Annotated in this window: 72 protein-coding genes (1 of these 72 only partly in view); 13 read left to right on the plus strand and 59 right to left on the minus strand. The window is 69.0% G+C overall.

From position 1 onward, the window contains the following. From IEZ13_RS33490 to IEZ13_RS33585, 20 genes are all read right to left on the minus strand, one after another. On the minus strand, positions 1-644 hold the 5' portion of the coding sequence (locus IEZ13_RS33490) for a hypothetical protein (RefSeq protein ID WP_183225061.1). 157 nt of this gene lie to the left of the window's left edge; the window shows 644 of its 801 coding nt (coding positions 1-644); its start codon is at positions 642-644; the stop codon falls past the left edge of the window. Further along, the gene (locus IEZ13_RS33495; RefSeq protein ID WP_183225060.1) at positions 634-2,010 is read right to left on the minus strand and encodes a replicative DNA helicase; all 1,377 of its coding nucleotides are present in this window, start codon (positions 2,008-2,010) and stop codon (positions 634-636) included. Before IEZ13_RS33495 ends, IEZ13_RS33490 begins: the two co-directional genes overlap by 11 nt. Continuing rightward, positions 2,007-2,924, minus strand: a complete 918-nt coding sequence (locus IEZ13_RS33500; RefSeq protein ID WP_183225059.1) for a hypothetical protein — start codon at positions 2,922-2,924, stop codon at positions 2,007-2,009. The genes IEZ13_RS33495 and IEZ13_RS33500 overlap by 4 nt, the downstream gene beginning before the upstream one ends. A 285-nt stretch (positions 2,925-3,209) precedes the next feature. Next, entirely contained in the window at positions 3,210-3,449 is a 240-nt protein-coding gene (locus IEZ13_RS33505) for a hypothetical protein (protein ID WP_183225058.1), read from the minus strand. Continuing rightward, on the minus strand, positions 3,446-3,802 hold the full coding sequence (locus IEZ13_RS33510) for a hypothetical protein (protein WP_183225057.1): 357 nt from the start codon (positions 3,800-3,802) through the stop codon (positions 3,446-3,448). The genes IEZ13_RS33505 and IEZ13_RS33510 overlap by 4 nt, the downstream gene beginning before the upstream one ends. Continuing rightward, positions 3,799-4,167: a hypothetical protein gene (locus tag IEZ13_RS33515; RefSeq protein WP_183225056.1), complete on the minus strand. Its 369-nt coding sequence runs from the start codon at positions 4,165-4,167 to the stop codon at positions 3,799-3,801. Before IEZ13_RS33515 ends, IEZ13_RS33510 begins: the two co-directional genes overlap by 4 nt. Then, on the minus strand, positions 4,160-4,402 hold the full coding sequence (locus tag IEZ13_RS33520; RefSeq protein WP_183225055.1) for a hypothetical protein: 243 nt from the start codon (positions 4,400-4,402) through the stop codon (positions 4,160-4,162). Before IEZ13_RS33520 ends, IEZ13_RS33515 begins: the two co-directional genes overlap by 8 nt. Next, a complete protein-coding gene (locus tag IEZ13_RS33525) occupies positions 4,399-4,578 on the minus strand; it encodes a hypothetical protein (RefSeq protein ID WP_183225054.1) in 180 nt (59 codons plus the stop codon). The genes IEZ13_RS33520 and IEZ13_RS33525 overlap by 4 nt, the downstream gene beginning before the upstream one ends. After that, positions 4,575-4,811: a response regulator transcription factor gene (locus IEZ13_RS33530; RefSeq protein ID WP_183225053.1), complete on the minus strand. Its 237-nt coding sequence runs from the start codon at positions 4,809-4,811 to the stop codon at positions 4,575-4,577. The genes IEZ13_RS33525 and IEZ13_RS33530 overlap by 4 nt, the downstream gene beginning before the upstream one ends. Further along, positions 4,808-5,050 (minus strand): response regulator transcription factor, encoded by a 243-nt coding sequence (locus IEZ13_RS33535; protein WP_183225052.1) that lies wholly within the window; start codon positions 5,048-5,050, stop codon positions 4,808-4,810. The genes IEZ13_RS33530 and IEZ13_RS33535 overlap by 4 nt, the downstream gene beginning before the upstream one ends. After that, positions 5,047-5,265: a helix-turn-helix domain-containing protein gene (locus IEZ13_RS33540; protein ID WP_183225051.1), complete on the minus strand. Its 219-nt coding sequence runs from the start codon at positions 5,263-5,265 to the stop codon at positions 5,047-5,049. The genes IEZ13_RS33535 and IEZ13_RS33540 overlap by 4 nt, the downstream gene beginning before the upstream one ends. Continuing rightward, positions 5,262-5,609 (minus strand): hypothetical protein, encoded by a 348-nt coding sequence (locus IEZ13_RS33545; RefSeq protein ID WP_183225050.1) that lies wholly within the window; start codon positions 5,607-5,609, stop codon positions 5,262-5,264. The genes IEZ13_RS33540 and IEZ13_RS33545 overlap by 4 nt, the downstream gene beginning before the upstream one ends. After that, entirely contained in the window at positions 5,606-5,977 is a 372-nt protein-coding gene (locus IEZ13_RS33550; protein ID WP_183225049.1) for a hypothetical protein, read from the minus strand. Before IEZ13_RS33550 ends, IEZ13_RS33545 begins: the two co-directional genes overlap by 4 nt. After that, positions 5,974-6,321 (minus strand): hypothetical protein, encoded by a 348-nt coding sequence (locus tag IEZ13_RS33555; protein ID WP_183225048.1) that lies wholly within the window; start codon positions 6,319-6,321, stop codon positions 5,974-5,976. The genes IEZ13_RS33550 and IEZ13_RS33555 overlap by 4 nt, the downstream gene beginning before the upstream one ends. 175 nt (positions 6,322-6,496) lie before the next feature. After that, positions 6,497-7,372 (minus strand): DUF5131 family protein, encoded by an 876-nt coding sequence (locus tag IEZ13_RS33560; protein WP_183225047.1) that lies wholly within the window; start codon positions 7,370-7,372, stop codon positions 6,497-6,499. After that, a complete protein-coding gene (locus IEZ13_RS33565; RefSeq protein ID WP_183225046.1) occupies positions 7,369-7,704 on the minus strand; it encodes a hypothetical protein in 336 nt (111 codons plus the stop codon). Before IEZ13_RS33565 ends, IEZ13_RS33560 begins: the two co-directional genes overlap by 4 nt. After that, positions 7,698-7,889 (minus strand): hypothetical protein, encoded by a 192-nt coding sequence (locus IEZ13_RS33570; RefSeq protein ID WP_183225045.1) that lies wholly within the window; start codon positions 7,887-7,889, stop codon positions 7,698-7,700. Before IEZ13_RS33570 ends, IEZ13_RS33565 begins: the two co-directional genes overlap by 7 nt. Then, the gene (locus IEZ13_RS33575; protein ID WP_183225044.1) at positions 7,886-8,158 is read right to left on the minus strand and encodes a hypothetical protein; all 273 of its coding nucleotides are present in this window, start codon (positions 8,156-8,158) and stop codon (positions 7,886-7,888) included. Before IEZ13_RS33575 ends, IEZ13_RS33570 begins: the two co-directional genes overlap by 4 nt. Beyond that, on the minus strand, positions 8,155-8,400 hold the full coding sequence (locus tag IEZ13_RS33580) for a hypothetical protein (RefSeq protein ID WP_183225043.1): 246 nt from the start codon (positions 8,398-8,400) through the stop codon (positions 8,155-8,157). Before IEZ13_RS33580 ends, IEZ13_RS33575 begins: the two co-directional genes overlap by 4 nt. After that, positions 8,397-8,906: a hypothetical protein gene (locus IEZ13_RS33585; RefSeq protein WP_183225042.1), complete on the minus strand. Its 510-nt coding sequence runs from the start codon at positions 8,904-8,906 to the stop codon at positions 8,397-8,399. Before IEZ13_RS33585 ends, IEZ13_RS33580 begins: the two co-directional genes overlap by 4 nt. Positions 8,907-8,951: 45 nt before the next feature. Here IEZ13_RS33585 and IEZ13_RS33590 point away from each other — a divergent pair, with 45 nt between their 5' ends. Continuing rightward, positions 8,952-9,335 carry a hypothetical protein gene (locus IEZ13_RS33590; RefSeq protein WP_183225041.1) on the plus strand — a complete coding sequence of 128 codons (384 nt, stop codon included), beginning with the start codon at positions 8,952-8,954 and terminating at the stop codon, positions 9,333-9,335. On the opposite strand, the gene IEZ13_RS33595 is transcribed toward IEZ13_RS33590, so the two are convergent. The 18 genes from IEZ13_RS33595 to IEZ13_RS33680 all read right to left on the minus strand — a co-directional run bounded on the left by IEZ13_RS33595 (position 9,311) and on the right by IEZ13_RS33680 (position 18,237). After that, entirely contained in the window at positions 9,311-9,664 is a 354-nt protein-coding gene (locus IEZ13_RS33595; RefSeq protein WP_183225040.1) for a hypothetical protein, read from the minus strand. The genes IEZ13_RS33590 and IEZ13_RS33595 overlap by 25 nt on opposite strands. A 54-nt stretch (positions 9,665-9,718) precedes the next feature. After that, complete coding sequence (locus tag IEZ13_RS33600) at positions 9,719-9,958, minus strand: LexA family protein (protein WP_183225039.1); 240 nt, start codon at positions 9,956-9,958, stop codon at positions 9,719-9,721. Then, positions 9,955-10,173, minus strand: coding sequence for a hypothetical protein (locus IEZ13_RS33605; RefSeq protein ID WP_183225038.1), 219 nt, complete (start codon positions 10,171-10,173; stop codon positions 9,955-9,957). Before IEZ13_RS33605 ends, IEZ13_RS33600 begins: the two co-directional genes overlap by 4 nt. Beyond that, positions 10,166-10,384, minus strand: a complete 219-nt coding sequence (locus IEZ13_RS33610; RefSeq protein WP_183225037.1) for a hypothetical protein — start codon at positions 10,382-10,384, stop codon at positions 10,166-10,168. Before IEZ13_RS33610 ends, IEZ13_RS33605 begins: the two co-directional genes overlap by 8 nt. Then, on the minus strand, positions 10,381-11,250 hold the full coding sequence (locus tag IEZ13_RS33615; RefSeq protein ID WP_183225036.1) for a hypothetical protein: 870 nt from the start codon (positions 11,248-11,250) through the stop codon (positions 10,381-10,383). The genes IEZ13_RS33610 and IEZ13_RS33615 overlap by 4 nt, the downstream gene beginning before the upstream one ends. Next, positions 11,247-11,834, minus strand: a complete 588-nt coding sequence (dcd, locus tag IEZ13_RS33620; protein WP_183225035.1) for a dCTP deaminase — start codon at positions 11,832-11,834, stop codon at positions 11,247-11,249. Before dcd ends, IEZ13_RS33615 begins: the two co-directional genes overlap by 4 nt. A 175-nt stretch (positions 11,835-12,009) precedes the next feature. After that, a complete protein-coding gene (locus IEZ13_RS33625) occupies positions 12,010-12,633 on the minus strand; it encodes a hypothetical protein (protein ID WP_183225034.1) in 624 nt (207 codons plus the stop codon). Further along, the gene (locus IEZ13_RS33630; RefSeq protein ID WP_183225033.1) at positions 12,630-12,878 is read right to left on the minus strand and encodes a hypothetical protein; all 249 of its coding nucleotides are present in this window, start codon (positions 12,876-12,878) and stop codon (positions 12,630-12,632) included. The genes IEZ13_RS33625 and IEZ13_RS33630 overlap by 4 nt, the downstream gene beginning before the upstream one ends. Beyond that, positions 12,875-13,051, minus strand: coding sequence for a hypothetical protein (locus IEZ13_RS33635; RefSeq protein ID WP_183225032.1), 177 nt, complete (start codon positions 13,049-13,051; stop codon positions 12,875-12,877). Before IEZ13_RS33635 ends, IEZ13_RS33630 begins: the two co-directional genes overlap by 4 nt. After that, entirely contained in the window at positions 13,048-13,290 is a 243-nt protein-coding gene (locus tag IEZ13_RS33640; protein ID WP_183225031.1) for a hypothetical protein, read from the minus strand. The genes IEZ13_RS33635 and IEZ13_RS33640 overlap by 4 nt, the downstream gene beginning before the upstream one ends. Before the next feature lie 2 nt (positions 13,291-13,292). After that, on the minus strand, positions 13,293-13,688 hold the full coding sequence (locus tag IEZ13_RS33645; protein ID WP_183225030.1) for an ASCH domain-containing protein: 396 nt from the start codon (positions 13,686-13,688) through the stop codon (positions 13,293-13,295). Between the two features lie 56 nt (positions 13,689-13,744). Continuing rightward, positions 13,745-14,539, minus strand: a complete 795-nt coding sequence (locus IEZ13_RS33650; RefSeq protein WP_183225029.1) for an exonuclease domain-containing protein — start codon at positions 14,537-14,539, stop codon at positions 13,745-13,747. A gap of 23 nt (positions 14,540-14,562) precedes the next feature. Continuing rightward, entirely contained in the window at positions 14,563-15,390 is an 828-nt protein-coding gene (locus IEZ13_RS33655) for a hypothetical protein (protein ID WP_183225028.1), read from the minus strand. After that, entirely contained in the window at positions 15,383-16,288 is a 906-nt protein-coding gene (locus tag IEZ13_RS33660) for a PD-(D/E)XK nuclease-like domain-containing protein (protein ID WP_221245998.1), read from the minus strand. The genes IEZ13_RS33655 and IEZ13_RS33660 overlap by 8 nt, the downstream gene beginning before the upstream one ends. After that, positions 16,285-16,866, minus strand: coding sequence for a hypothetical protein (locus IEZ13_RS33665; protein WP_183225026.1), 582 nt, complete (start codon positions 16,864-16,866; stop codon positions 16,285-16,287). The genes IEZ13_RS33660 and IEZ13_RS33665 overlap by 4 nt, the downstream gene beginning before the upstream one ends. Continuing rightward, complete coding sequence (locus IEZ13_RS33670; RefSeq protein ID WP_183225025.1) at positions 16,863-17,102, minus strand: hypothetical protein; 240 nt, start codon at positions 17,100-17,102, stop codon at positions 16,863-16,865. Before IEZ13_RS33670 ends, IEZ13_RS33665 begins: the two co-directional genes overlap by 4 nt. Continuing rightward, positions 17,099-17,344, minus strand: a complete 246-nt coding sequence (locus IEZ13_RS33675; protein WP_183225024.1) for a hypothetical protein — start codon at positions 17,342-17,344, stop codon at positions 17,099-17,101. The genes IEZ13_RS33670 and IEZ13_RS33675 overlap by 4 nt, the downstream gene beginning before the upstream one ends. After that, positions 17,341-18,237 (minus strand): hypothetical protein, encoded by an 897-nt coding sequence (locus tag IEZ13_RS33680; RefSeq protein WP_183225023.1) that lies wholly within the window; start codon positions 18,235-18,237, stop codon positions 17,341-17,343. Before IEZ13_RS33680 ends, IEZ13_RS33675 begins: the two co-directional genes overlap by 4 nt. 179 nt (positions 18,238-18,416) lie before the next feature. Between IEZ13_RS33680 and IEZ13_RS33685 the strand changes: the two genes are divergently transcribed. Beyond that, the gene (locus IEZ13_RS33685; protein ID WP_183225022.1) at positions 18,417-18,626 is read left to right on the plus strand and encodes a hypothetical protein; all 210 of its coding nucleotides are present in this window, start codon (positions 18,417-18,419) and stop codon (positions 18,624-18,626) included. A gap of 2 nt (positions 18,627-18,628) precedes the next feature. On the opposite strand, the gene IEZ13_RS33690 is transcribed toward IEZ13_RS33685, so the two are convergent. From IEZ13_RS33690 to IEZ13_RS33755, 14 genes are all read right to left on the minus strand, one after another. Further along, positions 18,629-18,880, minus strand: coding sequence for a hypothetical protein (locus IEZ13_RS33690; protein WP_183225021.1), 252 nt, complete (start codon positions 18,878-18,880; stop codon positions 18,629-18,631). Continuing rightward, complete coding sequence (locus IEZ13_RS33695; RefSeq protein ID WP_183225020.1) at positions 18,877-19,131, minus strand: hypothetical protein; 255 nt, start codon at positions 19,129-19,131, stop codon at positions 18,877-18,879. Before IEZ13_RS33695 ends, IEZ13_RS33690 begins: the two co-directional genes overlap by 4 nt. After that, on the minus strand, positions 19,128-19,736 hold the full coding sequence (locus IEZ13_RS33700; protein WP_183225019.1) for a hypothetical protein: 609 nt from the start codon (positions 19,734-19,736) through the stop codon (positions 19,128-19,130). The genes IEZ13_RS33695 and IEZ13_RS33700 overlap by 4 nt, the downstream gene beginning before the upstream one ends. Next, on the minus strand, positions 19,736-19,975 hold the full coding sequence (locus tag IEZ13_RS33705; RefSeq protein WP_183225018.1) for a hypothetical protein: 240 nt from the start codon (positions 19,973-19,975) through the stop codon (positions 19,736-19,738). Before IEZ13_RS33705 ends, IEZ13_RS33700 begins: the two co-directional genes overlap by 1 nt. After that, entirely contained in the window at positions 19,972-20,199 is a 228-nt protein-coding gene (locus IEZ13_RS33710) for a hypothetical protein (protein WP_183225017.1), read from the minus strand. The genes IEZ13_RS33705 and IEZ13_RS33710 overlap by 4 nt, the downstream gene beginning before the upstream one ends. Continuing rightward, positions 20,196-20,732, minus strand: coding sequence for a hypothetical protein (locus tag IEZ13_RS33715; protein ID WP_183225016.1), 537 nt, complete (start codon positions 20,730-20,732; stop codon positions 20,196-20,198). Before IEZ13_RS33715 ends, IEZ13_RS33710 begins: the two co-directional genes overlap by 4 nt. 248 nt (positions 20,733-20,980) lie before the next feature. Next, complete coding sequence (locus tag IEZ13_RS33720; protein ID WP_183225015.1) at positions 20,981-21,223, minus strand: hypothetical protein; 243 nt, start codon at positions 21,221-21,223, stop codon at positions 20,981-20,983. Then, on the minus strand, positions 21,220-22,077 hold the full coding sequence (locus tag IEZ13_RS33725; protein ID WP_203834010.1) for a deazapurine DNA modification protein DpdA family protein: 858 nt from the start codon (positions 22,075-22,077) through the stop codon (positions 21,220-21,222). The genes IEZ13_RS33720 and IEZ13_RS33725 overlap by 4 nt, the downstream gene beginning before the upstream one ends. A gap of 121 nt (positions 22,078-22,198) precedes the next feature. Continuing rightward, positions 22,199-23,914, minus strand: coding sequence for a DNA cytosine methyltransferase (locus tag IEZ13_RS33730; protein ID WP_183225014.1), 1,716 nt, complete (start codon positions 23,912-23,914; stop codon positions 22,199-22,201). Then, positions 23,914-24,108, minus strand: coding sequence for a hypothetical protein (locus tag IEZ13_RS33735; protein WP_183225013.1), 195 nt, complete (start codon positions 24,106-24,108; stop codon positions 23,914-23,916). The genes IEZ13_RS33730 and IEZ13_RS33735 overlap by 1 nt, the downstream gene beginning before the upstream one ends. A gap of 65 nt (positions 24,109-24,173) precedes the next feature. Then, a complete protein-coding gene (locus tag IEZ13_RS33740; RefSeq protein WP_183225012.1) occupies positions 24,174-24,386 on the minus strand; it encodes a hypothetical protein in 213 nt (70 codons plus the stop codon). Beyond that, complete coding sequence (locus tag IEZ13_RS33745; RefSeq protein ID WP_183225011.1) at positions 24,386-24,718, minus strand: hypothetical protein; 333 nt, start codon at positions 24,716-24,718, stop codon at positions 24,386-24,388. Before IEZ13_RS33745 ends, IEZ13_RS33740 begins: the two co-directional genes overlap by 1 nt. After that, complete coding sequence (locus tag IEZ13_RS33750; RefSeq protein WP_183225010.1) at positions 24,715-24,891, minus strand: hypothetical protein; 177 nt, start codon at positions 24,889-24,891, stop codon at positions 24,715-24,717. The genes IEZ13_RS33745 and IEZ13_RS33750 overlap by 4 nt, the downstream gene beginning before the upstream one ends. Beyond that, positions 24,888-25,145, minus strand: a complete 258-nt coding sequence (locus IEZ13_RS33755) for a helix-turn-helix transcriptional regulator (RefSeq protein WP_183225009.1) — start codon at positions 25,143-25,145, stop codon at positions 24,888-24,890. Before IEZ13_RS33755 ends, IEZ13_RS33750 begins: the two co-directional genes overlap by 4 nt. Positions 25,146-25,363: 218 nt before the next feature. Between IEZ13_RS33755 and IEZ13_RS33760 the strand changes: the two genes are divergently transcribed. After that, positions 25,364-25,750 carry a helix-turn-helix domain-containing protein gene (locus IEZ13_RS33760; protein ID WP_183225008.1) on the plus strand — a complete coding sequence of 129 codons (387 nt, stop codon included), beginning with the start codon at positions 25,364-25,366 and terminating at the stop codon, positions 25,748-25,750. Here IEZ13_RS33760 and IEZ13_RS33765 read toward each other — a convergent pair. Together IEZ13_RS33765 and IEZ13_RS33770 are read right to left on the minus strand one after the other, a co-directional pair. Beyond that, a complete protein-coding gene (locus IEZ13_RS33765) occupies positions 25,730-27,253 on the minus strand; it encodes a recombinase family protein (protein WP_183225007.1) in 1,524 nt (507 codons plus the stop codon). The genes IEZ13_RS33760 and IEZ13_RS33765 overlap by 21 nt on opposite strands. Positions 27,254-27,271: 18 nt before the next feature. Then, on the minus strand, positions 27,272-27,781 hold the full coding sequence (locus IEZ13_RS33770; protein WP_183225006.1) for an SDR family NAD(P)-dependent oxidoreductase: 510 nt from the start codon (positions 27,779-27,781) through the stop codon (positions 27,272-27,274). Positions 27,782-27,882: 101 nt separating this feature from the next. Here IEZ13_RS33770 and IEZ13_RS33775 point away from each other — a divergent pair, with 101 nt between their 5' ends. Continuing rightward, entirely contained in the window at positions 27,883-28,728 is an 846-nt protein-coding gene (locus IEZ13_RS33775; protein WP_183225005.1) for a helix-turn-helix transcriptional regulator, read from the plus strand. Between the two features lie 524 nt (positions 28,729-29,252). Here IEZ13_RS33775 and IEZ13_RS47650 read toward each other — a convergent pair. Both IEZ13_RS47650 and IEZ13_RS33790 read right to left on the minus strand, forming a co-directional pair. After that, positions 29,253-29,387 (minus strand): hypothetical protein, encoded by a 135-nt coding sequence (locus IEZ13_RS47650; protein ID WP_260179524.1) that lies wholly within the window; start codon positions 29,385-29,387, stop codon positions 29,253-29,255. A 127-nt stretch (positions 29,388-29,514) separates the two neighbouring features. Then, positions 29,515-30,456, minus strand: a complete 942-nt coding sequence (locus tag IEZ13_RS33790) for a helix-turn-helix domain-containing protein (protein WP_183225004.1) — start codon at positions 30,454-30,456, stop codon at positions 29,515-29,517. 71 nt (positions 30,457-30,527) lie between these two features. On the opposite strand from IEZ13_RS33790, the gene IEZ13_RS33795 reads away from it, so the two are divergent. Further along, positions 30,528-31,565, plus strand: a complete 1,038-nt coding sequence (locus IEZ13_RS33795; protein ID WP_183225003.1) for a saccharopine dehydrogenase NADP-binding domain-containing protein — start codon at positions 30,528-30,530, stop codon at positions 31,563-31,565. Between the two features lie 12 nt (positions 31,566-31,577). Here IEZ13_RS33795 and IEZ13_RS33800 read toward each other — a convergent pair whose 3' ends face one another. Continuing rightward, positions 31,578-32,543 carry a hypothetical protein gene (locus IEZ13_RS33800; protein ID WP_189285763.1) on the minus strand — a complete coding sequence of 322 codons (966 nt, stop codon included), beginning with the start codon at positions 32,541-32,543 and terminating at the stop codon, positions 31,578-31,580. 77 nt (positions 32,544-32,620) lie between these two features. Here IEZ13_RS33800 and IEZ13_RS33805 point away from each other — a divergent pair, with 77 nt between their 5' ends. The 5 genes from IEZ13_RS33805 to IEZ13_RS33825 are packed head-to-tail and all read left to right on the plus strand — an operon-like array spanning position 32,621 to position 37,192. Beyond that, on the plus strand, positions 32,621-33,148 hold the full coding sequence (locus IEZ13_RS33805; RefSeq protein WP_183225001.1) for a PadR family transcriptional regulator: 528 nt from the start codon (positions 32,621-32,623) through the stop codon (positions 33,146-33,148). Beyond that, a complete protein-coding gene (locus tag IEZ13_RS33810) occupies positions 33,145-33,867 on the plus strand; it encodes an ABC transporter ATP-binding protein (RefSeq protein ID WP_229795377.1) in 723 nt (240 codons plus the stop codon). The genes IEZ13_RS33805 and IEZ13_RS33810 overlap by 4 nt, the downstream gene beginning before the upstream one ends. Positions 33,868-33,872: 5 nt before the next feature. After that, positions 33,873-35,693, plus strand: coding sequence for an ABC transporter permease (locus tag IEZ13_RS33815; protein WP_183224999.1), 1,821 nt, complete (start codon positions 33,873-33,875; stop codon positions 35,691-35,693). A gap of 48 nt (positions 35,694-35,741) precedes the next feature. Then, complete coding sequence (locus tag IEZ13_RS33820) at positions 35,742-36,806, plus strand: hypothetical protein (RefSeq protein ID WP_183224998.1); 1,065 nt, start codon at positions 35,742-35,744, stop codon at positions 36,804-36,806. A gap of 26 nt (positions 36,807-36,832) precedes the next feature. After that, complete coding sequence (locus IEZ13_RS33825; RefSeq protein ID WP_183224997.1) at positions 36,833-37,192, plus strand: hypothetical protein; 360 nt, start codon at positions 36,833-36,835, stop codon at positions 37,190-37,192. A gap of 3 nt (positions 37,193-37,195) precedes the next feature. Here the strand turns inward: IEZ13_RS33825 and IEZ13_RS33830 are convergent, their stop codons facing one another. Beyond that, a complete protein-coding gene (locus tag IEZ13_RS33830) occupies positions 37,196-38,713 on the minus strand; it encodes a plasmid pRiA4b ORF-3 family protein (RefSeq protein ID WP_183224996.1) in 1,518 nt (505 codons plus the stop codon). A 180-nt stretch (positions 38,714-38,893) separates the two neighbouring features. On the opposite strand from IEZ13_RS33830, the gene IEZ13_RS33835 reads away from it, so the two are divergent. Together IEZ13_RS33835 and IEZ13_RS33840 are read left to right on the plus strand one after the other, a co-directional pair. Continuing rightward, positions 38,894-40,948, plus strand: coding sequence for an LLM class flavin-dependent oxidoreductase (locus tag IEZ13_RS33835; RefSeq protein WP_183224995.1), 2,055 nt, complete (start codon positions 38,894-38,896; stop codon positions 40,946-40,948). Continuing rightward, positions 40,945-41,847, plus strand: coding sequence for an LLM class flavin-dependent oxidoreductase (locus IEZ13_RS33840; RefSeq protein ID WP_183224994.1), 903 nt, complete (start codon positions 40,945-40,947; stop codon positions 41,845-41,847). The genes IEZ13_RS33835 and IEZ13_RS33840 overlap by 4 nt, the downstream gene beginning before the upstream one ends. A gap of 69 nt (positions 41,848-41,916) precedes the next feature. Here IEZ13_RS33840 and IEZ13_RS33845 read toward each other — a convergent pair whose 3' ends face one another. Beyond that, complete coding sequence (locus IEZ13_RS33845) at positions 41,917-43,797, minus strand: glycosyltransferase family 2 protein (protein WP_229795379.1); 1,881 nt, start codon at positions 43,795-43,797, stop codon at positions 41,917-41,919. A 115-nt stretch (positions 43,798-43,912) separates the two neighbouring features. Here IEZ13_RS33845 and IEZ13_RS33850 point away from each other — a divergent pair, with 115 nt between their 5' ends. Continuing rightward, a complete protein-coding gene (locus IEZ13_RS33850; protein WP_221245997.1) occupies positions 43,913-44,341 on the plus strand; it encodes a PPOX class F420-dependent oxidoreductase in 429 nt (142 codons plus the stop codon). Positions 44,342-44,450: the final 109 nt, after the last annotated feature.

Raw genomic sequence — 44,450 nt, forward strand, 5'->3', positions numbered from 1 at the left:
TCATCTTGGAAGGCGGCCAGCGCCGAATCTGCGCGAACTCGACGGGCTGCTGCACGTGCCGCAGCCATTGCCGCTGATCGGCCGGATCCAGCCGCGGGGATGTCGGCCTTCGCGGACGGCCCGCACACCAGGTGGGCTGGGCCGTGAGCGGCAATGTCGCGGCGCGTGCTTTCTACCCGTTGCCGTGCCAGGGTGACCATTGCTGCCTCATGACTCATGACCATATGCACTTTGACGCCGAGGAACGTCTTCGTGAACTCGTCGCTCATCGGCCGCCACCCTGTCAGCGTGTTGGCGGCGTCGTCGCGTACCTTCGCGTTCAGCCAGCCGGATGCAGCGTCAACGCGAATCCAGCGAGGATAGGTGACAACGACATCAACGCGAGACCGCAACAGCTCCTTGCCGCGTTGCCAGACGACATGCAGGTGCTTCTCGTCGTCGGCGCATTTGTCCGGGTGGTAGTTGACTCGGCCCCACGGCTGGCCGTTAAGCCTCCCGTCGTCGTTGACGAGTTGCCGATCGGGGAGCTGTTTGAACACGGCCTGGGTGACCTGCCGGCCCGAGATGGTCAGGGTCTTCACCTCAACGGTGGCTGTGCGGATCTCCGCGTTGTGGACGGTTAGCGTCCCCATGTCAGCGGTCACCGCCGATGCCGAAGTCGGTGAACCGGGACAGGTGCAGTTGGGCGGCGACGGTGACGGTGTCGGTGGGGCCGTTGCGATACTTGGCGACGATGAAGTCGGCCTCGCCTGCGCGCGGGCTTTCCTTGTCGTAGTAGTCGTCGCGGTGCAGCAGGATGACGATGTCGGCTTCCTGCTCGATCTCGCCCGAGTCACGCAAGTCCGACAGTTGAGGACGCTTGTCGGTGCGGCTTTCCGGGCCGCGGTTGAGCTGTGCGGGCACGACCATGGTGGCTTCGAGTTCCTGCCCGAGGGTTTTCAGGTCGGAAGCGTTGCGGCCGACCTCAAGGTCACGGCGGTCGTGTTTCGTGGTGGTCCGAAGGCGTTGCAGATAGTCGACGAAGACGAGGCCGAGTCCATTGTGGCGCTGCCGGAACCGGCGGGCTGAGGTGCGGATGTCGGCGACGGTGTGGGTTTGGTCGTCGATGTGCAGCGGCCATCCGGCGATCGTCTTGGATGCCTTCTTGGCTTTGTCGTGCTGGTCGGGGGTGAGTCGGCCGGTGGTGAAGGCGCCCAGGTCGATGCCGCCGACGGCGGACAGTAGCCTCCAGGTGAGTTCGCGGCGGGACATTTCGAGGCTGTAGATGAGGGCGGGGATCCCGCGGCGGGCGGCGGCGATGGCGAACCCGAGGCCGCATGTCGACTTGCCCATTCCGGGGCGTCCGGCGGGGACTACGAGTTGTCCGGGTAGGAATCCGCCGATCAGGTCGTCGAGGGTGCCGAGTCCGGTGGACATGCCGCGGCGGACTTCTCCGTTCATGAGTTTCTCCAGGTGGTCGAGTTCGCCGTCGTGGAAGTCGTTGTAGGCGAGCAGGTTGCCGGGGGATTGGCTGACGGTGGCGGCGTGGATGTCCTGCTGTGCGGCGTCGATTACTTCGTCGACGGTCTTGTCGAGGGTTTGTGAGGTGTGCACGATCCGGAGTCCGGCTTCGCGGACGCGTCGGCGTTTCGCCCAGTCGGCGACGATTCGTGCGTGGTAGCGGGGTGTTCCGGTGGTGGTGGGGATCTTCTCGGTGAGGGTGTGCAGGTAGGGCACGCCGCCGACGCGGAGTAGGTCGCCGTTGGTGTCGAGTTGCCGGGCAACGAGGGTGGGGTCGCTGGGGATGTTGTCGCCCCACATGAGGACCAGGGTGTGGAACAGGGTGACGTGCCGGTTGTCGGCGAAGTCGCGGCCGGCAACGTGGTCGATGACCTCGTCGATGGCTTTGGGGGAGGTCATCATCATGCCGAGCACGGCTTGTTCGGCGGCGAGGTCGGACATGGGGTGTTTGGACCAGTCGACGTCCTCGACGGCTTGCAGGTGCCGGGTGGGCTGGGTGGGGATGCTCATGCTGCGCTTCCAGCCTTTCGGTTGACGAGCGATTCTGATCGGCAAGGTCCGCAGGTTCCGGCCCGGTAGGACGGATGCCGGGAGCACTTCTCGCCAGCAGGGATGGCCTTTGGCGCGTTCGATTCGGCTCCCAGCCCGCCGGACATGCGGCTCTTCTGACGGTTGTTGAGTTGCTGCTGGGCAGAGGTCATCCAGTTCTGCCAGGTCCGCTTCCAGCTCAGCTTGAGTGCATCCTTACCGGGCTTGGTTTTCCAGTACCGGACGAACTTCTCTGTCTCGGTGCGTCCGTCAATGTCGGGGCACTTACGTCCAGCCCACTTGACCATCTCGGGGGTGACAGCGAAGTTGTCGGGGATGCGGGTGCCCTTCTTGGTGGTGTCGTCTCCGCCGAGGTCGTCATCGTCGGGAGCCGGAGGCGACCCAAATACTTCTTCGTTAGAAGAAGTGGTCGGGTCGGGTCGGGTCGGGGCAGAGCGAACTTCGGCCGAAGTTCGCTCATTGTTCGCGCGAACAGGCGGCGAACCGTCAGAGGTGTTAGCAGGTTCGTTCATCATGGCGTTCGCCTCTTTGTTCGCTTTGCGTGACGCGCGAACCCGCTGCATTCTCTCTTTGGCCTCTGCGCGTTTCTCAAGGACCGATTCGGCGGTCGGCTGCTGGTCCACCCACTGGTGGAACTGCCATCCGCTGTCGCCGTCCTTTCCGGCTACAACCCAGAGTCCGGCGCTAACGAGACATTCGGCGTTTTGCTCATAGTTCGTGTCGAGGCGTGCGGCCATGTAGTCAGGGATGAACCCGTCGCTGAGGTTGTCGGCGCACCACGATCCCGCCATCACCCACAGGCCCATCGCGGGGATGCCGGCGCGGACGGCCTTTCGATGTGAGTGCAGGCCGTCATCGACCTTGAACCAGGTCACGGGCGAATCACCACCGAGAAGGTCGGCTTCGGGACAGAAGGTCCGTCTTCTGTGGCGGCATGGCCACCTGACGTGGCGTACGATGGAGTCCTAGGCTTCAACACAGCCTGGACCTCCCTTCCGTTGTTGCAGAACGGGATGGTGAGGTGCGGGTTAGCGCGGTCTTCGGTGCTCCAACACCGTTGGCCGCGCGTCTTTTTATCTTAGTCCAGGCGTTCGATTTCATCATCTTCCCGCGCCTTATCTTTCGGGTGTTGATATTGCATTCCCGAATGCTGTAGCGGATCAAGAACAATGCGTTGTCGTGGCAATTTCTGGCGCGCGCCGTAATCCGCCCCGTGAGGTCACGAACTCGCTGCCGTCGGCGAACCGCACCAGCGCCGAGTTCATGCCACCCCGCGTAACCACCTGGCAGCGCATGCCGGCCCGGTCGACACCGTCACCGAACCACGGCACCCGTGCGGTGACGCTCGGCAGTTGCCAGGTCCGCCACCGCCACGTCCACACGTACGGGAAGTCAGTCATGGCGTGTTCCCCCAGGCGTGAGCCGACCATGAAATGGATCCGTCAGCCTCAACCCAGGGCAACCCGGCATCATGTGCCTGCTTGCGGGCTGCCGCGAACTCGGCGCCGGCATCACGCGTAGCGGCCAAAGCCGCAGCCCGACGGTGAAACGCCAAGGCGCGACGGCGCCGATCGATGATGGTTAGGGTCAATGAGACGAGCATCAGCAGGACCGCGATGAGCATCTGCAACGCCGTGGCGGAAGCCGACGGCTTCCTGTCGCCGACGACGAAGCCCATCAGCGGCGTCAACGTGACCGCGCCGATGGCGGCCGAGTAGGCCGTCCAGGTGAACGCTCTACTCCATGCCCTCATGCCGGCCCGCTTTCGAGTGCCTGCCGCGCGATGACCGCGATCGGCTCCATGCCGAGGTAGTGGGCGCGGGCTTCGGCGTGTTCGGCGATGTCAGTGAGTGCGGCCCGCAACCGGTCGATGCCGCCGTTGGGTGGCTGGTAGTCGCCGGACAACACCGCAGCCTTGCCAGCCTCGGTGAGGCGGGCGCGGGTGGAGTGCTCGACGATCCCATTGAGCAGCGTTACGAGCCCGGCTTGTTCAAGGGCACGTAGAGCCTTGCCGTGGACAGTGGAGAACGTCCACACCTGTTCGCCGAGCCGATAACGGGCGGCGAGCGTGTCGAGGATCAGCTGCTGGGTGGGCGGGAGCCGGTCGAGGTCAGGCATCGTGGCCCCAGGTGTGCTGGTCGAGGATGTAGCCGGTCGGTGGCCCGCCGTCCGGGCCGCTGCGACCCGCCCATGCGACGAGGTTGAGGGTGGCGTCGGTTTCCGAGTGCGTCAGTTTCAGCCGCTGGAACAGGCCGATCGCTTCGTCGAGGTAGCCGATCTCGAAGGCGTGCCCGCCGATCTGCACCGTGTAGTGTCCGACGCGCTGGTAGGTGGGGGCAGGGGTATCAGTCATCGGCGGTTCTCCTGTCGGATGTCGTGTCGCGGCCCGGTCATCTCCCACCACGGCCGGAACCTGTTGCGCCAGGTGGTGCACCAGGCGGCGATCGTCTGGGAGCGGTGGGTGCAGCACGCCCGGACGGTGCCGTCCGCGAGGCGGACGACCTGCCAGCGCTGGTTGCGGCTGGTCATCGCAGCAGCCCCACCCGGAACGCGCGGGTGACCGCATGCGTTCTGTTCTTGGCACCGAGCCGCCAGTAGAGGCGTTTCGTCTGCTCGTGCACGGTGAACAGGCTGGTGTTACAGGCGGCGGCGATCTCCTTGTTGCAGTGGCCCTCCGCGATCAGATACAGGATTTGGGCCTGCTGCGGCGACAGACGCGGCGGTACCGGTAGCGGCGCGGGGCGGGCGTAGAAATCGCTCACTGCAGCACCCCGGCCCGGAAGGCTTGCGCGACGGCGTGTGCCCGGTCGTTGGCGTTGAGCTTGCGGAAGATCCGCCTGTTGTACGTCTTGACGGTGTCGACGGTGATGTACAGCCGCTGGGCGATCGCCGCGTTGGATGTGCCGTCCGCGATCAGGGCGAGGATCTGCGCTTCGCGGACGGTGAGGCTGATCGATCGCTGCGGCAGTGGGACGGTGCGGTTCGGGAAGTAGCCGTTCACGACAGGGCTCCTGCCCGGCGTGCCTTCGCCACGGCTTGTGCCGCGTTCCGGGCGTCCATGCGGGCGAGGATGTCCTCGATATGCCGTTTCACGGTCTCGGGGCTGATGCCGAGCCGGACAGCGATCTCCCGCCTGGTGAAACCCGCCGCCACCTGGTCGAGGACCTGCCGTTGACGGCGCGTCAGTTGGCCGGCGGCACCCGTGTAGCCGGTCACGGCTCACCGCCGACGATGGTGATATCGGTGGCACGGTCCTGCGGCCACACCGGCTGCTCCGAACGTTCCCGCATCGCCACCCTCGTGAGCTCGTGGACCAGCCGTCGGGTGAGTTCAGGAGCCGCCTCGATTTCCTCGAAAGTGTCCAGCGGAAGGTGCGTCTCCGGGGCCTCCACAACCACCTCGGGCGGCGGCCGATGGGGCTCCCAAGCACGGATCCGGCATCGGGCTTCGGCGTCATTGAGACTGAACCGGCCCGCCTCCCAAATGTCCTGCGTGTACGCCTTGCCGCCCGGACCCCGCCAGGCATCCTGCTTGTTCGACCAGATCAGATAGTTGGTCACCGGCTTGTCTCCTCTCCGGGGTACAGCCGTTTGCGGGTGATCCGCCGACGTCGGCCCGCGCACGCGTCGGCGAGGTATGGGTAGAGGTCGCTGGTGGAGTCGCAGTGCTGGATGACGGTGCGGACGATGTCGAAGTCGCCCGGGATGCGGCGTTCGTTGTCGAGTGGCCCGCCTTTGCCGGTGCGTCCGTCGAGGTTCCCGTCCCGGTAGCCGAGCACGTAGCCCATGACCGCGGCCTCGCGAACGACACGGCGCTCGAACTTGGTCAGGGTGCGCCAGGCGGTGTCGGTCCGGTCGGCGCGCTGCTGCTCGCGGGCGGCGAAGTAGTCGAGCAGTTCCGGCGGGAACTCGGGCGTTTCTGCGGTCACCGGGCCACCGCCGCGGTTTCAGTGATGCACTCCCGACACACGCAGTCGTGGCCTGGAGCGCCTTTCTGAAACGGCAGTACGCACGGGTTGGTGCCGTGGCAGTAGCTGCCGCAGATGCCGTACTGGGTTGCGGCAAAGTCGTCACGCTCGATGGCGTGGGTGGCGCATTCGCGCAGCCGCGCCGGTTGCTCGCCCTCCTCGAAGCCTTCGTCGCCGGGGAACGCCACGTGCTCGAGGTACATGTGGCCCGGCAGGATCGTTGCGACGCCGCGGAGAGACGGCGTCCAGTAGCAGCTGTCGCATTCGTGGGGAACGCGGGCCGTTCGGGCTCGGGTCAGGCTCACCGGGCCACCACCGTGGTCGGGTCCAAGCCCTCGGCCGCGCAGTCAGCGCACCCGACGACACAGATCTCGACGAAGTGGGTGGTGCGGTAGCAGCCGTGGCAAAGGGCCGCGTTGTGGGATGAGCAGCAGAGCCCGGCGGACGGCGTCTTCTTACAGCGGATACAGGTCACAATGGTCACCGGGCCACCGCCTCAGGGCGCGCGGCCGGGTACTCGTCCCAGGTGCGGCCGTCCAGGACGCGGCCGTTGGCCTTCGACGACCGGCCACCCCACTGCTTGAAGAAGAACGGGATGCCGGCGCCGCTGCACGCATCCCGCAGCGCCCGCGCCCATCCCGCTTCCATCGGCCGCGGCCGAGGCCCGGACTCGCCACCAACAACCACCCAGTCAAGGCCGGGATCGCGGTCGAGGCGGGAGTTCCGGAACAGGTCGACCGGCCCGAGTAGCGGCTCGCACGACAGCCAGCGGACGGCAGCCGGAGTCTCGAGCAGCGCGGGAATTCGCAGCTCCGCACGGGCCTGGTCCTCCACGGACACACCCAGCCACAGATTCGGAAGCGGCCACGGAACGGAGGCATCCGGAAATGACGGCAGGCTGGCCGCGAACGCGTGGGCCTCGTTGTACACCTTGAGCCGCATGCGGTCGTTGTTCAGCCACGACCTCATCCGCCCGTGCCGCTTGGTCAGCAGTTGGTAGGTGTGCCGCGGGGTGAGCGCCATGACAGCGAACACACGGGCGATGAACTCGTCGGGCACGGCCTTGTGAAACAGGTCGGACTGGCTGTTCACGAACACTCTGGACGGCTTCCGCCATGACAGCGGCTGAGTCATCCGGTCGGGCAGCAGGTTGATACGCCCGGTCCAGTCGAGTCGCCCGTCACGGCGTTCGGTGAGTCCGGCGAACGCCGACGCAACCTTGGGGTGCGGGTTGCCTGCACGGATGGTGGCGGTGTTGATCGCGTAGCAGGCGTCGCAGCCCGGCGACACGCGCTCACAACCAAGCAGGGGGTTCCACGTGCGGTCCGCCCATTCGATGCTGGTGTTGTCGCTCACCGCGCCACCGTCTTCGGGTCGATGCCGTACTCGGTGAGCCACTCCCACAGGAACTCGCCGAGCCCGCTCCCGTCGGCCCACGCCTCCCACAGGTCACGAGCGAGACGGTCAGCGAAGTCAACGCCGGCCCGCTCTTGGGCTTCGCGGAGCAGGTAGATGACACCCCACTCCTTCACAAACAGGTTCATCGCGGTGTAGTCCAGCTCGGGCACGTCGATGGTGGCGACGTAGCGGCGCTGGGCGCTGACGGCAAGTGCAGCAGCGAGACGGTCAGCGGTCACGTCGTCGGCGCAGGTGGGGTACGGGGCGGCGTTGCTGGTGGGGGTCACCACGGGATCTCCTCACGGTGAGCCGGCAGTTCGCCGGTGTCATTGGGGGTGTTGCGCATGCCGTCGACGGAGAATCCGGCGTTGGTCAGCGCCTCGCGGGCCACTTTCAGCGCGTACGCGGTGTGACGCAGGTCGGAGTCGTCGTCGATGCGGACGACGGCGGTCAGGGTGCGGAAGTGGTGGGTCATGCCGCGTCCTCGTGCGTGCACCGCTTCGTCATGCGCGGGTAGAAACGCTCTTCGTAGGTGGCGTGGTCGACGAACACGGTGTGCACGCCACGGGCGCGGGCGGCGCGCTCTTCGGCGCGGGTGTCGTACATGCCGTCCCACGCGGCGTCTTCGGTCTTGTAGAAGCGGGACTCCTCGACGAGGCCAATCGGGCAGCCGCACTGGTCGAGGAAGATCCAGTGCTTTCGTTCGGACTGCGGCCGGCGCGGAGGAAGCTTCGAGCGAGTCACCGGTTACCCGCCTCGATCTCCGCATCGGTCCACTCACGGACTCGCACCTTCTGAGCAGCACCGTGATGCACCGGAGCGTCGGCGGTTTCGGCACAGAACACGCCAGCCCCGTCGCCGAACTCGTTGCCGTCGCCGATCTTGTGCAGGTAGCCACACATCGGGTCGTCGACCAGGCCAGGGCCGTTCGGGTTGGCGCGCTTCGCCGGCTCGAAGGCGTGGGCGGGGATCGTCGTGAGGGTCATGCTGCGGCCCTCGACGTCTCGTCCGAGGCTTCCTGAGCGGCGTAGAATTCGCTCAGCCGGATCGGCTCCCACAGCGGCCCGATGTCATCCGGCTGGGCGCTGTACAGGGCGTACACGGCGCCGTCGTGTTCGAACATGGCCGGGGCGCGCATCATCCCGCCCTTGAACAGGATCTTCGGCAGGCCGTGCTGCTGCATGACATCCCGCAGATCCGGGAGCTGCACCGACTTGAGCCACGCCCGCGCGTCGTCGCCGGCCTTACCGCGCCGCGGTTCGAAGCGGTCACGGACGTACCGCCAACCCTCCGGCGGATCGGTGGGGTCGATCGGGGCGAGACCGACGAACTCCTGCTCGCCGATGGAGCGCTGGGCCATGAGGCCCTTGTTCTTGCCGATGGCTTTGGCGCCGGTGAGCGCCTGGTTACTGGCCTCGCGGTGTCTCTGGGCTGTGGTGTGCCAGGCGGCAATGGCGTCGGGGTCGGTGTTCCTGTACGCGTAGTCGCTCACGTGCCCTCCTTGTTGTGGCGTTTTGTTGTGATGCACAATCACAATATGCAGACACTAACCACGATCACAAGCGGCGACCCGAACGTCATCACATCTCTCGTTCGTGATCTGACCCATGCGACAATCAGCCCCATGCCACGCCGTGACCGGACCGTCCCCGACACCCCCGTCCTGCAAGCACTCGACGAGGCAGTCCGGGAGTACGACGAGGCAGAAGCGCTCCTGAAGGCGAAGGACACCAAACTCCGAGAGGCGATCGTCGAAGCCGCCCGCGAGGCCGCCGACAAGGACAGCAGGCTGACGATCCAGCACATCGCCGAACGGGTTGGCTGGACCCGCGAGACCATCAACCGCATCGCCACGAAGGCGGGAGTCCGGCAGCGTGCAGCCAGAAGTGAAAAGGCTCACGACGCCGCCTCCGGTACCTGACCGGCACCCGGACACGGCGTCTCGGACCGCTCCACCCCGTCCCGCGTCCGCACCCACACGCCGTGCGGTGCGACCCGGCCCGCCTCGAGGGCGATGTCGCCACCGCACATGGGGCACATGCCGTGCCAGTCGGCCAGCAACTCCAGGCAGCGCGCGTGCGCGCCGGCGGGCGGCTCGTCCGGCTGGATGACCGGCACGAACCCGTCCTGCCGGTTCGCCCCGTCAACCGCCCGCCCACACAACATCAGCGCGGCGTTCGTACGGCGCACACACCAGTCGTCCAGGTGCAGGCCCGGCACCGACCACTCGAAACCGTCAGGAAGTGGCACGGCAGGCTCCGAGCGGCGGCCGTTCGGCCCGAATCTCGGCGAGGGTGCGAACCATTACGACCCGCCCGCCACGTCCAGCACCACGAGCGCCCGGGGAATCTTCGGGTACCGGCGGATCCGGCCCTTCTCCTCCAACTGCTGCAACTGGTAGGCGACCGTCGACGGGCCACGCCCACACCGGGCGGCTAACTCCCGCAGCGTCGGCGCATACCCGTACTCGTCGACGAACCCGCGGATCTCAGCCAGCACACGCTGCTGCACCGGCGTCAACGGCACCAACACGACGGCGGTCACAGCCCGCACCTCGCGCACACGTAGTCATTGAGGTCATCGACGATTAGGCACAGCGGACACTCCGGGTTCACCGGCGCGGCAACGATCGGCTCGCCAGACACGTCTGCACCGCACAACGCCACATCCGGATCGCACGGGCAATACAGGTGGTCAACGGCATCTTCACCGTCTGGCTCGGCAAGCTTCGGGTCTGGCAGCATCGTCAACTCAGACATCGGGGATCTCCAGCTGTAAGCCGACTGCGGAATGGGTTGCGAAGGAATGGCCGGCCTTCGCGAGCTCGGCCAGCACCAGGCCGGCACGCCGTTCATGCACCTGCCGATGCCCGGCCGAGTACTGGTGATAGGGGTGGGCGCCGGGCAGGCACTCGACCACATGCATGGCCAGGGCGAGCGCCTGTACCGATTCGTCATCCGAGTGAGTCACGACGCCACCCGCTCACCGCGGCGTGCCAGCCGGGCACGGGCCCGGGTCACCGTCTGGTGGTGTACATCCAGCAGAGCCGCCAGCGTCGCATCGTTGTGCAGGTGGCCGACCCGTAGCAGCTCAGCCTCAACCCGCTGCTGTTGCCGCCGTCGCGGAGTGAGGTCACCACCGAGCATCTTGCGTGCCCCGAAGTAGTTGATGCCTTGCTGGTCGGCCATTCGCGCCAACGGGATACCGCGGGCAGTCCCGGCCTGCAGCATCGCGACCAACTCGATGTCGGTCAGGTCGACGCGTTCGCCGGCCAACGCCCTTTCGACAGCGACCTCATCGATTGGATCGTCGGTCCCGTCCTGCACGCCGCCAACGTCGAGCGGGTCAGGTGATGCCTGCGGGTCGTCGATGTTTGCGCCCCACTGGACGGGCAGCGGATACCCCGCTGCCGCTGCACGACGCCGAGTTCTGACCGACGTTCCAGGGCGGGTGATGAGGACGGCATAGGTCGCGGCAATGAGATCGTGGTGGTGGGGGGTGATGTGCTGCTGGATGCACATCCTTTGGATCTGCCGCCGGTCGAAGGTGCCGCCGCACATGTCGGCGATCACCTGGGACGGATGTCCGAGCGCCCACATGCCCTGGATACGGCGCCGCGCTCCGGTCGCGTCGGTCAGGGCTGGTACGTTTCGGCCTTCGCGGGCACGTTTTTGGTAGAGGCGGTGCGCCTCCCGCGCATGCGGGCAGCGGCACTTGGCTTTCCGGTAAGCGGTGCACGTGCCGTGCCAGTCGGCTGTGCAGGCCGGTGCGAGACGGCCAAGGTCGACGCGTCTGCGCCCGCCAGTGACCAGGATCGGTGCCGGGATTGCCGTCACGTCGCACCGCCGGTCGGCCAGGTCCGGAACCGGACGTACGAACGAGACGCGGTGGGCCCGCGCTGCCCCTGGTAGCGGGAGCCGTAGACGTCCGACCCGTACGGGTGCTCGGCGGGGCTTGACAGCCGGAACACGCACAGTTGCCCGATGCTCATGCCCGGCCACAGCTTGATCGGCAGGGTGGCCACGTTCGAAAGTTCCAGCGTGACGTGGCCGGAGAACCCCGGGTCGATGAAGCCGGCGGTGGAGTGGGTGAGCAGTCCGAGTCGGCCGAGGCTGCTCTTGCCCTCCAGCCGGGCCGCGAGTTCGACGCCGAGCGTGACCGCCTCGAGGGTGGAGGCGAGCACGAACTCACCCGGGTGCAGCACGAACGGCTGCCCGTCTTCCACCTCAACCGGCGCGGTGAGATCGTCCTGCTGCTCGGCCGGGTCGATGTGCGTGTACAGGTGGTTGTTGAAAACCCGGAACATGCGGTCCAGCCGGACGTCGATGCTGGACGGCTGCACCAGCGACGGCTCGAACGGCTCCAGTGAAAGACCACCCGCCTCGATCTCGGCGGTCAGATCGCGGTCAGAAAGCAGCATCAGGCCACCTCCCGGCGCCAGTAATTCGGCGAGTCCGGGCAGATCACGCAGCGGAGCAGTGAGCCTGGCTCGCGACACGGGTTCGCCGGGCTACCAGGAGCATCGGCGTCAGCGCACTTGCTGGGTACGTCAGCCGGAGCGGCAGGGTGGCGGGGCAGCGGCGTTGCGAGGCCGGTCACGACGTCACCTCGCACCCGGCATGCTCGGACATGAACAGGTCCCGGTAGGGGCCCGGATCTTCCTGTCCGCGCATCGTCACGACCACCTGATGGCGGGCCGGGCAACGGAACGTCCACGCTGTCGTTGCTGACATGACCCGGCGCTCGGTCTCGAAACCGTCGGTCGGTTGTCCCGTCAGGTCGACGATCGTGACTACGGCAAGGCCGCGCGGGTATTCCTTACGGGACACCTTCTCGCCGAGGCTGATGAACGGCCCATCGAGGTGCGTCGGGTTGTCGTCGGGAATCAATCCGTAGCCGGCATCGATGCGGACCGCGCCGTTCCTGCTCTGGGCACGTCGCTCAGGGCCGAGAGCATCGGTAATCGGCTTCCCAACGTACGGATGCCAATTCGCGTCGTCGCGGTTCCGGTTGACCGTGTGGTGCAGCACGATGTCGATCCGTACCCGGTCGAGCCCCGTCGGGAGCTTGGCCTGCTGCGCGTACAAATAGGTGGCCTCGCGCCAAGCCTTACGCACTACTCCGGCGACACGGTGATGCGGTTTGCTGTTCGCCGACAGCATGCGCTCCGGGGCGGGAATGCTCAGCGTCCAGGTGCGCGTTTCGGTCATGATGGTCACCGCTCGTTTCCTCCCTGCTCGCGCAACTGCGCTTCGCAGGCGGCGATCCCCATTTCGACACTCATCTGAATGTTCGCGATGCGGGCGCGGAGGGTCTGCCACTGGTCGAGGGCGTTCTCCGCGCCGAGCAGTGTTAGCCCGCCGTCGGAGGCGACGGCGATCCGGACGATCGCCTCCGCCTTTCCCATGAGTCCGGCGTCGACCAGGGCGCCGCATTCTTCCGCGACGGGCACGTAGCCGATCACCGGTCGTCCCGTCCGAACTCGTCGTCGCCGGCCGGATCGTCGCCGAACGCGTGCCGCTCGGCATCCGGCCGGATCTCGGATAGCCGTTCCGCCCGGTCCACGGCGATGTCGAGCATCCCCACCGGCACCGGGCACATGTCGCCGTAGCGATCGTCGTCCCACAGGCCGCTCATGCCGCGATCTCCTTACCGGGCAGCGGCTCCACTGTGCATGCCGCCTGGTCCAGCCAGGCGGCATGCTGGTCGCAGCGGTACGACCAATGACCCTCGACGTGGCCGGGAGTCCGATAGCGGTGGGTGGGCGGCACCTCGCACGGCGGCACCCAGCTACTGCGCATGTCGCTGCTGTATGCCTTCCGGCCGCGGACGTCGCAGCGGATGCGGGGCCAGAGACTGTCCAACTGAGGGAGCATGGTCAAACCTCCGAGAGAGTGAGCTGAGAGCGGACGGCTGACGCCACGTCCGCGGGAACCCGCCAGCCGACCGTGAGCGCGCCACGCGCCGGCACCGGGCGGGGAAGCTTGCGAATGTTCGCGAGCACCAGATGGAAGGCAGGACGGTCGCCGTAACGGCACATCCCCCACGGCTCGCAGCAACTGGTCAGATCGGCGTGCACGACCGCCTGATGACCGTCCACCAGTTCGGCGACCGCGACGATCACACCCCGCGGAGTGCCGTCCAGCAGTCCGTGCCGTCGCAGTTGCAGAATCCGCGAGTCCCGGTCACCGGCCGCATGCCAGGGCAAACTCGCGTGGATCGCCACCGGGCCGCGCCACCGCACGGTCTGCCCACGGTTCTCCACCGTCTTCACGCCGACCGCGATCGCTGATGCGTACGGCTGCCGAATTGAGATTGCCCGAAGATCCGTCATCGCTGGATCCCGAACGGGCGAACCGGCCAGTCCAACGACACCGATTCGGCCTTCGCCGACAGTGCCTCGGCGTCCGCGAGCAGCGTCTCCTGCTCGGCCGCATCGCCGGCCTGTTCGGCGCTGTGCCGGGCCTCGTTCGCGGACCGCCGGAAGAACTGCGCCAGCGACTCCGCCTGTTCCGCGTACCAGCCGACCTGCCCGATATGCAGCTCGTTCAACGTCATATCGGCCAGCAGCGGGTAGCGGCGCATCAACTGCCACACCACCCGCCCCGCCTGCAAAGCGTCGTACTCGGCGGTGTGGGCGAGTTCGTCGTCCCAGCCGACACCATGCACCTGGGCGAGGGTTTTCAAGCAGCGAGCACCCTGGGTGGGGGAGACCCGGCGCCGAAACTTGGCGACCTTCTTGTCCAGGCAGATCGGATCGAGGATCGGGGCGAGAGCACGCCCGCCCAGCCGGTCCTCGATGGTGGGGACACCGTTACGACGGCATTCCCGGTCCAGGACGGTCAGGTCGTACGGCGCGTTTGCGATGATGATCGGCTGTCCGAGCATGAGGACCGCGGCGAGTTCGGCGCAGTACTCGTCCAGCACATCGGCTGGCGGCTTACCGTCGGCCATCAACTTCTCGGTCGTCAGCCCGTTCACCGCAGACGCCTCGGCAGGCATCTCCACAGCGATCAGCGCGTTCTGCACATCCTTCGACTTGGTGCTGATGTCGATGACGGCCCGACAGATCGATGCGACCTGAGCCTGCTCCGGATCAGCCGACGTAGTTTCCGTATCCAGCACCGTGAAGGGCTGCTCCCACCACGTCACTGGGCACCACCAGCGGGCTGGGCGACGTTCACGTCATCCCATGCGCTGTCGTCGTCATCCCATCCGGTGCCTGAACGCTGGTCGGACTCGCCGCCCGCTTCAACCTGCGGCTGCTGGACGGCAGGCGGGCCGCTGATCGGCTTGGCCTGCTCGCGAGCAGCGGCAGCGTTCGCCAGCACCTCCTGCGCGTTCACCCGCGCTGCGGCCCGCACCGGCATCAGATCGCCGGCACCGTCGCTGAGCTCCTCGGAGTTGTACGGCATCGCGTGCAGCACGTCCGACGCCACCAGACGGCAGATCTCACCCGTCGCCCGCGCCGTCAGCATCGTCTGAGGCTGCTTCTTCCACTGCTCCTTGCCGGTCAGGCCCAGTTCCTTGGCGCGGTCGATGTCCCACACCGACTGCTGCGGTTCGCCGTACGTGCCGTCCGCCTCTCGGCGCTGGCCCCACATGACGACCCGCTCCTTGGAGGCTCCCTTTTCGATCCACACCTTGTGCCCGTGGGATTGGACCAAGCCACGCTGGGCGTGCGCGCGCAGCGCCGGAGTGCCTTGAATGACGTCCATCGACCGGAGCGTCGCCATCGGCTGCAGTCCGAGCTCCTGGCCGGCGAGGATCGCTGCGGTCACGTCGGCGGGCTTACCGCGCAGCGACGCCGGAACGAACGAGGTCCGCGACAGCGACTCGGCGATCTTCGCGGCCTCACGGGCCTCCATCGCCCACTGCATCAACGGCGACGGGACAGGCTGCTGGTAGACGGGCAACTGCGGGACGGCAGGGCTCGTGGGCAGGTTGTCGTTGTCGCGGACGGCGAGGTCAGTCATCGGTGGGCTCCTCGTAGAAGTCGTTGTCGTGTTGGGTGACCGCGTATCGGGGAAGGCTGATCTCGGCGATGTCGAGGCCCGTGTAGTCGGGCCAGTAGCCGGACTCCTGGCAGCGGGCGAAGATGCGCCGCGCCTGCCGGTTACGTTCGGCGCCGACCCGGAGGGCTTCCTCGTCCAGGCGGATCAGCGAGACCAGGTACGGCGGGGTTTTCATCTGGACGACGAACACGAAGTCCGGGTCATCGTCGAGGCCGAGCGCCTGGATCCCGTCGAGGTACCAGGGGTTCTGCATGCAGTAGCCGTACTTGTAGGCGGCCTGCCGGAAGTCGTCCGGGTTCGCGGTGACCGCCGATTTGTAGTCGCCGAGGACCAGCCGGTTCCCGACCCGGTTTGGCATCCAGTCGACGAGCGCCCGCAGCATGATCCCCGTCTCCGGGTCCTGCCACACCAGCGTCTGCTCCGGCTTGCCACCCTCCGGCGTCAGCAACGCCGACGCGATCGGGTGCTCCCGCAGCTTCGCTGCCATCGCATGGACCTGGGTGTACTCAGATGGTTTCAGCGGGATCGCGCCACGCTGACGGATCGCCGCAACCTCGGCCTTGTCGTCTTCTCTCTGCCACGCCTCCGGGTTCTTGCCCGTGCCGGCGAATTCGACCAGTTCCGGGCCGACACCGAGAACGAGTTGGTGCGCCGCGGTCCCGATCTCGAACGCCTTCTTGAACGGCTGCCCGTGCTTACGTTCGAAATCGAACAAGGCCGGGCACGACGGCGGCAGGAGCTTCTTCGCGCCCGAGCAGGACAGGGAGCCACCGACGACAGGATCGGAGTGGTACACCTGCTCGGGCAGGTCGTAGACGTCAGCCTCGGTGATGTGCGGGCCGGCGAGCGTGGCGGTCATCGGGTCAGCCATTCCGGTGCCGGGTGCGCCTTGTCGTGCAGCGACCACGGCCACAATCCGGCGTCTTTGAATGCCTCGTGCTCGGTCACCGTGAAGTACTCGCGCACGTCGGTGTACATGTCGTGCTCGTGAGGCTCGTCGCACCACGGGCTGCACGCGTGCTTGATGATGCGTGAAGACCAGTACCGGCCCTCATGGTCGAGAGTGATTCCGCCTCGGGTTTCGTGGTGTTTGTAGTGCTCGACGATCACGCCGTTGTAGGTCGACCGGGCCATCCACATCCAGCCGTCAAGCTGGTCGGCGGGTAGGCACGCACGCAGCGGACCCCAGTGTGGGGCGTCCGCGTCCAGTTCCTCGGGCGGAGTGCAGTTGTAGGCGTGCGTATCTGCGAAGGCCAGGAACTCGGCGAGGTCACCAAGTGGGAACTTGCGGATCTCCGGTCGGGAGGTGGCGGTCTCGCCGTACTCGGCGACCACCAGATCCCCGGCGGGGGTGTCCGGGCAGTTGCCGTTGCAGGCGAGAATCACTCCCGCGCCGTCGCCGGCCAGCCATGTGCGCGGGATGGTCTGGTCGCTCATCGGAACGACCCGCCTTCGCCGCCGCCATGCAGGTCGCACAGATCGCCCCTGCCGCCTTCCTCGCAGCCAGCACACTGCCGGGCCAGCCACTCCATGTGCTCGTACTCGCGCATGCGGTCGTCGAGACGCAATGCCTCCCACTGGCAGTGCCGGTCGAAGATGGCGGCGATCTCAACGTCACCGGGCAGCGGACTGCCGTAGTCGAGACGGTCGAGCGCATCCAGGGCGGCGGTCATGCGTGGGCCTCCTGATACAGCCGGAATTCCAGGTCGGCGGGGATCTGCGCGTACGGGCGGACCGCGTCGATGACCTGCTGCGGGTCGTGGATCTCGCGGAGTGACACGCCGATCCACAGGACCTCGGCGTCGTCCTCCGGCTTGTGCACGTCGAACACCTGCGCGAAGAACGTGTTCAGCGGCCGGTCCCAGCCGACGACGACCTCAAAACCGCCGTCAGAGGTCAGCTCGTGGCGGGTCATGCGGCGCCGCCCAGTTCGAGGAACATCGGGCTGGCGTACTTCTCGGCGTAGTACTGCTCCCACACCGCCTGGAATACCGGCAGGTGCTCACGTCGCCATGCCACGGTCTCGCGGATTGTGCCGTCCGGAAGTTCGCGGGGCCGTTTTGCAGGGACCTCGATGCCCTGGTCTTCCGCGTACGCCTTCGCGCGGATGCCGAACCAACTCTGCTCGGACTTGATCTCCTTGGCGGTGAGGCCCATGTCCTTTAGGAAGTCCGGCACGTAGTACGGCTTCGACTCTTCCGGCATCTCCGGTTCCTCACCGAGAGCGCGGGCAGCGATGATGTGCGTCTTCGTGACAGCCCACGGCTTGTCCAGGAGACCGGCGTCGACCGCGACGCTCAACATCTCGATCTTGGCGCGGGCCACGGTGACGCGTTCGATCTCAGGGCGCTCAGCGACCGCCTGAACGGCATTCGCGCGAGCCTCGGGAGTGGCCTGCTCTTCAACCTTCAGTAGGTAGCCGCGAACCTTCTGGGCCACGTCGGAGCCGGTCAGCAGCATGGCGATGTTGAGGATCGTCTGCCGGGTGAAGAGGGCCAGTGCCCGAACTTTTGTGAGTGACGGGATGTCACTCGCAAGCTCCTTCATTTCTTGGCCGCGGACAACGCGGTATCCGTGAGTCTCCAGTTCCGTCCGGTTGCGCTCGACGACCTTGCGGATCGCCTCGACTTCCACCTCGAAGTAGTTGGCGGCCTGCTCGGTGCTGGCGTGAATGTCGTCGGGCAGCAGGCTCAGCGCCTTGACCTTGCCGAGTACGTCAGTGCGGGCCATGTGCTGTGCCCGAAGGCTGGCGCTTTCGGTGAGCGCGGCGTCAGCGGTGGACGCCGGAAGATTGGTAGTGATCGTCACTTGGAGAGCCCCTTCGAGCTGGTCAGGATGTTGGCGGGGGAGTAGCGCACCCGCTTGCCTGTAGCCACAAATGTAGCCACACTTGTGCCATGTCTCAAGCCCTCAGCCGAACCAGACACGGAAGTGACCTGTCGCCGCAGTCGTTGCCACACCCGAAGATCGCCACTTACGCTGGCGTCGTGCCCGACAACCTCCGCCGCTTCCGCCTCGACGAACAGACGTGGAAGGACTACGGCGAACTCGTCGGAGATGCAGGCCGCTCTGCCGACCTGAAGGCGTACATCGAGTGGCGGCTCGACAACCCGGACACGCCCCTGCCGGGAAAGCGACGCGGACCGGTCAAGAGGACACGGCCCGCCCCGATGCCCAAGCCGAAGTCGGCGACCTGACCTCACTCGGCCTCACCTCGTGCCCGCCGTACCCGTTCCCGGATCCGCGCGATAGCCGCTTCCTGGCGGCGGCCTTTCTCGGCCGCGCCTTCGGGATCGGCAGCTTCCTCTTCGGCCGCCAGCCGGCGCACCGCCTCAACCACCGACACCAGCGCCTGCTGCCCGCGCTCGTCCAGGTCGGGTGAGACGTGGGCATGCGCGATCACCTGCCCGTCGGCGTCCACCACCGGCACGCACACGTGGTTGTCGGTCATGCTGCTTCACCCCACGACCACGGCAACTCCGGCCGCCGTGCCGTCGTGCGGCACGCCACGTGCGGGCAGCCCGCCATGCGCACACAGGCGAGGCAGTCCCGGCGCTTCCCGAGCTCGCCGGCATCAGCCGCGGCGGCGCCCAGCCACTCCCAGCCCGCCCACGGCGTGTGCCCGCACACTGCGGTCGTAGCGTCGTCCTCATCGATCAGGTGCCGGACCGCGCCACCGTCAACGAATCGCCACACGCTCATGACGGCCACCCGCATCCGCAGCTGACCTGCTCGCCGTCACCGCGCCGCAGGTGATTCCACGCATGAAACGGGCACGGCTCCACCAGCCCCTCGCCGGGCGCATGCCGGACCGCACCCCACCGCGGGTTGTACGCCCCGCCCGACGCCCTGCCGGACAACACCAGCCCACACGCCAGACACCGGACGACGTTCCGCGAGTTCGGCACCGGCACCCACAGCCCCGAATCGCCCGACCCCGGGCACACTGCTGGCGGTGTCGACCAGCGCGGATCAAACCGCAACCGCGGCATCCCGGCCGGGAGTTCGTCCTGGCCGGCGCCCAGCGCCTTGCCGACGCAGATCGCACACACGTCGTCGTTGCCGATGTCGTCGGCGAGTAGCGGAGGCCCGGCCTTGGCGTTGCGGTCGGAGACGAACGTGCCGCACCACAGGTTGAACGTGCGGGCGCCGTCCTCAACCTGGTAGCCGGACCGGATGCGATGCCAACGGCTCATCCCACGGCAGCGGGCGTACCGCTCAGCACTGGTGATCGGGGTCTTCTTCTCTGGCGTACCCCACGACTGAGGTCCGGAGCTGGTGATCGGGGGCAGCAGCGCGACGGGCATCAGCGGTCACCGTCCTGCTGCTGCGGCACGAACTCCCACCACACCGGATCCGGTGACTGCCGCTGCTCCGGCACCAGGTCGCCGATGTGCCGGGCCGTCTCCTGCTCCAGCACCTGCCGGACCAGACGCCGGCCACGCCGCAACGCGATCTGGTCGTGCAGGACAAACACTGCGGCGATCCCGGCGGCAGGGACCGCCACCAGACCGAACGCGATCACGTAACCCCACACGCCGGTCACCGGTCGGCCTCCGGCATGCTGGCGGCCAGCAGCGGCACTGTGATCTGCGACTGCGCCAGAAACCCGGCCCGCTGATCGGCGACCGCCCGCCAGCGGCGGCGCCGCTCCCAGCGGACACCGGTCAGGAACGCGACCAGATGTGAGGTGCCGAGCGCTGCGGCCGCGATGACGCTCATGACTGCGGTCGGCACCGCGTCGGCCAAGAAGTGATCCCACCAGGTCATTCGCCCGGATCCCCCAGACGGCGACGGATCTCACCGGTCGTCTCCGACCGATCCCAGTGAGCCGTCTCCCACTGCGCCTGGCGGGCAGCTTCCGGCGACACCAGGTACGCCTCCACCTGGCCCGCGAAAGACTGGCCGGCCTGTTCTTGCTGGCGGCCGGTGATCCAGCGCCCGTTCTGCTGATTCGCGACCCTGGACACGCTGTCGAACCAGTCATCGTTCGGGCGGTTACTCGCCACCCACCGGCCCGGACGGGCCTCGTTCACCGGCGTCGGAACGTCGCCGCCCACGCTCTCGGCAACATCCATCAGGTCGTCCGGCTCGTCCTCGTCCTCGTCGTCGGGGCTGTCGAGCGCCTCACACGACCCGCAGCACGACCACGGCCGGTCATGCTCAACCCGGTACTGGCCCAGCCACCACCACACGACGAACCCGACGAACACGGCGGCAGCGAACACCGCGGCGATACTCACCTTGACGAAACCCGGATCCATCGCGAACAACACAGCCGGTGGAACGTCGAGGCTGGTCATGGCTGGCCTCCCCACACCACACGAGCTGCGGTCTGAGCGCTGGACGGCAACGGCAGCCGAACGGTCGGGCCGTTCAACTCCGCCAAGTCACGCGCCCGGAACTCGACGTGCACGATGTCGGGCTGGACATCTCCGGGGTCGGGCTGACGGTGCCGGCCGCTGTAAATGGGCTGGGTCGGGACAGGCATGGCAGGCTCCTCGAGGACAAAGGGAGCGGACAAGAAGACGTGCGAGGGCGGGTCCGTCGGCTAGCGGCGGTCGTCGTGAAACACCGGGCGCACCCGGTCGGAAAACTGCTGCCACAGCGGCTGCGAATCAGGGGAGCGGCGACGCTGGCGAGGCGGCACCGGATTGAAGCCGTCCGAGATGGCAGGCCGGAACGCGTTGTCCACGAGTGCCTGCCGCTGGCACACCAGATAGGCGCGGCGGCGCGTGACCAAGCGGCCCACGAGCGCACCAACCAGGAAGGCAACGATGACGGCGGCAATCATGCAGCTGCCCCCGTCCCCGCCCACAACGGCAAGGCAGGCTGGAACGCCTCTTCCTGACCGGCGAGCGAGCCGAGCATCTCCGCCCGCCACTTGAGCGCGTAACGGAGACAGTTGGCGCAGTTCTTGTGCCCGACGCATCCCGGCAGCCGCTCGGCACGCCGCGCCTGAAACGACCAGGCCATACTGTCCGCGCTCGACAGGTAGCGGCCATACCGGCGCAGCCCGACCGACTTCACACCGAAGCCGTGCATGTCGATGTCCAACACGGACAGAGTTTCGAAGATCTCACCGATCTCATCCGTAGCCTGCCGCCGGCACACCGATCCCACGCCGACCACCGGAAAGTGGGTCAGATCCACCCCGGCGTCGGCGTACATGTCCGCGCACCGCAAATAGTCGGCAAGCCGCCAGCCCTGCAGCACAGGCATGAACACACAGAACTCGGGAGCCGACCGCAACTCGTCCGATGGGTCGATGGCCTGCCACATCGCCCGTAGTTCCAGGAAGTTCGCGACCGTCCGCCGCTGATGCTCCTCCACCGACAGGCCCGTCTTCGCCAGCATGAACGGCTCTGCCATCCAGTCTTGAGGCGCCGCCCATCCCAGCAAGCCGATCTCGTCGTCGTACCGCTGCACCGCAGCCACATACTCGGCCGGGCTGGTCCGCCACTCCCCGAACATCGACAACTCCGAGAAGCCGCCGGAATCAAGCGCCCACCGCACCCGCGCCTTCGGCAGCGACTTGCGGCCGGCGAGGCGGCGGTGGGAGATGAACAGGTTGGCGTCGCGGGGGAGTGCAGGTGATGCCAGCCAGTGCGGCTGATGGGTACCGAGGTAGAAGCACAGGTCACTCACGACTGGCCTCCGGTCGGCCGGCGAACCTCAGCGATCAGTTCCGCCAGCTCAGCCACGCTGTACGGCGGCACGTTCTTGCGGCTACGGCGAATTCGCCACGCACGCCACCACCGGTGGGCGCTCATGCGGACACCGCCAGCTCGCGCGGCTCGACGAAGCGGTCCAGGTCCTCACCGGTGATGCACTCGACGAGCGCGGACATGATGACTTCGGCGACTGGTGCGGTGACCGCGTTCCCGAACAACTTGACCTTTGTCCGCTTGTCCTTGACCGAGGTCTGGTAGGACGGGTCGAACGCCATCGCCCGCGCGATCTCGTGGGGCTCCAGCATGCGAAATAGCACGTCATCCAAGTCGAGACCGCTGGCCAGCGCATCTAGATCTGGTGTGGCGACCGCATACTTGTCCTTCGTCGTCAACGTGCCGATCGGCCCGGACGCCGGGATCGCCGATGTGGACGCCCCGTAGTAAGGCACCAGCAGCGACTGATGCCCCGCCGTCGTGATCGAACGAACCGGCTCGGTGGCCGGCGTCGACAGATACCCGGCGTCACCGCGGGCCGTGTTGTTCCGCATCACCAGCGGCGGCAGCGCCAGCCCGTGATGGTTACCGGAGGCGGTGACAGTGGTCAGCGGATCCTGAACCGACCGGGCACGTTCCTTGTCCCCGCCACCACGCAGCGGCGTGATGAACGGCGGCAGCGACGCCACCCCGTCACACTCGCGGGTTGTCCGGGTCGGCATCGGGTCCAGAGACGATGTCGGCTTGTCCCGCCACGTCCCACCAGCCGGCGCCAGAAACGGCGGGAACGCAAACCCCGTCTCGTTGCGGCACGTTTGCGTACGCAGCGGCTCCGACGCGGGCAGCGCCTTCTTGCCGTCCCGGCCCTCGACCGGCACCATCAGCGGCGCCCAATACCGGCGAACACCAGCCCGGATCCGGTCCAGCGTCGCCTCGGCCAGCGGGTCCATCTTCAGCTTCGCCCGGTCCCCGATGCGAGTGCCCGGAATCGTCGGGTCGATCGCTGCCAGCGCGGGCAGCGTCTCCGGGCGAAGCAGCTGGCCCCGGCATGACACGCGAGGACAGACGTAAACGTACTGCTGCTGGTATCGGCCCATGTCGTTGCCGGGTTTCTTGAACACCTGCACCGCCTGGACCTGCTCGTCACAGGACGGGCACCAGGCGTGCGGGCGCAGCCACTTGTCGAAGTCCGGGCGCCGGCCGAGGCTCTTGTGCCAGTAGGCGAGGTACAGGCGGTCGCGGGACTGTGGGGCCTGCAACGAGCGAACTGGCTGGGCGTGCATGGAGTTGAACGCGATGATCCGGATTTCGTAGCCGAGCTTGACAATCTCGTTGAACCAGTCGTCCCACTCGTGCCACTTGCGGCACTGGATGACGTTCTCCATCATTCCCGCCAGCACTGGCTTGCCACGCTCGATCATCGCCCGCAGGTAGCGGGGGACTTCCTTCATCAGCAGCCGCGAGCGCTTGTACTCCTCGAGGCGCTTCTTCAGCTTCGGATCCGGTTCGGTCTCGGCCACCTCGAACAGGGTCTGCACCTCGGCGTTGGCCCGGTCGAAATCGCGGCGGACACCGTTCGCGTCGGTCCAGGCAGGACAGGCCGGCGAGGCGGAGAACAGTTCCGCGTACGGCATCTTGTCGACAGGCAGTTTGGTGATGTCGGCCTGGAAGTGCCTGGCGCCGGGGAAGTTCAGGGTGTGCGAGTCGACGGCATGCTTGTCGTGGTTGGCCGCCGCGTAGATCTCGACACCGGGCACGTAAGAGGCGCCGTGGCTGGTGCCACCGACACCGGCGAACTCGTCGTAGACGCGCAGCATCAGGCCGCCTCGCTTGCAAGCGTCCAGTTGGCCGGCTGCCGCGCCTGGCGCATCCAGTCGGACTCGGAGGCGCGCCGCTGCCGGTCGTGGACCACGTAGTCGGGGCAGCAGGTGGTGCCGCAGTCACAGACCGTGCCAATGTGGGCGGGTGCCGTGGGCGGCATCGTCAGCGTGCGGCTATCGTGATAGGACATTCATCCTCATCTCATGGCTGAGGGTGGATAGGAGCGGCTCCCGGGCAGGGGAGCCGTTTTCGCGTCTAGGAGCCGAAGTTGCGGACAGGGCCGCCGGCCGGAAACCCGAGGGCGCGCAGGAACCGGCGGGCGTCGTCCTCGTCCGCGTGGAACACCGGGTAGTCGCCGCCGACCTCGACCAGGTAGCCGCCGGACTGCAGTTGGTAGATGGTGCCGGCCTCGCGGGTGATCGACGGCCAGGAGGCGACACGGGCGTCGGCGGTAGTCGGGGCGGTCATCACTTCACCGCCCACAGGCGCCGATTCAGCCGGTCCGGCTGCAACTGATCACGGAGAAACGCCTCGGCCAGCGCATCGTCGGTAAGGTCGCCATCCGGGCCGAGCCGGTGGAGAAGGTCCTGAACCTGCTCCCGGGTCATGCTGAGCGTGTCGTCGTAGTCGATGTGCGCGACCACGCGTTCACGGCAGGCTGCGACAAGGGAGGCCAGGCCGATCCCTGCGACAGGGGCCACGTCGGGAAGTGGGAAGCAGAGGCGCCCGGCCTGGACGTCATCGATGAACTTGTGAACGGCGGCACCGTCAACGGGGACGCGGACGCTGAGGCGGGTCATGCGGCCCACCTCGCCGGCTGGGTCGCTGCGTGTTGCGCCGCTTGTGTGGCAATCAACTGCTCGGGCTTGACGATCCGCCGGAGTGTGGTGATCTGGCCGGTGGTGAGCGCGGGCGCCTCGGCGACGGCGATCTGCACCATGCGGCGGGTTTCGGCGTCGAGGACGGCCATCATGCGGCGGGCCACAGGTCGTCGATGTCGCGGCCGAGGCGGGCGGCGATCCGGCGGGCGGTGGTGAGTTTGGGCTCGATGCGGCCGGCGAGGTAGTGGTCGACGTTGCGGCGGGTGGTTCCGAGTAGCTGGGCTTGCGCGTCGCCGGTGGTGGCGCCTTTGGCTTTGAGCGCGTCTTCGAAGAGCGCCTTGTTGACGTGCAGGCGGGGCGGTGCATCGTTGGTGATGCAGTGCGAGCGCCTCTTTGCGTCACTCATGCCGCAAGCATGCCGCTGTTTGGGTGTTGCGTCAATAGTGATGCAGGAGTTGCCCCGTCCGTGGCCTGCGCATCCTTATTGATCGATGGATTGGCAGTCTGATGTCGTACGTGGACTGGTACTGTGACGGTGACCAGGGGCGCTTCGGCGTTGCATCACTCATGCACGGGGTGATCCGAATGCACACGATCCCGGCCGGACTCCACTATCGTTGCGTCATGCGTGACGCAGATGTGCCGAGCTTCAGCAGCCTCGTCCAAGACGGCCGCAAGACCAAAGGCTGGTCACAAGACGAACTCGAAGCCCACTCCGGCGTCAGCCGCGCCACCATCAGCCGCATCGAACGCGGACTCACCGACACCCCCGACGCCGACCACGTCCGCGCCCTCTGCCGCTCCCTGAACATCGACCCCCGCCAAGCCGCCGTCAGCCTCGGCTACCTCACCCTCGACGAGATCCAGCCCCTCGCACCACTACCACCCAAAATCAAAGAGGTCCTCGACATCCTCGAGGACCCCCGCGTCAGCGACACCGACAAACAACAGTGGATCGACTACCTCGTTTACCTTCGCGCCAGGTCGAAATCAGCCACCGACGCCAGCTAGGCCTCCAGCCCGCCATAGATCGCCCCACGTCCGCGAATCGCCGTGCCACCGCGACTCAGCAAGACGCCAAGGCGTCCATTTGATGTTGCCCCTGCCGACCGGCGACAACACAACCTCGGCAAGAGCCATCACCACGGCCCGCCGCTCACCCACCGAATACGTGGACCAGTGCCCAGCCAGGTGCAAAGGATCATACCCACGTAATGCCGGCGGCTTACGGAGTTCCTTCACGCGGGCCGACGCGGCGTCAATGTTCGGAAGCAGTTCCCGTTCAGTGGCAGCCACCAACGCCATACTCGGACCGTCCGGTTTTGCCGCCGCAGCGTGCAGCTCGTCCTTCCGCGCGATAAGCGCGTCCAACTCCGCCTGCGCGCGAGCAATCTTCGTTTCATCCTCCGGCTGCGGAACGAATACCGCCCACGCATCCGGCCGTCGCAGCCGTTCCACCACCATGGCGGTGACGACATCATCGATCGGCGGACGTGGCCCGGCCACCCCACTACAGCCACCACGATTGCTGTCACACCGGTAGCCCCCCATGCCGTCCTTGCGCCGGCCACCGTTGAAACCCGCCATCGACAGCTTCCGGCATGCGCCGCAGCGCATCCCCCCGGACAACATGTGTTTCAGCCGGGCATCACCGTGGTTCCGCACCGGCCGGGACCCGCCTCGCAGATGCCTCAACCTGGCCACAGTGTCGGAATCAAGGATCGCCGGCCACGCATGGTGGGCGACGATGACACCGTTGCGTTCACGATGGCCCTCCATGCTCGGCTTGAGCAGGGCATCCCAGATGACGTTGCCCTGCCACCGTTTGCCACCGTTGGCGGTGGGCACCCCAAACGCCATGAGAATCCTGGCGAGGGTATTGGCGGGAACACCGTTGAGTAGTCCTTCGGCAGCAGCCCGGTAGATCCAGGCGCGGTCCTCATCGATCACCTGCGTGATCTCACGGCGCCGATGTCCGGACTCGGAAACGCTGGCATCGGTGGGCGCGCCGTAGATCCGCTTGTACCCGTCCGGCAGCGGGCCGTGCGGGCGGCCTTCGCGAGCGGATTCAGTGGCCCCCGACCGGACCCTCGAACTGAGACGTTCGACTTCCGACTCCGCTTTGATGCCTTCCTTCAACAGGGCTTCACGGTCACGTGGCCGGCGCGGGTCGTATGTTGCGGGGTCGTCTTCGTCGAAGATGCGGATGAGGACGCCCATGTCCCGGCAGAGATCCAGAAACCGCACCCATTCGATCATTCGGCGGGTGCCGCGCGAGGTCTCCCACAGCGACACCATCTCGCAGCGCTGATTCTGGATGTGTTCGGTGAGCGCCTCGAAGTCGGGTCGCTGCTTCGACGAGTAGCGCGACGCCGAGAGGTCGGGGTCGGCGAAGACTCGACCCGGCGTCAGCCCCTCTGCGTCGCAGTCGGCGCGCCACAGGCGTTCCTGGCGGGCTGCGGATCGGCCGGCGTCCTTGTTGCTCTTGCGGGCGTAGAGGTCAGCGGTGGGCATGAGCCCACGGTAAGACCACTAAACCCTGATGTCACGCACGGCTTTCGCCGCCCCGTAATACTCCCCGCCGGCCATGCCGTGTGAGGCGATCGACGATGACACGTGCACGAGGCGGCCCCAACCGCTCTCGCGCATGTGTGGGGTGACGAGCCTGGTCAGTGCCACGGCGCCCTCGATGTTGTCGCGCAGCACCCGAAGCCACAGATCGTCCGGTGCGCTCTCGAACCCGCCGGTGTGGTCGGGCTCGGCGGAGCCCCAGCGGACCGCGTTGTTGACCAGCACGTCGACCCGGCCGGTCCAGGCCAACACGCCCTCGACCAGGTCACGGGCCGAGGCCGGGTCGCCCAGCTCGAACCGGAAAGCGCGCCCACCCAGGTCGGCGGCGAGTTTGGCGGCCGCGTCGGCGGCATCGTGGTAGGTGATCGCCACGTCGGCGCCCTCGGCGGCGAACCGGCGGGCGATCGGCTCACCCAGCCCGCCCGTCGCGCCGGTGACGATCACGGTTCGGCCGTTCAGTCCCAGATCCATGGGAACCACCCTGCCCCGGTCGGCTGCCGGGAGGGAGGCCCGGTCGATCCTAGCCCCGGCAGGGCCAGGCTGCGGGAGGGGGAATTGGCTAACGTCGAGGCGTGAGCGACAACGAACTGGGGCGATTCCTGCGGGAGCGGCGAGAGGCGACCACGCCGGCGGAGGTGGGACTTCCGGCCGGGCCACGCCGGCGGACGCCGGGGTTGCGCCGCAGCGAGGTGGCCACTCTGGCCGGCGTCAGTGTGGATTATCTGACACGGCTCGAGCAGGGCCGCGACCAGCGTCCATCGCCCGAGGTGCTCAACGCGCTCGCCACCGCGCTGGGGTTCAGCCGGGCCGACCGGGAGAATCTGCGCTGGCTAGGCAAGGCCGCGTCCGGGGTGATGTGCCCAGCCGGGCACATGCCGGGCACCGAGGTGAGGCCGACCGTTCGTGCGCTGCTCGGCAGACTGGAGCCAGGTCCGGCCGTGGTGCTCAACCGGCTCGGTGACGTGCTGGCCGCCACCAGCGGATACGACGCGTTGTTCCGGCCGGTCGGGCTCTTCGACGGGCGCCGGCACAACATCGTTCGGTTCGTCATGGTGGATCCGCGGGCTCGTGATGTGTTCCCCGACTGGGGCCGGGTGGCCGAAGGCCACATCGCCCAGCTCAAGAGTGAGGTGCGCCGCGGAGATCCGCATGCGGTGGAGCTGGCCGGTGATCTCACGGTGCTGGTCGGGGCCGAGTTCACCGAGCGGATGGCGGCGCCGGGTGGCTTCCCGGAGCGGTCCGGTGTGGAGTTGCTGGCCCATCCCGAGGTGGGTCTGTTGCGGCTCGCGTTCGAGGTGCTGGACCTGCCGGATGCGGATGAGCAGCGGCTGATCGTCCATCTCCCGGCCGACGAGGCCACAAGGGTGGCGCTGGACCGGCTGTCCGGCCGCCGACCAGGCGCGCTGCGCGCCGTATGACCGGTTAGGAACCCCGTCCGGTCTCGCGTCGTCCGGTCTCGCGTCGCCCGGTCTCGCGTCGCCCGGCCTCGTGGCGCCTGGTCTTGCGCTGTCCGACTTTGCGTCGCCCGGCTTTGCGGTGCCTGGTCTCGGACCGTCCGGTCTGGCCGCGTCCGGCTTTGATGTTCGGGCACTCGCCGACTGATTCGTCCGCTCGGCCGCCGCTTGCCGGCCTGGACCGGGGCGGGCACGCGCTTGTCGGCCTGGACCGGGGCGGGCACGCCCTCGCTTGGCGTCTCGGCGTCGAAGCCGATCTCGTCGAGCAGATCCTGGCAGCGTTTGCTGCCGTGATCTGCGGTCGAGGTGACCTGCCCAGGTCAGAGGCACCGCAGCTGGATGCTGCACGCTTCGAAGGAGTCGCGTCGCAACGGCGAGTCGTGCCGGTTGGCCGTAGCGCCGACGATCCCGGGGCGGGGTGTCGGCGGTGGTGACCGTGAGGTCGCCGGCGGCGACCTGCGTAGCGGGACTGCAGGGCGGATGTGAGATCAGAAGGAGTACGGGCCGAACCGGCCCCACGCCACGACGGCAGCGAGGATCAGCAGGACCATGTTGACGCCGATGTTGGAGTACTCCGCATCCTCGCCAGGATCGACCCGAACGACCCCTGCGTCACCGGCCACCTACCCTGACCGCCGCGATGCCGGCGCCCGACGGCCAACCGCGATCGACAACTCTCACCCGGAGTGCCGGCTCAGGCCCTCGCGGGAGCACTGACGGTCCCGGGGTGCTGGTCGTGCGTGGATGGGATCAGGGGGTGGTGCGGAAGGTGCGGCGGTAGACGTCCGGCGGCACACCGATCGTGCGGTGGAAGTGGCGGCGCAGTGTGGTGGCCGTTCCCATGCCGGCCGCGGTGGCTATCGACTCGATGCTGTCGTCGGTGGACTCCAGGAGTTCCTGGGCGCGGCGGATGCGCTGGGTGTGCAGCCACTGCAGCGGGGTGGTGCCGGTGATCGTGTGGAAGTGGCGGGCCAGGTGGCGGGAGCTCAGGTTCGCGCGGCGGGCCAGGTCCTCGACGGTCAGCGGCCGGTCCAGCCGTTCCATCACCCAGACCAGCAACTCGGTGAGGGGGTGGCCGTCCTGCGCGGGCACCGGGGTGGACACGAACTGGGCCTGACCTCCGGCCCGGTGCGGTGGGACGACGAGGCGGCGGGCCACGATGTTGGCCACCGTCGAGCCGTGGTCGTGCCGGACCAGGTGCAGGCACAGGTCCATGGCGGCGGCCTTGCCGGCGGAGGTGAGGACCCGGCCGTTGTCGACATACAGAACGTCGGGGTCCACCTCGATCTCCGGGTATCGGGTCGCCAGTTGGGTGGTGTGCGCCCAGTGGGTGGTGGCGCGCAGGCCGGCGAGCAGGCCGGCGGCGGCGAGGACGAAGACGCCGGTGCACAACGAGACCACCCGGGCGCCGGCCTCGTGAGCCGCCCGGACCGCGTGGACCAGGTCGGCGGGCGGGTCCGCCTCCACGTCGGCCAGCGCCGGGACGATCACCGTGTGGGCGGTGGCCAGGTGCTCCAGGCCGTGGTCGGGTTCGACCAGGAAGCGGCCGGCCCGCACCGGGTGGGTGCCGCAGACGGTGACCTCATACCACGGGCCGGGGACGGCGTCCGGTTTGGAGCCGAAGACCTCGTACGCCAGCGCCATCTCGAAATGCAGCATGCCGTCGGTGGCGGCGACAGCGACGGAGTTCATGTCGGAAATTGTACGGTGCTTGTCGTTCCGGACACTGGTTCGGCTCTCGGTGCCAGGACAGGATTCTGGGCATGGGAAACGGGATGGACGCGAGTGTGGCGGTTTTCGGGGCGTACGGGCACACCGGGCGGTTCGTGGTGGCGGAGCTGCGGGAGCGGGGGTACGAACCGCTGCTCATCGGCCGTGATCTGGACCGGCTGCGGGCCATGGGGCGGGGCGAGGCGCGGCAGGCGACCGTCGGCGACCCGGCGTCGCTGGACCTCGCGCTGGCCGGTGCGGCCGCCGTGATCAATTGCGCGGGGCCGTTCGCGGAGACCGCCGGACCGCTGGTCGAGGCGGCTCTGCGGGCCGGTATCCCGTATGTCGACGTGGCCGCGGAGATCGAGGCGAACGCCGACACGTTCACTCTCTTCGCCGAACGGGCACGGGCGGCGGGTGTTCCGGTGGTTCCGGCGATGGCGTTCTACGGTGGCCTGGGCGACCTGTTGGTCACCGCCACGATGGGGGAGTGGACGGCCGCCGATGAGGTGCACGTCGCGTACGGGCTGAGCAGCTGGCACCCCACGGCCGGGACGCTGGCCTCGGGCACCGTCTCGGGACAGCGCCGTGGTGGCCGCCGGGTCCGGTTCACCGGCGGCGAGTTGCGGTACCACGACGACGTCCTGCCGAGCCTGGAGTGGACCTTCCCCGGAGTGCTCGGCACGCAGCCGGTGATCGGCGAGTTCACCATGGCCGACGTGGTCACCGTGCCCAGCCACCTCGACGTCCCGGAGGTGCGCACCTACATGACCGCGGTGGCGGTCGCCGACCTGGCCGCCGCCACGTCGGCACCGATCGCTGTGGACGATCATGGCCGGTCGGCGCAGACGTTCGTGGTCGACGTGGTCGTCCGTTCCGGTGGCGAGGAGCGCCGGATGTCTGCGGCGGGCCGGGACATCTACGCGATCACCGCACCGCTCGCGGTCGAGGCCGTCGCCCGTCTGCTCACCGGCCGGTCGAAGGCGGTCGGCGTGGTGTCGGCGGGCGCGGCCTTCGACGCCCGCGACTTCCTGGACGCCCTGGCGGACAACCTGACCATCCAGGCTCCCGCCGAGAGGACCGGCAGCTGAGGAAAGGGGACGTCAGGCCGGGTCGAGGGGAATGTCCACACAGACCTCCGGGAGATCCGCCACCGGCCAGGCGATCACCAGGGTGAGGGTGTCGCTGTCGGGCCGGTCCACCAGGAATTCGGCGGTGGACCGGAACTCGGTGTCGCCGCCCCCGGCCGCGCTCTCGTGCGCGGGCGGCCAGACCGCCTCCCGGTCGTGCAGGATCGCGACCGCGGCGCCCGGACCGCGTCCAGGGCGCCCGCCGGGGAAGGCGTCGGCGCTCGCCGCCCGCGCCGGTTCGCCGTGGGCCACGCTGAGGATCTCCAGCGACAGGATCCCGCCGACCGTGGTGAGCCGGTTGAGGACGACGGCCACCCGGCCGTCACGGTTCAGGACCCGGGGGCCGGCGATGATCCGCCCGGCTTCGATGTGTGGCGTCTGGTGACAGAATTCGCCGGTACGGCTCCGCAGCGGTGAAGGCGGTTGCCGGACGTCGAACGGCGCCACCCAGATCGGGACGGCGCCGCGCTCGACCGTTGCCCGGTCCGGCAGTGGCAGCTCCACGACGGTCTCCGGGAATCCGATCTCCGGCCACGCGAACACCACCGGCGCCCGGTCGAACAGCGGCGGCAGTATCAGGCCGGCGCGGATGCTCGGCCCTTCGACACCCTCGTAGTGGTCGCCGCTCCAGGACGACCGCGAGCCGCCGAATTGCCACTGCGCCCGCCCGGACGGGTCGAGCCAGGCGATCCGCAGGTCCATGCCCTCGTCGTGGTCCGGCAGCAGCCGGCGCGGGGCGGGCGGGGTGAACCGGCCGGCCCTGATGTCGGCCTGCCGCTCGGGGCCGCTGCGCCGGTCGAGCGGGCGGCGCGCCAGAAGGTCCAGCTCCAGGCCGGTGGGCCGGGAGATCGCGCGCACCACGCCGACGGTCATCTCGGGCCGGTCGACGATCAGGCCTCCGTGGTGCGCGAGCACGCCCAACGTCTCCACATGCGACACGCGCCAGCCTAACGTATTGACGGAGGCGGGGGATAACCGTTAGACACAATGGCTAACGGTTATCCCCAGGGGGTGGCATGCAACAGGAAGTGGTTCTGGCGATGCTCGCCAAGGAGCCTTCCCACGGTTACGAGCTGCGCGCCCGGCTGCGCGACGCGCTCGGGCCGCTCGGCGAGGCGATGAACGCCGGTCAGGTCTATGTCACGCTGACCCGCCTCGAAAGGGCCGGCCTGCTCACCGCGGAGCGGTCCGCCGACGGCGCCGACCGGGCGGACCGCAAGGTGTACGCGCTGACCCCCGACGGCCAGCAGCGGGTCGCCGCGTGGATCGCCGAGACGAGCTGGCCCAAGCCCGACCTGGCCGAGTTCCACCTGAAGCTGATCGCCGCGGCCGCCGCCGGGCTGGCCGACCCGCTGGCCATCGTCGACACCCAGCGCCGTGAGCTGCTGCGCCGGCTGCGCGACGCCCAGCGCGCCGCCATGGCCGAGCCGGAGCACTCGGCCGCGGCGCTGCTGCTCGAGGGCGTCGTCCTCCGGTTGCAGGCGGACCTCCGCTGGCTGGAGGCATGCGAACGGACCTGGACCCACCGGAGGAGCGGATCGTGACCGTCGTCTTGAGCGCCCGTGACCTGCGCCGGCATTACGGCGGTGGCGAGAGGGCGGTGGACGGGGTGGATCTGGACGTCATGGCCGGCGAGACGGTGGCCGTCATGGGCCCCAGCGGCTGCGGCAAGTCCACCCTGCTGCACCTGCTCGGCGGCCTGGACCGGCCGTCCGGTGGCCGGATCGAGCTGCACGGCCGCCGGATCGACAATCTCGGTGAGAAGGCGCTGGCCCGGCTCCGGCGTACCGGCATCGGTTTCGTCTTCCAGTCCTTCCATCTGCTGGACGAGCTGACCGCGGTGGAGAACGTGGAGATGCCCGCCCTGCTGGCCGGCCGTTCCCCGCGGGCCGCACGCCGTCGCGCCACCGAGTTGCTGGACCGGGTCGGTCTCGCCGGGCGGGCCGGGGCGTTGCCGTCGCAACTCTCCGGCGGTCAGCGGCAGCGGGTCGCGGTGGCCCGGGCGCTGTCCAACGAGCCCGCGGTGGTGCTCGCCGACGAGCCGACCGGCAATCTGGACAGCGCCGCCACCCTCGACGTGCTGCGACTCTTCGGCAGCCTGCACGAGGCCGGGCAGACGCTGGTCATCGTCACCCACGACGCGCGGATCGCGGCCACCGCCGACCGGCTCCTCTCGATGCGGGACGGCGTGCTCATCGACGAGACCCGGCTCACCGGCGGCACCAGTGGACGGCTCGGCAGCCTCGTCCGCCTGGAGGACTGAGAACCGTGGGCCGCCTGCTTCTCGTCACCCGCCTCGCCGTCCGGGATCTGCGCCGACGCCCGGCCGAAGCCGTCCTCCTGCTCCTCGCCATCCTCGCCGCCACCAGCACACTCACCCTCGGACTGGTGCTGCGTGACGCCGCGAGCGACCCCTACCGGCAGACCCGGGAGGCGACCCACGGTCCGGATGTCGTCGTCTTCGCCGATCTGGCCGCCGTCGCCGAAGTCGTGCGGGACCCGGCGATCGTGGCGACCGGCGGCCCGTACCCGGTCGTCGCGTCACGGCTGGACTCCTCCGGGCGTACCTCTGATGTGCAGGTCATCGGCCGCGACGCGGAAGCCGCGGCAGTCGATCAACCCGCCGTCGTCGCGGGCGCCTGGGTGAGTGACGGCGGAGCCGTCCTGGAGGCGGCCTTCGCCGACGCCCTGGGAGTCCGGCCCGGCGATCAGGTCACCCTCGGCGGCCGGTCGTTCCGGGTGGCCGGAACCGCGGTCACCGCCGCGATGGCGCCGTATCCGGCCGTGACCTGCCTGGTCGACGAGGGCTGTCTGCACGGCGCCGTCCCGGAGGACCGATCGTTGCCGGAGGGCTTGCTGCGCAATCCGGGCCTGGTCTGGGTCACCCGGGCGGACGCGCGCGGCCTCACCGCCGAGACAGATTCATCACGGTACGTGGTGAGCGCGCGACTGGCCGACCCGGAGCAGACGCGTGCGTTCGTGGACCGGCATCTCGACGGCGCACCAGTCCCGGTCGGCATGGTGTCCTGGCCGGAGATCCGTGACGAGGCCACCGAACTGGCCCGTGACTCGCAGATCCTGCTGATGATCGGCGCCTGGCTGCTCGGCCTGCTCGCCACGGCCAGTCTCGCGGTGCTGGTCGGCGGGCGGATGGCGGACCAGACCCGCCGGGTCGGCCTGCTCAAGGCGGTCGGCGGCACCCCGGGCCTGGTCGCGGCCGTGCTGCTGGCCGAGTACCTGCTGGTCGCCCTGATCGCGGCCGCGGCCGGGTTGACGATCGGAACCTTGGCCGCGCCGCTGCTCGCCGAACCGGGCGCCGGGCTGCTCGGCACCGCCGGCACGCCGTCGCTCACGGTGACGACGGCTGGGGTGGTGACGGCCGTGGCCCTGGGTGTGGCGGTTCTGGCCACCACCGTCCCGGCACTGCGGGCGGCGAGAACCAGCACGGTCGGCGCGCTCGCGGACACGCCCCGGCCGCCCCGCCGGATCGGCTGGCTGATCAGGATTTCCGCGCGCATGCCCGTACCCCTGCTCCTCGCCCTGCGGGTGACCGCCCGGCGACCGCGACGGGCGCTCCTGGCCGTCGCCGCCATCGCCGTCACCGTGAGCGGCATCTACGTGGCGCTGATCCTGGACGGGTTCCTCACCGGGGACGCGATGGTGGCTGGATACACCGGGTTCCAGGTGGCGGCGCTGCGCCGGGTGCTGCTGGTGTGGACGGTCATCCTGCTATGCCTCACCGCGGTCAACGCCGTCGTGATCACCTGGGCGACCGTGCTGGACAACCGGCGTTCGTCGGCGCTGGCCCGCGCGCTCGGCGCCACGCCCGGGGATGTGAGCGCGGCGCTCGGGACTGCCCAGGTGCTGCCCGCGCTCGGCGGTGCGATCCTCGGCGTCTTCCCGTGTGGATACCTGCTTTTCGCCGCGATCATGCGGGCCACCGGTGGCGACGGGGACCGGGCCACGCCGCCGTCGTTTCCGCAGCTGGCGATCGTGGTGGCCGGAACGGTGCTGGTGGTGGGTGCGCTCACTGCGGTTCCGGCGCGGCTCGGCGGGCGGCGGCCGGTCACCGAGGCGTTGCGGGACTGACTCAACGTCGGTATCGGACGCTGGCGACGCCCCGCTACCGTGTCGGGCATGGTCCGTGAAGATCCCCGCACGTTCCGTTACGGCGTCCTGATCACGGTTCTGATCACCGGCGGGTTGCTCTGGCCGCTGGCCCAGGCCGACTGGTGGAGGTCACGCACCGATGCCACCGGATACACGCTCGTCGAGGAGAGCCTGACCGATATCGGGGGTGCCGCGTTCCTGTGGTTCGCCGGTGCGGCGCTGCTGGCGTACGCGGTCGCGACATGGCCGGTGCGGTTCCGCCGGGCGGCGACCGTCGCGGGCCTGGTCGCCTCGGCCGGTACCCTGATCGTCTGGACGGTGCTGCTGCTGCGGGTGCTGCGCCGCGAGGAGCAGGCGCATCAGGGCTGGGCTCCGCGGGTGTGGGAGCGACGATCCGATGTGTCCGGCCGGATGCTGGCGGAGACCGGCGCCGACGGGTTCACCTCGGCGATCATGGTGCTGGGCCTGCTGGCGCTGATCGGGTGCCTGCTGTCTTTCGGCCGGCGGCACGAGCGGACGGTCCTGATCGTCGCCACGATGGTCGTCGCCGTGGCCGGCGTCCTCACCGCCCGGGTGCGGGAGTGGGTCACGAGCGGGCCGGAGACGGCCGAGGTCGTCGGGAGCTGGCCGGACGGCTGGTTCACCGGACGGTCGACGGTCGTCATCCTGGCCGTGCTGGTCCTGATGTTCGCCGTGACCCTCAGACTGCGGCCGGGACAGTCCGGCGCCGTCAAATGGGGCATGCTCGTGGCGGTCTGTTCCTTCGTCGCCTTCTACCTGATCATGTTCGACACCGTCGAGAAGCCGCCGCTCTACCCGTATTCAGCCGACGAGACCACGGCGTTGCCCACCAACCCCGGCATCAACATGGCCGGGCTGCTGCTCCTGTCGATGTACCTGCCGCTGCCTGTCGCGATCCGGGTGGCCTGCATCGACCGGTTCCGGAGGACACCCGAGCCGCCCCTGCCGGAGCCGGTGCCCGATGACGTGGTCGCCGACGACGCGGTGCCCGATGACGTGTTGCCGGACGATGTGTTGCCGGACGATGTGGTTCCGGTAAATGTCGACACGCCGACGGGGCGGCCGGTTTGAGCGGCGGAGGGTCTAACTTCTCGGTCATGCGCGGTGATTCACATTACAGCCGGGACCATCAGCTCGGGGCCGCCATGGGCGCCTGGGCCGCGAGCCGGGACAGTCCGATCCAGACCGAACTCGACGGACCGCTCGACGGCGACGAGCTTCAACACATCTGGATGCTGACCATCTCCGGCGATCACCTCGAAGCCGTCGTGACCCTCTTCCGTGGCGCCCGCGCAGAGGTCACCGTGGTGTGGTTCTCCGCGAAGGAGGACGGCGTCTACACCGGCCGGGGGACCGGGCTGACCCCCGGCCGGCTCACCGAGATGCTGGAGGGCATCGCGGTGATGGAGCGCGGCGGCGCGGCGCCCGCCTGGCTCCGGCCGGTCGCCGAGAGCTGACGGTCAGCGCTTGAACCTGGCGGCCAGTGAACGGGACACCTCCGCGGCGTCGAATCGGGCCGGCTGGAACTCGTCGGCGTGGTCGAGGCCCAGCCACTCGCGCATCTCCGCGTGTGCGGGGTGGGCGGGATCAGCGAGGATCTCGACCAGTCGCTGGTAGCCCCAGATACCGCCGCAGTCGTCCGGCGGGGCGGCACGACGGCCGCCGGTGCATCTCGGGTACGTCTCCGAGCCCCGTTCCAGCACCTTCTCCACCAGGATGTCGTGCTCCCAGCCGTCACCGAAGTCGTAGGTGTACCGGATCCGGCCACCGGCGCCGGCCGCCACCTGTTCCAGGGTCACCGGGCGTTCGGCCTGATGATCCAGTTCCGGGTCGGCGACGCCGAACGTGCCGTACCCGGTCTCGAAGGCGTGCAGATGGCTGTCGTCCCAGTCGAAGGCGACCTGGATGATCGTGTGCAGGTCGGCCAGGCCGGTGTCCGCCGGGACCTCCAGGCGCCGCCAGATCGGCGGTTTCGCGTCCCGCAGACCCACCTTGAGTTGGAAGACCGGCGCCGGGCCGTCGGACTTCTTCCGTTTCGCCGGCAGCTTCGCACCCGGTGCCCGCCGTCGCGGCGACGTCTTCGTGGCTATGCGGGTGAACAGCTCGATCTCGTCGTCGAGGTGCTCGGCCGGCGGGCGCGACGGCTCGGGGAGGATGTGCACCCGCGCCCGCAGGAGCACGGCGAGCTGGTGGTAGCCGGGTTCGTCGCCGTCCTCGTACTCCGCGGCGATCTCGTCCGGGCCGAGGTCGGCGTCATGGGCGGCGCGGGCGGACAGGGCCCGCTCGGTCTGCCAGCGGAACTCGGCCGGATCCAGGTGGGCGCCGGTGATCGGCAGCCCGTGCTCGCGGGCGTTGTCCTCGATCGTGGCGACGACCTGCTCGAAAGCCTCACCGGGGAACAGCACGATGTCGACGGCGGCGTGGCAGTCGCTGTCGTCGATGTTGACCGCGAAACCGTCGATGCGCCCGGCCCGCTCGAACGTGCCGAGCAGGACCGACGACACCTGCCCGGACGGTTCGGCGAAGCGCCGGTAGACGCCGGGCGTCACCGGCGTGCGCGCCTCGGCCAGCCACCGTGGCGCACGCAGGCCGGCCGGTTCCAGGCGGGCGGCGGCCCCGGCGGCGGCGGTTCCGTCGTCGACCAGGGCGATCGCGTGCAGCACGGCGAGCGCGGCGGGGGTGGCGGTCCGTTCCAGCTCCGGCACGATGACGGCGGCGACAGCCTCGGCGAAACCCGCACCGGCCAGGTCGCCCATGGCCAGCAGGCCGGCGGCGAACAACTCCGCCTCGACGGCCTCCTCGATGTCGAGGAGAGGGCCACCGTCGTCGAGCAGGTCCGCGACGAGAGCGAGCGGTTGGAGTTGCTCGCCGGAGCAGTCCGGACAGTCGCACGTGACCGGACCGGCCTGGACCTGGCGCACGACGCGCTGTCCGGTGCTCCGGGATCTCTTCTTGCGGCCACGGCTGACAGGGCTCATCAGATCATCCTGCCGGATGCCGAGATCTCGGGTCGCGGGGTGTCACCCGGACGGGGTGATCCGCTTCCGGCCGCGGCCGGTGATACGGATCACGGCGCCCGGCCCCCGGGTGACGAGCCGCCTTCCGCCATCCGGCGCAACCATTCAGTGGACCCGTCAACCCGTTCGAAGGGCATCGCGATGAAGCTGAGGCATCGCCTCCGGATCGGCGCGCTCGTCAACTCCGGCGCCGCCGATGTCGCGCCACATGCCGAGGCCGCCGGCTATGACCTGGTCGCGGTCACCGGCCCGGACGCGTGGACCACGCTGAGCTGGATCGCCGGCCGGACCACCGGCATCCGCCTGCTGGCCGTCGGCCTCGCCGTGCCCGAGTTCGATCCCGCCGTGCTGGCCCGCTCGGCCGCCGCCCTCGATCTGCTTTCCGGCGGTCGCCTGGAACTCGCCCTTACCGGCGAGCCGGACGTCCTCACCGAGGCCATCGAGATCATTCGCGGCCTTCACGACACCGCCCGGCCCGGGCCGCTGCGCCACCCGGGACCGCGTTTTCGCATTCCGGGCGCCCAGCGTGGTCCGGCGCCGGCCCACCACATCCCGATCGCGGTCACCGGGCCCGGTCCGCTTCCGCTCGCCGACGGCTGGTTCGCCGGGACGCCCGCCGAGCTGCGGGCCGCGCCGGACCTGCCGGGGGAGAAGCGGCGCGCGGTCGTCGTACCCCTGGATTCTGGTCTCGGTGATCTGCTCGAAGCCGTCATCGAGCACGGCGCCGACACCCTCCTGGTCCCGATCTCGGATCCGGCCGATCTCGGCCGCTTCGCGGCGGGCGAGCTCCGGGAAGCGGTCGCCCGTCTGCTGCCACATCCGCTTCCGGTCGTCGCCAAACCCGCATCGGTACGGTCGAAGCGCCGCCCCGGCATCGAGTACGACGCGATCCCCGGCTCCCTGGCCGAACTCGCCGTCGAACCCGGCGACCCCGGCTACCAGCGGGTCCGCTCCACCTACATGCGCGGCGGCGCACCCGGCCTGGTGCTGCGCCCGCGCACCGTGGCCGAGGTCGCCGACGCGCTCGCCTTCGCCCGCGCCCACCCGCACCTGCCGTTCGGCGTGCGCAGCCGCGGTCACGGCATCAGCGGCCGCTCCACCAACGACGGCGGGCTGGTGGTGAGCGTCGCCGCCCTGGACGGGATCGAGATCCTGGACGAGTCGCGCCGCCTGGTCCGGATCGGCCCCGGTGCCCGCTGGATGGACGTCGCCCAGCGGCTGGCCCCGCACGGCTGGGCGATCACCTCCGGCGACTACGGCGGTGTCGGTGTCGGCGGGCTCGCCACCGCGGGCGGCATCGGCTGGCTGGCCCGCAAGCACGGCCTGACCATCGACCGGCTGGTCGCCGCCGAGATGGTCCTGGCCGACGGTGGCCGGGTCCGGGCGTCGCACCGGGAGAACCCGGACCTGTTCTGGGCGGTCCGCGGCGCCGGTGGCAATTTCGGTGTGGTCACCGCCTTCGAGTTCGAGGCCGACGAGGTGGGCAACGTCGGATTCGCGCAGCTCGCGGTCGGCGCCGACGACCCGGCCGAACTGCTGGTCCACTGGGGACGGGCGATCGAGGAGGCGCCCCGGGACCTGTCCGGCCAGCTGATCATGGGCCCTGCGCGCCGCGGTCAGCCGAGGATCGCCCAGCTCGCCGCGGTCGTGGAATCCGACGATCCGCAGACCATCGTCGGCCGGCTTCAGCCGGTCGCCGCGGTCGGGCCGCTCTACGATCAGAACGTGGTGCTCACCCCGTACGCCGGGATCATGGCCAACGCCTCCCCGGCCGGCCACGACGGGCACGGCGAGCCGGTCTCCCGGTCGGCGCTGGTCGACCACCTCACCCCGGAATTCGCCAAGGCGGCCGCCCGGCTGATGGACAGCGGCGCCGCCCACTGGTTCCAGATCCGGACCGTCGGCGGGGCGGTCGCCGACGTGCCGGCCGACGCGACCGCCTACGCCCACCGGTCCGCCAACTTCTCGGTCGCCGTGATGGGCGCCGACGAGCGCCGCCTGGACACCGCCTGGTCCGAGCTGCGCGACCATTTCGACGGCCTCTACCTGAGTTTCGAGACCGGCCGGGGCGCGCGCGTCCTGGACGCCGCGTTCCCGCCCGCGACGCTGGCCCGCCTGCGGGAACTCAAGCGCCGCTACGACCCCGGCAACCTGTTCCGCGACAACTTCAACATTGAACCTGGGGGTACGCGATGACCGACTACGGTCATGATCTGCTCTTCGGCGTCTTCGTCACGCCTACCGCGGAACCGGTGCGGCAGGCGGTCGACGCGGCCGTCGCCGCCGACCGGGCCGGGCTCGACCTGGTCACCTTCCAGGACCATCCGTACGTGACCCGGCTCGCCGACACGTGGACGCTCATGTCGTACGTCGCGGCCCGTACCGAACGGATCCGGATCAGCGGCAACGTGCTGAGCCTGCCGATGCGCCCGCCCGCCGTGCTGGCCCGCTCGCACGCCGCGCTGGACCGGCTCACCGGTGGCCGGATCGAGATGGGCCTCGGCGCGGGCGCCTTCTGGGACGGCATCGAGGGCATGGGCCAGCGCCGCCTCACCCCCGGTCAGGCGGTCGACGCCCTCGACGAGGCGATCCAGGTGATCCGTGAGGTGTGGGACGCGGACGCGCCGGGCGGGATCCGGTTCGACGGCGAGTACTACCGGGTGGCCGGGGCCAAACGCGGTCCCGCCCCGGCGCACGACATGAGCATCTGGGTCGGCGCGTACAAGCCGCGCATGCTGCGCCTGATCGGCCGGGCCGCGGACGGGGTGCTGCCGTCGCTGTCCTACCTGCCCGGCGGGATCGAGGGCTACACCGAGATCAACCGGCACATCGACGGCGCGGCCGTCGAGGCGGGCCGCGAACCGGCCGCGGTACGCCGCCTGCTCAACATCGACGGCACCTTCGCACCGGCCGGCACCGGCTTCCTCAAGGGCCCGCCCGAGCAGTGGGCCGAGGACCTCGCCGGGGTGGCGCTGGAACACGGGGTCAGCGCGTTCATCCTGGCCACCGACGATCCCGCGGTCATCGCCACCTACGCCGGGGAGGTGGCCCCGGCGGCCCGCGAACTGGTCGCCGCCGAGCGGGACCGAACCTGACCGGCTGCGCCGGACAGCACGAAGGCGGTGACCCGGACCGGGTCACCGCCTTCGCCCATCCGCGTACCGCTAGGCGGCGGCCCGGACCGCCTCGTCCAGCTGGACGGGCGTCACGTAGCCGGCCTCGACGGCCAGGTCGCCGAGTTTCTGCCACGGGCCCTCGGTGATGATCTGCCGGTCCAGGAGCTCGCCGAGCTGCGACTCGTCGAGCAGGCCGGCGGCCATCAACCGCTCGCCCACGTGCTTGCGCGCGGTGACCGGCCGGCCCTGCGACCGCCGGCCCAGGGCCAGATGGGCCACCGGGGCCAGGCAGGTGACGATGGTCAGCAGCGCCCACAGGTACAGCGACAGGAACGTGTGACCCAGCGCGATTCCGGCCACCATGAAGGCGGCGCTCAGGACCGCCCAGCCCAGGTGCGGCCGGAAGGTGCGCCAGGTGTCACCGGTCGCCGCCTTGCCCTTCGGGGTGACCACGTAGGCCAGCGGCCGTCCGGCCAGCTGGGCGGCCGCCGCGGCCAGGTAGACCGGCGCGGTGGCCAGTTCCAGCGCCATCCCGGACAGACCCCACGAGCGACGCTCGTGGGCGACCAGGTTGAACCGGCGGGTGAATTGGATGAACGCCAGCCCGAACGCGATGTTGGCCAGGAACAGGGCGGCCCACAGCACACCGGGCAGCTTGGTGATGGTGATTCCGCCGACCAGGTAGAGGCCGGTCAGGAAGATGCCGCTGACCCAGGAGATCGCGGTGGTGGGGTAGTGGGTCTGCAACGCGGCGAAGGACAGCCGCTGGCTCACCCTCGGCAGCCGGCGCAGGACCGCCGGCGAGTGGCCGCGGGCGATCTCCCAGATCCCGTACGCCCACCGCTTCTGCTGGCTGAAGAAGTCCGAGTACGTCGCCGGGCCCTCGCCGACCGCAATGATGTCCGGCGTGTAGACGCCGCGCCAGGTGCTGCCGGTCGCCGGGTTGACCGCCCCGAAGATCACCATCGAGGTGAGGTGGTCCTCGATGATGGAGTCCTGGTAGCCGTCGATCTGCTTGAACGCGGCCGGCCGGTACAGGTGGTTGGTGCCGATCAGCAGCGGCGCGCCGAGCCCGTTGCCGCCACGCTGGATCACCCCGTGGAACAGGTAGGCCAGCTCGGCCGCGCCCCGGGCCACGAACGACTCGGTGAGGTTCGCGTACACCTGCGGGGCGACCACGAACGCGGTGTCCGGGTCGGCGAAGTAGCCGAGCGTGCGCTCCAGGAAGTTCGGGTACGGCACGTGGTCCGGGTCCATCTGCGCGACCACGTCGTAGTCACTCTCGTGCGCCGACCGCCAGGAGTTGTGGTTGCCGTGCTTGGTGCGCGCCTTGTACGGGCCGGACGGCTGGTTCCACTCCGGGTGCCCCTTGCGGCTGAAGTGGCGTACGCCGAGCCGCGCGCACCGGCGCCGTACCTCCGGGTCGTCGCCCTCGTCGAGCAGCCAGACGTCGAGCACGCCGTCGTGCCGGATCCGCTTCATCGCCCGCAGGGTGGCCATGACCAGCTCGACCGGCTCCTTGCCGGGGACGATCGTGGTGAGCACGGCCACCCGCATGCCGCGCGGCGGCGTCATCGGGATCGGGTCACGCGCCCGGGCCGCGAAGAACGTCAGCACGCAGGTCCGCAGCCCGACGATGACCTGCATGATCACCATCACCGCGAGTCCGGTCACGGTGAGCGCGGCCATCACCGGGTTCAGCCCGTCGACCACCGGCAGGTTGCCCGGCAGCAGCAGGTACACCCCGAGCACCACGGCCACGACGACGTGCGCCACGCCGAGCGAGCGCAGTGTCCAGTCGTCGCGCCGCGAGTAGGCGGGCCGGTACAGGACCCGGCCTCCGGTAGGCCGCAGAGGCCCGGTGATCTCGGTGGCCGTTCGGCCGTAGAGCGCACCGGGTATCCGTCTCTCCACCAATTGTTCGGTCACATGTCTCCCCGTTCTCGATCGTCGGGCCACCATCGGCGGGCGATCCGGGAATCGGAGGAGATTGCGAAGCGGACACCGGCTGCGGCGGGTCGATCCGCCGGGCAGAATGCCGGGTGTGGCGCAGACGATGAGCGAGCCGGAGTGGCGGGAGTTCCTCGGCGCGGGGACGCGGACGGGGAAGCTGGCGACGGTCCGGGCCGACGGGTCACCGCACGTGGTGCCGGTGTGGTTCGTGTTGGACGGCGGCGATCTGGTGTTCAACACCGGTGCGTCGTCGGTGAAGGGCCGGAACCTGGCCAGGGATCCGCGGGCCGCGCTCAGCGTCGACGAGGAGACCCCGCCGTACGCGTTCGTCACCGTCCGGGGAAGCGTGACCGTCAGCACGGACCTGGACGACATGCGGGTCTGGTCGACCCGGATCGCGCACCGGTACATGGGCGCCGACCTGGCCGACCGGTACGGCGCCCGCAACGCGGTCGAGGGTGAGCTGCTGCTGCGCCTGCGGATCGAGCACGTCGTGGCCTTCGGCGGGGTCGCCGACTGATCGACATGGCATTGAGCCGCCACCCCGGGGTGGGGTGGCGGCTCAATGTTCTGTCAGCTCAGCTTGACGTTGAAGATGGGGTTGGCGGCGAGCTTCTTGAAGGCGGCGA

Origin of the sequence: Actinoplanes campanulatus, from assembly GCF_014647795.1 — a bacterium.
Lineage (GTDB): Bacteria > Actinomycetota > Actinomycetes > Mycobacteriales > Micromonosporaceae > Actinoplanes > Actinoplanes campanulatus.

Bases quoted from the DNA above. Each gene is read 5' to 3' on its own strand.
- IEZ13_RS33605 (WP_183225038.1), bottom strand. From the start codon at position 10,173: ATGTCTGAGTTGACGATGCTGCCAGACCCGAAGCTTGCCGAGCCAGAC.
- IEZ13_RS33820 (WP_183224998.1), top strand. From the start codon at position 35,742: ATGGTCCGTGAAGATCCCCGCACGTTCCGTTACGGCGTCCTGATCACG.
- IEZ13_RS33745 (WP_183225011.1), bottom strand. From the start codon at position 24,718: ATGACCCGCCTCAGCGTCCGCGTCCCCGTTGACGGTGCCGCCGTTCAC.
- IEZ13_RS33835 (WP_183224995.1), top strand. From the start codon at position 38,894: ATGAAGCTGAGGCATCGCCTCCGGATCGGCGCGCTCGTCAACTCCGGC.
- IEZ13_RS33795 (WP_183225003.1), top strand. From the start codon at position 30,528: ATGGGAAACGGGATGGACGCGAGTGTGGCGGTTTTCGGGGCGTACGGG.
- IEZ13_RS33695 (WP_183225020.1), bottom strand. From the start codon at position 19,131: ATGAGCGTGTGGCGATTCGTTGACGGTGGCGCGGTCCGGCACCTGATC.
- IEZ13_RS33635 (WP_183225032.1), bottom strand. From the start codon at position 13,051: ATGAGCGGCCTGTGGGACGACGATCGCTACGGCGACATGTGCCCGGTG.
- IEZ13_RS33760 (WP_183225008.1), top strand. From the start codon at position 25,364: ATGCGTGACGCAGATGTGCCGAGCTTCAGCAGCCTCGTCCAAGACGGC.
- dcd (WP_183225035.1), bottom strand. From the start codon at position 11,834: ATGCTGCTTTCTGACCGCGATCTGACCGCCGAGATCGAGGCGGGTGGT.
- IEZ13_RS33825 (WP_183224997.1), top strand. From the start codon at position 36,833: ATGCGCGGTGATTCACATTACAGCCGGGACCATCAGCTCGGGGCCGCC.
- IEZ13_RS33700 (WP_183225019.1), bottom strand. From the start codon at position 19,736: ATGCCCGTCGCGCTGCTGCCCCCGATCACCAGCTCCGGACCTCAGTCG.
- IEZ13_RS33750 (WP_183225010.1), bottom strand. From the start codon at position 24,891: ATGATGGCCGTCCTCGACGCCGAAACCCGCCGCATGGTGCAGATCGCC.
- IEZ13_RS33730 (WP_183225014.1), bottom strand. From the start codon at position 23,914: ATGCTGCGCGTCTACGACGAGTTCGCCGGTGTCGGTGGCACCAGCCAC.
- IEZ13_RS33675 (WP_183225024.1), bottom strand. From the start codon at position 17,344: ATGACCCGCCACGAGCTGACCTCTGACGGCGGTTTTGAGGTCGTCGTC.
- IEZ13_RS33765 (WP_183225007.1), bottom strand. From the start codon at position 27,253: ATGCCCACCGCTGACCTCTACGCCCGCAAGAGCAACAAGGACGCCGGC.
- IEZ13_RS33640 (WP_183225031.1), bottom strand. From the start codon at position 13,290: ATGCTCCCTCAGTTGGACAGTCTCTGGCCCCGCATCCGCTGCGACGTC.
- IEZ13_RS33790 (WP_183225004.1), bottom strand. From the start codon at position 30,456: ATGAACTCCGTCGCTGTCGCCGCCACCGACGGCATGCTGCATTTCGAG.
- IEZ13_RS33720 (WP_183225015.1), bottom strand. From the start codon at position 21,223: ATGATTGCCGCCGTCATCGTTGCCTTCCTGGTTGGTGCGCTCGTGGGC.
- IEZ13_RS33830 (WP_183224996.1), bottom strand. From the start codon at position 38,713: ATGAGCCCTGTCAGCCGTGGCCGCAAGAAGAGATCCCGGAGCACCGGA.
- IEZ13_RS33570 (WP_183225045.1), bottom strand. From the start codon at position 7,889: ATGACCCACCACTTCCGCACCCTGACCGCCGTCGTCCGCATCGACGAC.
- IEZ13_RS33590 (WP_183225041.1), top strand. From the start codon at position 8,952: ATGCAGACACTAACCACGATCACAAGCGGCGACCCGAACGTCATCACA.
- IEZ13_RS33735 (WP_183225013.1), bottom strand. From the start codon at position 24,108: ATGTCCTATCACGATAGCCGCACGCTGACGATGCCGCCCACGGCACCC.
- IEZ13_RS33805 (WP_183225001.1), top strand. From the start codon at position 32,621: ATGCAACAGGAAGTGGTTCTGGCGATGCTCGCCAAGGAGCCTTCCCAC.
- IEZ13_RS33495 (WP_183225060.1), bottom strand. From the start codon at position 2,010: ATGAGCATCCCCACCCAGCCCACCCGGCACCTGCAAGCCGTCGAGGAC.
- IEZ13_RS33505 (WP_183225058.1), bottom strand. From the start codon at position 3,449: ATGACTGACTTCCCGTACGTGTGGACGTGGCGGTGGCGGACCTGGCAA.
- IEZ13_RS33655 (WP_183225028.1), bottom strand. From the start codon at position 15,390: ATGACTGACCTCGCCGTCCGCGACAACGACAACCTGCCCACGAGCCCT.
- IEZ13_RS33660 (WP_221245998.1), bottom strand. From the start codon at position 16,288: ATGACCGCCACGCTCGCCGGCCCGCACATCACCGAGGCTGACGTCTAC.
- IEZ13_RS33515 (WP_183225056.1), bottom strand. From the start codon at position 4,167: ATGCCTGACCTCGACCGGCTCCCGCCCACCCAGCAGCTGATCCTCGAC.
- IEZ13_RS33510 (WP_183225057.1), bottom strand. From the start codon at position 3,802: ATGAGGGCATGGAGTAGAGCGTTCACCTGGACGGCCTACTCGGCCGCC.
- IEZ13_RS33520 (WP_183225055.1), bottom strand. From the start codon at position 4,402: ATGACTGATACCCCTGCCCCCACCTACCAGCGCGTCGGACACTACACG.
- IEZ13_RS33665 (WP_183225026.1), bottom strand. From the start codon at position 16,866: ATGAGCGACCAGACCATCCCGCGCACATGGCTGGCCGGCGACGGCGCG.
- IEZ13_RS33690 (WP_183225021.1), bottom strand. From the start codon at position 18,880: ATGACCGACAACCACGTGTGCGTGCCGGTGGTGGACGCCGACGGGCAG.
- IEZ13_RS33670 (WP_183225025.1), bottom strand. From the start codon at position 17,102: ATGACCGCCGCCCTGGATGCGCTCGACCGTCTCGACTACGGCAGTCCG.
- IEZ13_RS33525 (WP_183225054.1), bottom strand. From the start codon at position 4,578: ATGACCAGCCGCAACCAGCGCTGGCAGGTCGTCCGCCTCGCGGACGGC.
- IEZ13_RS33755 (WP_183225009.1), bottom strand. From the start codon at position 25,145: ATGAGTGACGCAAAGAGGCGCTCGCACTGCATCACCAACGATGCACCG.
- IEZ13_RS33840 (WP_183224994.1), top strand. From the start codon at position 40,945: ATGACCGACTACGGTCATGATCTGCTCTTCGGCGTCTTCGTCACGCCT.
- IEZ13_RS33580 (WP_183225043.1), bottom strand. From the start codon at position 8,400: ATGACCCTCACGACGATCCCCGCCCACGCCTTCGAGCCGGCGAAGCGC.
- IEZ13_RS33715 (WP_183225016.1), bottom strand. From the start codon at position 20,732: ATGACCAGCCTCGACGTTCCACCGGCTGTGTTGTTCGCGATGGATCCG.
- IEZ13_RS33710 (WP_183225017.1), bottom strand. From the start codon at position 20,199: ATGACCTGGTGGGATCACTTCTTGGCCGACGCGGTGCCGACCGCAGTC.
- IEZ13_RS33770 (WP_183225006.1), bottom strand. From the start codon at position 27,781: ATGGATCTGGGACTGAACGGCCGAACCGTGATCGTCACCGGCGCGACG.
- IEZ13_RS33740 (WP_183225012.1), bottom strand. From the start codon at position 24,386: ATGACCGCCCCGACTACCGCCGACGCCCGTGTCGCCTCCTGGCCGTCG.